Source organism: Flavobacterium sp. NRK F7 (genome assembly GCF_024054195.1).
Classification (GTDB): domain Bacteria; phylum Bacteroidota; class Bacteroidia; order Flavobacteriales; family Flavobacteriaceae; genus Flavobacterium.
The window spans coordinates 288,357-346,027 of record NZ_JAMXLB010000001.1 but is presented as its reverse complement, the minus strand read 5'-3'; the positions used below and the strand labels follow the sequence as shown (position 1 = coordinate 346,027).

53 protein-coding genes and 2 tRNA genes (2 of these 55 cut by a window edge) are annotated in these 57,671 nt (G+C 31.8%); 41 read left to right on the top strand and 14 right to left on the bottom strand.

Features of this window, described 5'->3' with window-relative positions; genetic code table 11:
* Positions 1-153, top strand: partial view of a response regulator transcription factor gene (locus NHF47_RS01420; RefSeq protein ID WP_252763246.1) — the 3' end only. 465 nt of this gene lie to the left of the window's left edge; the window shows 153 of its 618 coding nt (coding positions 466-618); its start codon lies off the left edge, out of view; its stop codon occupies positions 151-153.
* 95 nt (positions 154-248) lie between these two features.
* Positions 249-1,076 carry a hypothetical protein gene (locus NHF47_RS01415; RefSeq protein ID WP_252763245.1) on the top strand — a complete coding sequence of 276 codons (828 nt, stop codon included), beginning with the start codon at positions 249-251 and terminating at the stop codon, positions 1,074-1,076.
* Positions 1,077-1,081: 5 nt separating this feature from the next.
* Here the strand turns inward: NHF47_RS01415 and NHF47_RS01410 are convergent, their stop codons facing one another.
* The 3 genes from NHF47_RS01410 to NHF47_RS01400 form a co-directional block, all read right to left on the bottom strand.
* Complete coding sequence (locus NHF47_RS01410; protein ID WP_252763244.1) at positions 1,082-1,741, bottom strand: tRNA1(Val) (adenine(37)-N6)-methyltransferase; 660 nt, start codon at positions 1,739-1,741, stop codon at positions 1,082-1,084.
* Positions 1,742-1,805: 64 nt separating this feature from the next.
* Positions 1,806-2,336, bottom strand: coding sequence for a ribosome maturation factor RimM (gene rimM, locus NHF47_RS01405; RefSeq protein ID WP_140997279.1), 531 nt, complete (start codon positions 2,334-2,336; stop codon positions 1,806-1,808).
* A gap of 16 nt (positions 2,337-2,352) precedes the next feature.
* Positions 2,353-2,901 carry a 30S ribosomal protein S16 gene (locus NHF47_RS01400; RefSeq protein WP_140997280.1) on the bottom strand — a complete coding sequence of 183 codons (549 nt, stop codon included), beginning with the start codon at positions 2,899-2,901 and terminating at the stop codon, positions 2,353-2,355.
* A gap of 170 nt (positions 2,902-3,071) precedes the next feature.
* Between NHF47_RS01400 and NHF47_RS01395 the strand changes: the two genes are divergently transcribed.
* Entirely contained in the window at positions 3,072-3,758 is a 687-nt protein-coding gene (locus tag NHF47_RS01395) for a DUF6252 family protein (RefSeq protein ID WP_252763243.1), read from the top strand.
* Between the two features lie 51 nt (positions 3,759-3,809).
* On the opposite strand, the gene NHF47_RS01390 is transcribed toward NHF47_RS01395, so the two are convergent.
* From NHF47_RS01390 to NHF47_RS01380, 3 genes are read right to left on the bottom strand one after another with little or no spacing between them, the layout of a single operon-like run.
* The gene (locus NHF47_RS01390; RefSeq protein WP_252763242.1) at positions 3,810-6,422 is read right to left on the bottom strand and encodes a carboxypeptidase-like regulatory domain-containing protein; all 2,613 of its coding nucleotides are present in this window, start codon (positions 6,420-6,422) and stop codon (positions 3,810-3,812) included.
* Positions 6,423-6,425: 3 nt separating this feature from the next.
* A complete protein-coding gene (locus tag NHF47_RS01385; RefSeq protein ID WP_252763241.1) occupies positions 6,426-7,244 on the bottom strand; it encodes a GLPGLI family protein in 819 nt (272 codons plus the stop codon).
* A 56-nt stretch (positions 7,245-7,300) separates the two neighbouring features.
* Positions 7,301-7,555, bottom strand: a complete 255-nt coding sequence (locus NHF47_RS01380; protein ID WP_252763240.1) for a hypothetical protein — start codon at positions 7,553-7,555, stop codon at positions 7,301-7,303.
* A gap of 266 nt (positions 7,556-7,821) precedes the next feature.
* Between NHF47_RS01380 and dnaE the strand changes: the two genes are divergently transcribed.
* From dnaE to NHF47_RS01350, 6 genes are all read left to right on the top strand, one after another.
* A complete protein-coding gene (dnaE, locus tag NHF47_RS01375) occupies positions 7,822-12,342 on the top strand; it encodes a DNA polymerase III subunit alpha (RefSeq protein WP_252763239.1) in 4,521 nt (1,506 codons plus the stop codon).
* A gap of 70 nt (positions 12,343-12,412) precedes the next feature.
* The gene (locus NHF47_RS01370) at positions 12,413-13,000 is read left to right on the top strand and encodes a peroxiredoxin-like family protein (RefSeq protein WP_252763238.1); all 588 of its coding nucleotides are present in this window, start codon (positions 12,413-12,415) and stop codon (positions 12,998-13,000) included.
* A 136-nt stretch (positions 13,001-13,136) separates the two neighbouring features.
* Positions 13,137-13,454 (top strand): thioredoxin, encoded by a 318-nt coding sequence (gene trxA, locus NHF47_RS01365; protein ID WP_130735788.1) that lies wholly within the window; start codon positions 13,137-13,139, stop codon positions 13,452-13,454.
* A gap of 82 nt (positions 13,455-13,536) precedes the next feature.
* On the top strand, positions 13,537-14,463 hold the full coding sequence (locus tag NHF47_RS01360; protein WP_252763237.1) for a DUF58 domain-containing protein: 927 nt from the start codon (positions 13,537-13,539) through the stop codon (positions 14,461-14,463).
* 97 nt (positions 14,464-14,560) lie between these two features.
* Positions 14,561-14,634 (top strand) — tRNA-Asp (locus NHF47_RS01355).
* Between the two features lie 244 nt (positions 14,635-14,878).
* A tRNA-Asp gene (locus tag NHF47_RS01350) sits at positions 14,879-14,952 on the top strand.
* 53 nt (positions 14,953-15,005) lie between these two features.
* Here NHF47_RS01350 and NHF47_RS01345 read toward each other — a convergent pair.
* Positions 15,006-15,506, bottom strand: coding sequence for a DUF456 domain-containing protein (locus NHF47_RS01345; protein ID WP_252763236.1), 501 nt, complete (start codon positions 15,504-15,506; stop codon positions 15,006-15,008).
* Positions 15,507-15,806: 300 nt separating this feature from the next.
* Here NHF47_RS01345 and NHF47_RS01340 point away from each other — a divergent pair, with 300 nt between their 5' ends.
* Positions 15,807-16,286: an energy transducer TonB gene (locus NHF47_RS01340; protein ID WP_252763235.1), complete on the top strand. Its 480-nt coding sequence runs from the start codon at positions 15,807-15,809 to the stop codon at positions 16,284-16,286.
* A gap of 81 nt (positions 16,287-16,367) precedes the next feature.
* Positions 16,368-16,853: a hypothetical protein gene (locus tag NHF47_RS01335; protein WP_252763234.1), complete on the top strand. Its 486-nt coding sequence runs from the start codon at positions 16,368-16,370 to the stop codon at positions 16,851-16,853.
* Here the strand turns inward: NHF47_RS01335 and NHF47_RS01330 are convergent, their stop codons facing one another.
* Both NHF47_RS01330 and NHF47_RS01325 read right to left on the bottom strand, forming a co-directional pair.
* On the bottom strand, positions 16,854-17,954 hold the full coding sequence (locus tag NHF47_RS01330) for a glycosyltransferase (protein WP_252763233.1): 1,101 nt from the start codon (positions 17,952-17,954) through the stop codon (positions 16,854-16,856).
* Positions 17,951-18,847: a hypothetical protein gene (locus tag NHF47_RS01325; protein WP_252763232.1), complete on the bottom strand. Its 897-nt coding sequence runs from the start codon at positions 18,845-18,847 to the stop codon at positions 17,951-17,953. Before NHF47_RS01325 ends, NHF47_RS01330 begins: the two co-directional genes overlap by 4 nt.
* A 108-nt stretch (positions 18,848-18,955) precedes the next feature.
* Between NHF47_RS01325 and ruvC the strand changes: the two genes are divergently transcribed.
* The 3 genes from ruvC to NHF47_RS01310 are packed head-to-tail and all read left to right on the top strand — an operon-like array spanning position 18,956 to position 21,447.
* Complete coding sequence (ruvC, locus tag NHF47_RS01320) at positions 18,956-19,510, top strand: crossover junction endodeoxyribonuclease RuvC (protein ID WP_252763231.1); 555 nt, start codon at positions 18,956-18,958, stop codon at positions 19,508-19,510.
* Entirely contained in the window at positions 19,507-20,655 is a 1,149-nt protein-coding gene (hemW, locus tag NHF47_RS01315; protein WP_252763230.1) for a radical SAM family heme chaperone HemW, read from the top strand. Before ruvC ends, hemW begins: the two co-directional genes overlap by 4 nt.
* A 21-nt stretch (positions 20,656-20,676) precedes the next feature.
* Positions 20,677-21,447, top strand: coding sequence for a cyclase family protein (locus tag NHF47_RS01310; RefSeq protein WP_252763229.1), 771 nt, complete (start codon positions 20,677-20,679; stop codon positions 21,445-21,447).
* 58 nt (positions 21,448-21,505) lie between these two features.
* Here NHF47_RS01310 and NHF47_RS01305 read toward each other — a convergent pair whose 3' ends face one another.
* The 3 genes from NHF47_RS01305 to NHF47_RS01295 are packed head-to-tail and all read right to left on the bottom strand — an operon-like array spanning position 21,506 to position 24,136.
* Positions 21,506-22,747, bottom strand: coding sequence for an ammonium transporter (locus NHF47_RS01305; RefSeq protein ID WP_252763228.1), 1,242 nt, complete (start codon positions 22,745-22,747; stop codon positions 21,506-21,508).
* 24 nt (positions 22,748-22,771) lie between these two features.
* Entirely contained in the window at positions 22,772-23,110 is a 339-nt protein-coding gene (locus NHF47_RS01300; RefSeq protein ID WP_252763227.1) for a P-II family nitrogen regulator, read from the bottom strand.
* Between the two features lie 18 nt (positions 23,111-23,128).
* Complete coding sequence (locus NHF47_RS01295; RefSeq protein ID WP_252763226.1) at positions 23,129-24,136, bottom strand: outer membrane beta-barrel protein; 1,008 nt, start codon at positions 24,134-24,136, stop codon at positions 23,129-23,131.
* A 435-nt stretch (positions 24,137-24,571) separates the two neighbouring features.
* Here NHF47_RS01295 and gltB point away from each other — a divergent pair, with 435 nt between their 5' ends.
* From gltB to NHF47_RS01160, 27 genes are all read left to right on the top strand, one after another.
* Positions 24,572-29,077: a glutamate synthase large subunit gene (gltB, locus tag NHF47_RS01290; RefSeq protein WP_252763225.1), complete on the top strand. Its 4,506-nt coding sequence runs from the start codon at positions 24,572-24,574 to the stop codon at positions 29,075-29,077.
* Between the two features lie 4 nt (positions 29,078-29,081).
* Positions 29,082-30,548, top strand: a complete 1,467-nt coding sequence (locus NHF47_RS01285) for a glutamate synthase subunit beta (RefSeq protein WP_252763224.1) — start codon at positions 29,082-29,084, stop codon at positions 30,546-30,548.
* 47 nt (positions 30,549-30,595) lie between these two features.
* Complete coding sequence (locus NHF47_RS01280) at positions 30,596-30,967, top strand: MmcQ/YjbR family DNA-binding protein (RefSeq protein ID WP_252763223.1); 372 nt, start codon at positions 30,596-30,598, stop codon at positions 30,965-30,967.
* Between the two features lie 36 nt (positions 30,968-31,003).
* Entirely contained in the window at positions 31,004-31,753 is a 750-nt protein-coding gene (locus NHF47_RS01275; RefSeq protein ID WP_252763222.1) for a PH domain-containing protein, read from the top strand.
* A 171-nt stretch (positions 31,754-31,924) separates the two neighbouring features.
* Positions 31,925-32,338, top strand: a complete 414-nt coding sequence (locus NHF47_RS01270) for a response regulator (protein WP_252763221.1) — start codon at positions 31,925-31,927, stop codon at positions 32,336-32,338.
* 2 nt (positions 32,339-32,340) lie between these two features.
* Positions 32,341-32,883 carry a heme NO-binding domain-containing protein gene (locus NHF47_RS01265; protein ID WP_252763220.1) on the top strand — a complete coding sequence of 181 codons (543 nt, stop codon included), beginning with the start codon at positions 32,341-32,343 and terminating at the stop codon, positions 32,881-32,883.
* 4 nt (positions 32,884-32,887) lie between these two features.
* Positions 32,888-35,578, top strand: a complete 2,691-nt coding sequence (locus NHF47_RS01260) for a PAS domain S-box protein (protein ID WP_252763219.1) — start codon at positions 32,888-32,890, stop codon at positions 35,576-35,578.
* Between the two features lie 3 nt (positions 35,579-35,581).
* A complete protein-coding gene (locus NHF47_RS01255) occupies positions 35,582-36,715 on the top strand; it encodes an FIST signal transduction protein (RefSeq protein ID WP_252763218.1) in 1,134 nt (377 codons plus the stop codon).
* Positions 36,715-37,746, top strand: coding sequence for an ATP-binding protein (locus NHF47_RS01250; protein WP_252763217.1), 1,032 nt, complete (start codon positions 36,715-36,717; stop codon positions 37,744-37,746). Before NHF47_RS01255 ends, NHF47_RS01250 begins: the two co-directional genes overlap by 1 nt.
* Before the next feature lies 1 nt (position 37,747).
* Positions 37,748-38,065, top strand: coding sequence for an Hpt domain-containing protein (locus NHF47_RS01245; RefSeq protein WP_252763216.1), 318 nt, complete (start codon positions 37,748-37,750; stop codon positions 38,063-38,065).
* Positions 38,066-38,075: 10 nt separating this feature from the next.
* Positions 38,076-38,786 (top strand): LytTR family DNA-binding domain-containing protein, encoded by a 711-nt coding sequence (locus tag NHF47_RS01240; RefSeq protein ID WP_252763215.1) that lies wholly within the window; start codon positions 38,076-38,078, stop codon positions 38,784-38,786.
* A 408-nt stretch (positions 38,787-39,194) separates the two neighbouring features.
* Entirely contained in the window at positions 39,195-39,497 is a 303-nt protein-coding gene (locus NHF47_RS01235; RefSeq protein ID WP_252763214.1) for an STAS domain-containing protein, read from the top strand.
* A gap of 21 nt (positions 39,498-39,518) precedes the next feature.
* A complete protein-coding gene (locus NHF47_RS01230; protein WP_252763213.1) occupies positions 39,519-39,821 on the top strand; it encodes an STAS domain-containing protein in 303 nt (100 codons plus the stop codon).
* 284 nt (positions 39,822-40,105) lie between these two features.
* Entirely contained in the window at positions 40,106-42,478 is a 2,373-nt protein-coding gene (locus NHF47_RS01225; RefSeq protein ID WP_252763212.1) for an AAA family ATPase, read from the top strand.
* A gap of 5 nt (positions 42,479-42,483) precedes the next feature.
* Entirely contained in the window at positions 42,484-43,866 is a 1,383-nt protein-coding gene (locus tag NHF47_RS01220) for a lipopolysaccharide biosynthesis protein (RefSeq protein ID WP_252763211.1), read from the top strand.
* Between the two features lie 20 nt (positions 43,867-43,886).
* Positions 43,887-45,347, top strand: a complete 1,461-nt coding sequence (locus NHF47_RS01215) for an O-antigen ligase (RefSeq protein WP_252763210.1) — start codon at positions 43,887-43,889, stop codon at positions 45,345-45,347.
* Positions 45,348-45,420: 73 nt separating this feature from the next.
* Entirely contained in the window at positions 45,421-46,410 is a 990-nt protein-coding gene (locus NHF47_RS01210) for a phosphoribosyltransferase family protein (RefSeq protein WP_252763209.1), read from the top strand.
* Between the two features lie 10 nt (positions 46,411-46,420).
* Positions 46,421-47,623 (top strand): glycosyltransferase family 2 protein, encoded by a 1,203-nt coding sequence (locus NHF47_RS01205; RefSeq protein ID WP_252763208.1) that lies wholly within the window; start codon positions 46,421-46,423, stop codon positions 47,621-47,623.
* A gap of 6 nt (positions 47,624-47,629) precedes the next feature.
* The gene (locus NHF47_RS01200; RefSeq protein WP_252763207.1) at positions 47,630-48,805 is read left to right on the top strand and encodes a glycosyltransferase family 1 protein; all 1,176 of its coding nucleotides are present in this window, start codon (positions 47,630-47,632) and stop codon (positions 48,803-48,805) included.
* Complete coding sequence (locus tag NHF47_RS01195; protein ID WP_252763206.1) at positions 48,789-50,003, top strand: glycosyltransferase; 1,215 nt, start codon at positions 48,789-48,791, stop codon at positions 50,001-50,003. The genes NHF47_RS01200 and NHF47_RS01195 overlap by 17 nt, the downstream gene beginning before the upstream one ends.
* A complete protein-coding gene (locus tag NHF47_RS01190) occupies positions 49,994-50,608 on the top strand; it encodes an acyltransferase (RefSeq protein ID WP_252763205.1) in 615 nt (204 codons plus the stop codon). The genes NHF47_RS01195 and NHF47_RS01190 overlap by 10 nt, the downstream gene beginning before the upstream one ends.
* A 12-nt stretch (positions 50,609-50,620) precedes the next feature.
* On the top strand, positions 50,621-51,814 hold the full coding sequence (locus NHF47_RS01185) for a glycosyltransferase family 2 protein (protein ID WP_252763204.1): 1,194 nt from the start codon (positions 50,621-50,623) through the stop codon (positions 51,812-51,814).
* A gap of 30 nt (positions 51,815-51,844) precedes the next feature.
* The gene (locus tag NHF47_RS01180) at positions 51,845-52,285 is read left to right on the top strand and encodes a glycosyltransferase (protein WP_252763203.1); all 441 of its coding nucleotides are present in this window, start codon (positions 51,845-51,847) and stop codon (positions 52,283-52,285) included.
* 194 nt (positions 52,286-52,479) lie between these two features.
* Positions 52,480-53,838: a UDP-glucose/GDP-mannose dehydrogenase family protein gene (locus NHF47_RS01175; RefSeq protein ID WP_252763202.1), complete on the top strand. Its 1,359-nt coding sequence runs from the start codon at positions 52,480-52,482 to the stop codon at positions 53,836-53,838.
* A 43-nt stretch (positions 53,839-53,881) separates the two neighbouring features.
* Positions 53,882-54,268, top strand: coding sequence for a PleD family two-component system response regulator (locus tag NHF47_RS01170; protein ID WP_252763201.1), 387 nt, complete (start codon positions 53,882-53,884; stop codon positions 54,266-54,268).
* A gap of 65 nt (positions 54,269-54,333) precedes the next feature.
* Positions 54,334-55,521, top strand: a complete 1,188-nt coding sequence (locus NHF47_RS01165; protein ID WP_252763200.1) for a sugar transferase — start codon at positions 54,334-54,336, stop codon at positions 55,519-55,521.
* An 11-nt stretch (positions 55,522-55,532) separates the two neighbouring features.
* On the top strand, positions 55,533-56,267 hold the full coding sequence (locus NHF47_RS01160; protein WP_252763199.1) for a TolC family protein: 735 nt from the start codon (positions 55,533-55,535) through the stop codon (positions 56,265-56,267).
* A gap of 65 nt (positions 56,268-56,332) precedes the next feature.
* Here NHF47_RS01160 and NHF47_RS01155 read toward each other — a convergent pair whose 3' ends face one another.
* Both NHF47_RS01155 and NHF47_RS01150 read right to left on the bottom strand, forming a co-directional pair.
* On the bottom strand, positions 56,333-57,433 hold the full coding sequence (locus tag NHF47_RS01155; protein ID WP_252763198.1) for a DUF4407 domain-containing protein: 1,101 nt from the start codon (positions 57,431-57,433) through the stop codon (positions 56,333-56,335).
* A gap of 144 nt (positions 57,434-57,577) precedes the next feature.
* Positions 57,578-57,671, bottom strand: partial view of a M56 family metallopeptidase gene (locus NHF47_RS01150; protein ID WP_252763197.1) — the 3' portion only. Its footprint extends 1,211 nt past the window's final position; only the last 94 of its 1,305 coding nucleotides appear in the window; its start codon lies beyond the right edge, outside the window; its stop codon occupies positions 57,578-57,580.

The window sequence follows — 57,671 nt, the reverse complement described above, 5'->3', positions numbered from 1 at the left end:
TTAGCAAAAGGGAAAAGTTATGCAGCGATTGGTGAAGAATTAAATGTAAGTATTAATACAATTAAGACGCATGCTCGAAATATTTATGAAAAATTACATGTAACATGCAAAGATGAGGTTATCAAAGTGTATAATTCAGCAAGGAACAAGTAAAAACAGTTAAGTTTTACAAAAATCACCCGTTCAGGGTGATTTTTTTTGCTTTTTTACATCTTATTTTTGGGACAACAAATTTAAAAAATATGAAAATGCAGTCTATTAAAAAAGCATTGTATGCCTTCATGGCAACCCTGATGTTTATCTCGTGCAGTAAGGAAGATAACGAGTTAGAAGTGAGACAATTTGATCCTATTAAAGACAAAGCAATAGGAGAAACTATTACTTTGAGTAACGACAAAGGAATTCCTTTTCCAGAAGGGAGTAAAGTGTTTAAAAATGATGATGGAGTGTTTACTATTGTTTTACCAGAAAATATGTATTATTTGATTGCAAATGATACTCGATCAAGACAATTAAGTAAAGTAGCAGAAATTAGTGTACATTGCGATTGTACGCAAGGTACAGATTGTAGTCCTTTAAAAAAAGATGGGGTTTACTATTGTATAATGGCCTCTACCTGTAAAACGTGTGAAAGAAAGGTGTATTCTAACTCGAGAAGTGTAGTGCTAAAAGGAATAATTAATGTTAAAGAAGAGGTGTCGTTAATTAATACGTCTGATAAAAAGGAATATAAATGTATGAAAACAGAAGTACTTAATCTTCCAGAGGTAAAAACAGGGATAAATAATTTTTATTTAAAAATATATAATGGTAATATACCTGATTTTATAAAACAAAATAAAGAGATTTCTTCAAAAGAATATGTTTATGTAAAGGCAAATGTTTTTGGTTATACTATGGTTTTGCCTGTTTTAAGAAATTCAATTGAGTCGCATAATTCAAAAGAAATTGAGATAATAAGTAAAATAACATGTGATTGCGATTGGGGTACTGGTTGTGTTAAAAAAAGAGCTTTTGGAGGAGTCTATTGTGATTCAGGACCAGATTGTGCATCTTGTGTAATGTATGATAACTAAAATAATTACATCTTCAAATAAAAATCTTGGGTGAGCTTGATATATTCTGGAGTGTATTCATGACGAGAAATTTCAATAGTTAATTCGTCTATTAAAGGAGTTTGTTGGATTCTTGAAAAAGCCAGCAAACTTCTTTTAATTTCCGTAGTTGGGGTGCCTTTTACACGAGTGATTTGTAAAGGATACAATTCAAAAGAGGCTGCTAAAGCTAAAAACCGATTTTCTTCTTTATAAGGAATGATAACTGCAAAAATACCTTGCTCTGAAAGCAATAAATCAGCCGCTTCTACTAAATCTTCAAAAGGTAAAGCGTCTTCGAAACGAGCTAAATCTCGTTGTTCATCTTCAGTTTTGTAATTCTCAGTGTAAAAAGGAGGATTGGATACAATTAAATCATATTCATCTTCAGGTTCTTCCATAAATTCATCAAGACCTGCATGAAAGCAAAATAAGCGGTCGTTCCATGGTGAAGCCTCAAAATTATCAGTAGCTTGTTCAAAAGCAGCAGCATCAATTTCGATAGCATCAATTTGTTCTGCATTGCTTCTTTGGGCAAGCATTAAGCTCAAAACGCCAGTTCCTGCACCAATATCAAGAATGTTGTAAGGATTGTTTATCAAGGGTGTCCATGCACCTAATAGAACCCCATCAGTGCCAATTTTCATAGCACATCGTTCTTGATTTACTGTAAATTGTTTGAATTTAAAAACCGACAAAATCTACTCTTTTTTATGAACCTAAATATAAGTCAACTAATCCCACAGGAGTGTTAAGAATTACTTTTTTGTTGCCTCTATCAATTTTTACAATAAAATCATCTATCATGGGAACCAAGATTTCGATTTCACCATTTAGAATTTCAAAAAGAGGTTGTGCATTACTATCGTTCACCCCTTTCATTGTGCCAATAGTTCCTAAACGTACATCTTCAACTTCAAAACCTACAATTTCATGATAATAAAACTTATTTCCTTCTAATTTAGGCAACATGGAAAGTGGAAGATAAATTTCACAATTCATAATTTCATCAGCCGCAGCTTCTGAATCAATATCTTCAAAACGTACCCGTAAAAATTTATCTTTGTGAAGAGCACTTTTTTCAATAAAAAAAGGAACCAGTGATTTGTTTAATTCAACAAATACTGATTCCAAATTTTCATACAATTCGGGTTCGTCTGTATCTAAATAGATTAAAACTTCCCCTTTAAAACTAAATTTTCTCGCAATCTTGCCTAAATAGAAACACTCTTTTTTATGCATTATTACGAATTAAAAATTAAGCTTCTGTTTCTTCATTGTTTTCTTCAACAGCTGGAGCTTCTTCAGCAGCAGCTTCTTCGGTTGCAACTTCAGCTTCCGCTTCAGCAGCTTTTGCAGCTTCCGCTTGAGCAGCTAAACGTTTCTCGTTAGCTTCTTTTTCAGCTTTCAATGCTTTCGCTTTAGCATCTGCTTGTGCTTTGCTTAAACCGTCTTTTTTAGCATCAACTTTACCAGCTTTTTCTTCTAACCAAGCTGCTAATTTAGCATCAGCTTGTTCTTGAGTTAAAGCACCTTTACGAACTCCTCCATCTAAGTGGTGTTTTAATAAAGCACCTTTGTAAGATAAAATTGCTCTTGCAGTGTCAGTTGGCTGAGCACCATTGTGTAACCATTGTACAGCGCTATCTAAATTTAAATCGATAGTTGCTGGGTTAGTGTTTGGATTGTAAGTTCCGATTTTGTCTAAGAATTTACCATCTCTTTTTGAACGAGCATCTGCTGCTACGATCCAGTAAAAAGGTTTCCCTTTTTTACCATGTCTTTGTAATCTAATTTTTACAGGCATAATCTTTTGATTAATGTTGAGGTACCCGACCTCAGTTATTTAAGGGTGCAAATGTACAAAACTTTGTTTTACAATAGTATATGTTTTGCAAAAATATTTTTATGATTTTTATGTTAAGTTTGAATTAAAAAAATTATTTTTGTCTAATTATGTACTAAACAAGATATTAAATGAAAAAAATAATTGCTTTAATGGGATGTGTAATAATGGTTACCTCATGTGTGAATGAAACACAAGTTAATAACCCAGCATTTCAAGCAAAATTAAACGATAGTAACTGGAAATCACAAGAAACTTCATTAGCAATAGGGCCTAATGGGGGCTTGATTATTACCGCTTTAAGAGGGAATGAAGAGTTGGTTTTAACCACAAGTTCAGCCAATCCTGGAACCTATCTTTTAGGAACTACTAATGAAGCTAATTTTGCCTCTTATAGCTTAAAATCTGGGATTAACACTACAACGTATGATACAGGTGCTTTTCCTGGCCCAGCTTTTGTAACTCGAAAATTAACCTCTGGAAATGGATATGCCAATGATGATTCTGCTTTAACAACAGGAGGTTCTGGTAGTGGATTGGTTTTTCGTATAACAGTAAATAGTATTGGTGCAATTTTAACAGACACTATAAAAGCTAGAGGCGCTAATTATGTAACTGGAGATGTAGTAACTGTTGAAGGAGGAAATAATAATGCGACTTTTAGAGTGGTGAACACACAGCAAAGTAATGGTGAAGTTGTTATTGAAAAAGTTGAAGATGGTAAATATACAGGGTCATTTAAGTTGAATGCTGTAAATGATAGTGGAGAAGTAGTTACTTTTTCTCAAGGGATTTTCTACCGATTGCCTTTAAATTAAAAAGAATCAATTATAGTATAAAAAACCATCTCAAAAGAGATGGTTTTTTTGTTAGAATCTATAGCGGACTGTAAGTAAAGCGTATCTTTCAATTAAAGGAATACTTCTCGTTGTAATCGTATAATCGTTTAAGGAAGTAATTTTAAATTCATTTTCGTTCCATAAATTATTCAATACCATTCGGTAAGAAAATTTACTCTTTTTAGGAGTATAGTTCAATTCAGCATTTAAGAACGAATAGGTTTCATCTAGCCAATATACATCATTTTTTAATGCTACTATAAAGGTTTCATTTAGTTTGTAATTTATAGCGAAATTCGCTTTGGTAATCACATTGCTACTTTTAGAATCATTAAAAGTAGTATAACTTCTATTTTGGGTAACCATAAAATCAAAATTATAGGGTTTTTCTAAATAAGTAGTTCCAGATACGATATAAGTACTAAATAAAGTGTTAATTGTATTGAAATCACTTGTATTTACTTTTACAGGTGCTGAGGTCCAATTTTGATCCGTTTCTAATTTGGTTGCCATTTGTATTTTTCGAATGAAATACAGTAACTTAAAGTTAAATCGATAACTATCTCCGCCTTCTACAAAAGAGGTATTGTTGAAAATAAAATTATTTGTTATGGTGGTTTCTGATGCATTAATTTTTCCCGATTTGGTATAAGACAAACTACTAGTGGTAGAATAGCGAATGGAACTTCCTGAATAATGATGCGATAATGTGATACTCTGACTTTTTAAAACGGGCAATTCTTGGTTTACAATTCCTTTAGAAAAATTTCGATAACTTATCAATTGATACTTTTGAAGTAAAGCTGAAGTTTGAGGTAGTGTTTGATTGAAACTATGAAATAAGCTGTAAGTACCTGTTTTTTTACTATCGTAATTCAAACCATTATGGGCTCTGTAAAGCACGTATCGTTTAGAAAAATTTTGGCTTTTAAAATCGTTAAAATCAAAAGTAATTTGAGAATCTAATTTTAAATCCTCTGTAAATTCATATTTAATGCCATTATCAACGCTAATGGTGTTTTGTTTAAAATCTAAATTGGTACTGTATTCTGAATTTTGAGTGTTTTCAACTAAAAAATTGGTTTTGTTTTTTTCGGTACTACTTTCTAATTTAACACCTATTACGTGTTCTGTTTTTTTGTATTTGGAAATGAGTTTGCTCTTAATTCCAGTAAAAAGAAGGTTATTGTTAACTTCTTCTTTAATAAGTGCTTGACTATCGATTGCGAAAAAATCATTTAAATAGGGTGAAATAATTTTATTTCTTTCCGTCAATTGATCGTTTCCAAAATAGAGATAATTCACTAAAACCTTGTTCCCTTTGATTTTATAAGTATGATACAAATGATTGTAAAAACTGTAATTGTTATTTCTAGAGTTTACAGCTACTAAATCTTCATTAAACAAAATGTTATCCTTAATGCGTTGGGGGTTGTTTTTAAAAATCAAATTGGCTGTAAAATAGTTTTTTGAGTTGGCCGTATATTTAAGTTCTAGTTCACTGCCTATTTTTTTATTTTGTAAACTATAGTTTTTTTGCTCTGAGGTAAAAATAGGATTTGGTTCCACTAAATATTCCGTAGAAGACAAGCTATTTTGTATTTGCTCGTCTAAAGCAAAGTAACTCACACTGCGCACCGAAAAATCGGGTTTGATTTTTGTATTAAAAGCTAAAGTATTAAAAAAAGCATCGTTAAAAATACTTTGGGTATTACTAAAAGTGGTGTTTTCTCCACTAAATGAATGAAACACACTTCGTGCTTCTTTTTCATATCGGTCTTGTCTGTAAATATCAAAAGAAGCAAAACTTTTAGAAATTTGACTGCTGGCTTTAGTTCCAGAATTGTTGTAATCGGCTAAGTTTAATAATTTGATTTTTTTACGAATCAATCCTATATTTAAACTTTCTTTCCAACGATTCTCTGAAACAACTCCTGCACCTAAAGTAAGGTTTCCAAACCAAATGTTTAATAGATTTTTTTTCAATTTTAAATTCACGGCAACAGCCTTAGAATCACCTAATTGTTTTAATATAGGATTGTCTTCAAAATTTTTTAAAATCTGAACGGCATCCAACACTTTGCCATCTAAATTTTTGGACAATAACTTATAATCTTGATCAAATAAATCATCTCCTTCTATTAGTAGTTTACTAATGAGTTTTCCATTAGCTTTTATTTTCCCATCTTCTAACACTTCAATACCTGGAATGCGTTTTAAAACATCTTCTACCGTTTGTTCTGTGTCATTGGTAAAGTATTTGGTTTTTATGGTTATAGTATCACTATCCACTTTTATTTTTTGTTCCGTTTCTAATACCACTTCATTTAATACTTCCGTTTTTTCTAGTAATTCAAAGGATTGCGTAATAACTGAATTTTCTTTTAAAACTAAGCTTATTTCTTTTTTTTCATAACCTAAACTCGATACTTGTATTACAATCGTTTCTCCTTTTTTAGCGGTTAAGGTTAGAGAATAAGTGCCTTGTATATTGGTGTAAGTGTAGCCCAACATGTTTTCAGCTGTATCTAAAACAATAACAGAAGCATTGTTAATACTTCTGTTATTGTTTTCTATATTACCAGTAATTGTATATTGTTGGGAAAAACAAAAGGTAGTAAAAAATAGTAAAAAATATTTCATTTATTATTCTGTAGTTTCAAGATATAAATTTTCCATTTTCTGTTTGGTAGGAATGTATTTAGGTAATTCTTTAGCGATTAGTAATGATCTTTCGTATTTTTGTTCTATTAAATTATTCGCATGTTTTAAATAAGTGTCATAACGAAACCATTGTGTGAATCGTTCTTCTACATCTTGTTTGATAAAATCTATTTTTATTGGTTCTTTTAGAGGATATTCGATATTTTTAAAATAAAAATAAATTTTATATTCACTATCATACGCTTCTAAAACCAAACCAGGTAATCCATTTAGTTTCCAAGGGCCATATGGAATGGGGATTTCCTTGGTGTACCAAACGGTGTAGTCTCTCCCTCGAAAAGTGGCTGTGGCTTTATGGCAAGTGTACTTGCCTATTTTTTTTGTTTCTTTTTCAAATTTCCAATTAATAGTGGGTTTTTTTTCTTTGATGTAAATATTACCCATGCCCATTACATACGACCATAAAGTATCTTTTTCGCGATCAAAATACACTTGGTTACCTACATAATTAACGATTTGTCTACCGCCTCTTACATTAATAGATGATGAAACTCCTTGATCCTCGTTTCCTTCTGTAAATATAGGTTCAATTTGTGGTTCAGCACTTTTTTCTAAAGAATCTTTTTGTGTAACAAAATAAGAACGCTTACTATCAAAAGTTAATTGAGCTTTATATTCTTCTCCTTGTTTTTGTCCGTAAAATAAACTTCTTATGTACCCATAATTCACAATGCCTTGTTTTTCTTGGGCATTTAACATTAAAGGTAATAAAACTAAAAGATAAAAAAATTGAAACTTCATAAAAATTTATTTGATTCTCCTCATCTAGTGATAATAATAAATGAGGAGAAAATTAATTACTGAGGTGCTTGAGTAAGTTCAGTAGCTAAACCTGGTTTGTCTTTAGCGCAAATCATATTAGCAACTTCTAACATTTCTTCAAATGTAGCACTATCATGGATTGATTCTTGATAGTTGTTGTATTTGCAATAAACTGTAAAAGTTTTTGTACCATCCAATTTTTTTGATTCTTCTGGTTTAGAAATCTCTTCATTGTTAGCTTGGATGAACAAAGATGCGCTCAATGCTCCGATTAAAAATAATTTTTTCATACTTGAAAATTTATAAGTTTATATTAATTACTTAATGCAAAAAAAAGAAGAATATTTGCGATTTCAAAAAGATTAACTAAAAATTATTATCTAAAATTGTGCCAAAAATAACCTATTAATTTTACTTTCATTTTTTGTTTTCTTGTTAACAACTAAAATTGTGCATCATTTTTAATAATTGTATTTTTGAACACTACCAAATTTTGTGATTTGGAATTTTTATTTTTTGGAATTTTACCCTATAATTATTTGGAAATAAATCTATTATGTATTTAATCTTCGATACGGAAACCACAGGATTACCTAGAAGTTGGGCTGCACCCATAACCGACACCGATAACTGGCCTCGTTGTATACAAATTGCGTGGCAATTGCATGATGCTATGGGAAATCTTATCGAGCATCAAGATTATTTGGTAAAACCAGATGGATTTAATATTCCGTATGATGCCGAACGTATTCATGGTATTTCTACCGAATTAGCAGAAGAACAAGGGGTGTCTTTGAGTGAAGTACTGGAGAAATTCAATATAGCACTTTCCAAAGCCAAGTTTGTTGTAGGTCAAAATGTAGGTTTTGATGTTAATATTATGGGCTGCGAATTTTACCGAATGGGTGTTGCTTCCGAAATGGCAAAAATGCCTGTTTTAGATACTTGTACAGAAGTTACAGCCGAATTACTAAAACTACCAGGAGGTAGAGGTGGTAAATTTAAGTTGCCTACCTTGACTGAATTACATGAATATTTATTTGGAGAACCTTTTGCAGAAGCGCATAATGCAACGGCCGATGTGGAAGCAACCACACGTTGTTTTTTAGAATTAATCAAAAGAGAGGTCTTTACAAAAGAAGAATTAGATGTTGCTCCCGATTATTTTACACGTTTCAAAGAAAATAATCAGACTGAAATTCAATTAATTGGGTTACAGCACATCAATTTAAAAGCAGCTTCAGACGCCATTCGTAAAAAACTGCAAAAAATTGAGCAAGAAAATGTTCAAACAACCATCTCTGAAGAAGATAAAAAAGATTTTTCTAAGGCGAAATTCGCGCACTTACACAATCATACCCAATTTTCAGTTTTGCAATCGACTATTGCGATTCCTGCCTTAGTTGCTGCAACTGCAAAAAACAATATGCCAGCTGTTGCGATGACCGATACTGGGAATATGATGGGAGCTTTTCACTTTGTGAGTGCAGTTATGAATCATAATAAAGCCGCAAAAGCAAAGATTGAAGCGGCCATTGAAGCCGGTGAAGCGCCTACTGATACTGAAATAAAGCCTATTGTAGGTTGCGAATTTAATATTTGTGACAATCATTTGGATAAAACCAAAAAAGACAATGGCTATCAGGTGGTTTTATTAGCAAAAAATAAAAAAGGGTATCATAATTTAGCAAAAATGGCTTCCATCGCTTATGTAGATGGGTTTTATTATGTTCCTAGAATTGACAAAACAATTGTTGAAAAATACAAAGAAGATATCATGGTTTTGTCTGGGAATTTATACGGTGAAATTCCTAGTAAAATTTTAAATATTGGTGAAAACCAAGCCGAAGAAGCTTTGATTTGGTGGAAAAATCAATTTGGAGCCGATTTCTATTTGGAAATCATGAGGCACAATCAAGAAGATGAAAATCGGGTAAATAAAACCTTAATTGAATTGGCTCAAAAGCACCAAGTAAAATTGGTTGCAACCAATAATACATTCTATCTGAACAAAGAAGATGCGAATGCACATGATATTTTATTGTGTGTGAAGGATGGAGAAAAACAAGCAACCCCTATTGGTAGAGGAAGAGGATATCGTTACGGGTTACCCAATCAAGAATATTATTTTAAGTCGGAAGAAGAAATGAAAAAACTTTTTACCGATTTACCAGAAGCCATTATAAACATCCAAGAAATAATTGACAAGGTCGAAATTTACTCTCTTTATCGAGATGTATTACTGCCAAAATATGATATTCCTGATGAATTTGTAGATCCTGCCGATGCTGAAGATGGTGGTGTTCGAGGTGAAAATGCCTATTTAAGACATCTTACTATGGAAGGTGCCAAACGCAGGTATACTGAAATTACTCCAGAAATTCAAGAACGGTTGGATTTTGAATTGTTAACGATTTCCAATTCAGGTTATCCAGGTTATTTTTTAATTGTACAAGATTTCATTGCAGAAGCTAGAAAAATGGATGTTTCTGTTGGTCCAGGTCGTGGTTCTGCTGCGGGTTCAGCGGTAGCATACTGTTTAGGAATTACTAATATAGATCCTATTAAATACGATTTGCTTTTTGAGCGTTTCTTAAATCCTGATCGTGTATCCATGCCCGATATTGATATTGATTTTGATGATGAAGGACGTGGACGTGTGATGGATTACGTAATTAAAAAATACGGAGCCAATCAGGTAGCGCAAATTATTACGTATGGTAAAATGGCAACGAAATCAGCTATTCGAGATACCGCTCGGGTATTAGATTTACCTTTGTTTGAAGCGGACCGAATTGCTAAATTAATTCCTGGAATGATGCCTTCCAAATGGAATTTGGCCCGATTCATTTCTGAAAAAGAAGAAGAGGTTAAAAAAGCCTTACGTTCCGATGAATTTGATCGGGTAAAAGAATTAATTGCTATTGCAAACGAAGGTGACTTAGCGGGCGAGACGATTCAGCAGGCGAAAATATTAGAAGGTTCCATGCGTAATACCGGAATTCATGCGTGTGGGGTTATTATTACACCTTCCGATATTACCAATTATGTTCCAGTAACAACGGCTAAAGATTCTGATTTATACGTAACCCAATTTGATAACTCTGTTGCGGAAAGTGCAGGATTATTAAAAATGGACTTCTTGGGTCTGAAGACCCTAACCTTAATAAAAGATACGGTTAAATTAGTTAAATATCGAACAGGAATCCAACTCAATCCAGACCAATTTCCTATAGATGATCCAAAAACCTATGAGTTGTTTCAAAGAGGGGAAACGGTTGGAATCTTCCAATACGAGTCACCCGGAATGCAAAAGTACATGAAGGATTTGAAACCAACTGTTTTTGGTGACTTAATTGCCATGAATGCGTTGTATCGTCCAGGTCCTTTGGAATACATTCCCTCATTCGTAAGAAGAAAAAATGGAGAAGAACCTATAGTATATGATTTAGATGCTTGTGAAGAGTATTTAGGTGAAACCTATGGGATTACAGTATATCAAGAACAGGTAATGCTTTTGTCTCAATCTTTAGCAGGATTTACTAAAGGTGAAGCCGATGTCTTGCGAAAGGCTATGGGAAAAAAGCAGAAGGATGTATTGGACAAAATGAAGCCTAAATTTGTAGAACAAGCGGCTGCAAAAGGGCATGATGCTACTGTTTTGGAAAAAATTTGGAAAGACTGGGAAGCTTTTGCCAGTTATGCCTTCAATAAATCACACTCCACTTGTTATGCTTGGGTAGCTTATCAAACTGCTTACTTAAAAGCACATTATCCAGCGGAGTATATGGCTGCTGTGCTTTCTAATAATATGAACGATATTAAGCAAGTTTCTTTCTTTATGGAAGAGTGTAAACGTATGGGATTAGCCGTTTTAGGGCCAGATGTGAATGAATCCTATTATAAATTTACTGTAAATGAAGATTATGCGATTCGTTTTGGAATGGGAGCTATTAAAGGTGTGGGTGAAGGAGCTGTAAATACGATTGTTGAAAACAGAAAAGAGGGCAAATACAAATCGATTTTTGATTTAGCCAAACGAATCGATTTACGTGCCGCCAATAAAAAAGCGTTTGAGAATTTAGCTTTAGCAGGTGGTTTTGACTGTTTTTCAGATACACATAGAGCACAATATTTTCATGATGAAGGTGATCATATTACCTTCTTAGAAAAAGCCATGAAATATGGGGCAAAGTTTCAAGAAAATGAAAATTCCTCTCAGGTGAGTTTATTTGGAGATGCTTCCGAAGTACAAATAGCTGAACCGGTTGTTCCACCTTGTGAAGAATGGAATACCATGGAAAAATTAGCCAAAGAAAAAGAAGTAGTTGGGATCTATATTTCCGGTCATCCTTTGGATGATTACAAATATGAGATGAAATATTTCTGTAATGCGAAGTTAGAAGAGCTGAAAGATTTAAATAATTTCGTAGGTAAAAATATTAGTATTGGCGGAATCATTACCAGAGTAGAACACCGTGTGGCAAAAAATGGAAAAGGTTGGGGAATGTTTACTTTGGAAGGGTATGACGAAACCTATGAATTTAGAATTTTTGGAGAAGAATACTTAAAGTTCCGACATTTTTTAATTCAAAACAATTTTACCTTTATTAAATTGGTAGTAAAAGAAGGTTGGGTGAACGCTGAAGGGAAAAAAGGGGATCCAAGATTGCAGTTTATAGAAGTGAAAATGTTGCAAGATGTGTTGACTACTTTTGCTAAAAAACTGATTTTACAATTTAGTATCGCCGATTTAAGTGAAAGCTTAATTCAATCTTTGTATGATTTGTTTACCAAAGAAAAAGGCGAGAATACTGTTACTATTGAAGTCATGGAGTTGGAAAAAATAAAGAAACAAATCATCGAAACAGTTGAAGATGAAACTATAGATGTGAGTGATGATACAGATTCGGAAGAAGCATTAGAGTCGGTTGCAATTGCTCCAACTATTAAAGAGGTGGAAGAAATAAAAGTGGTGACCAAGTTGAGTATGCCGAGTAGGAAAATGAAAGTTAAAATTTCTAACGAGTTATTGCAGGAACTTGAAAGCATGCAAATTAATTTTAAACTCAATTAATGTTAGCTAGATAACACTGTAAAAAAGAATGGTAAAATACCTTTGTGTCTTTAATTTTAAAGTCATACAAATGAAAAAAAACGTATTCCTCTTTTTGTTGCTAAGTTTCATAACGTATTTACCTGCTCAAATAGCAGATAAACCAGAAAATATCGCGCCCTTATTAATTGGAGAAAAAATACCTAATAGCACTCTACAAGATGTGCAAGGAAAAACCAAAAACACCAATGAAATCTTTGTTCAAAAGACGGTTTTAATTGTGTATAGAGGCGGTTGGTGTCCTTATTGTAATGCGCAATTGGCAGATATGCAAGAGATAGAAAAAGATATTTTGAGTTTGGGATACCAAATTATTGCAGTAAGTCCAGATGCGCCTTCTTTTTTAAAAGAAACAATTGAAAAGGATCATTTAGGATATCAATTGTATGCTGATAGTAATGGCGTTTTCTCAAAAGCTTTAGGGATTGCATTTGCAGCACCAGAAAAGTACAGCAAAATGTTAGGAAAATATTCCGATAATAAAAACACCAATTGGTTACCAGTGCCAACGGTCTATGTTTTAAATGAGAATCAAGAAATTGAATTCTTATATATTAATCCCGATTATTCCAAGCGATTAAGTGGTAGAGTGTTACTAAATGTGTTAAAGAGTTTATAAATTCAATTTTTAAATTGGGCTATAATTAAAATTTATATTAATTTAGAAAAATTGGAATAATTATTTTCTAAATTTGTAAACGAGTAATAAAAACTCAAAATTAGTTTTAGGAATTTTAAATATAAAAATAAAGAAAATGGCATTAGCAATTACAGATGCAACTTTTGAAGAAGTAGTATTAAAATCAGATAAACCAGTAGTAGTAGATTTTTGGGCAGCTTGGTGTGGACCATGTAGAATGGTAGGACCAGTTATTGATGAAGTGGCTACAGAATATGACGGGAAAGCAGTTGTAGGAAAAGTAGATGTAGACGCAAACCAAGAATTTGCAGCAAAATATGGTGTTAGAAACATTCCAACTGTTTTAGTATTCCAAAACGGAGAAGTAGTAGGAAGACAAGTTGGAGTTGCTCCTAAAAAAACTTATACTGATGCAATCGATGCATTATTATAATTGATTTACAATGAAATGGAAAGCCTAACTTAATGTTAGGCTTTTTTTATGATTAACAAATTTATCTGATTATCTTTACCTTATGAAGATAGAATCTCAATTAGAAAAAATAACTCGTTTTAAAAACCTAGAATTACTTGCAAATCAAGTGGTCGAAGGTTTTATTTCTGGAATGCACAAAAGTCCTTTTCATGGTTTCTCTGCAGAATTTGCAGAACATAAAATTTATAATCCAGGAGAAAGTACCAAGCATATTGATTGGAAATTATTTGCTAAGACGGATCGTTTGTATACTAAAAGATATGAAGAAGAAACGAACTTACGTTGTCATTTAATTATTGATAATTCTTCTTCTATGCATTATCCTGTATTGACGAAAAAGGATTCTTTTTACGAAAATAAAATTGGTTTTTCAGTATTGGCTTCTGCAGTTTTAATGAATCTGTTAAAAAAACAACGCGATGCTGTCGGTTTGAGTGTGTATTCTGATGCCTATGAGTTTTATACAGGAGAAAAAGGAAGTGAAAGGCATCATCGAATGATTTTAAACAAATTAGAAGAACTGCTTCAAACTACTGTAAGTAATAAAAAAACAGATACGGTTACTTTTTTACATCAAATAGCTGAAAATATTCACAGAAGATCCATGGTTATTTTGTTTACAGATATGTTTCAGTACGAGAATGAAGATAAAATTTTCAAAGCTTTACAGCATTTAAAACATAATAAGCATAAAGTAGTGGTTTTTCATGTATACGATAAAAAGACAGAATTTCATTTTGACTTCAATGCTTCTCCACGAAAATTTATTGATGTTGAAACAGGAGAAAGTATTCAGCTTTTTTCAGATAATATAAAAGAAGCTTACGAAAAACAAGTAGAAAACTATTTTAAGGCAATTTCAGATTCTTGTTTACAGTATAAAATTCAGTATGTACCTGTTGAAATTGGAGAAAATTTTGAAAAAATTTTAACTACGTATTTGGTTGAAAAACAAAAGTTTGGCTAATCATTATCTTTTTTTATTAAATTTTTTTTACTTTTTTTTAAAAAAATATTTGCAAGATTCGAAAAGCGTTGTATATTTGCACTCGCAATAAGGCACTGGTTTGGTAGTTCAGTTGGTTAGAATACATGCCTGTCACGCATGGGGTCGCGGGTTCGAGTCCCGTCCAGACCGCTAATTTGGGAAGAAGCATTCTGAGAAATCGGAATGCTTTTTTGCCCCATAAAAGCATCGAAAATAGTTGTGTTGTTTAGTTCCGAGTAAAATCGGAATGGTTTAGTAGTTAGACCGATGAAAAGCTTTTCACCTTTAAGGTGGATGGCTTTTTTGTTTAAATAACGTTCTTTGTTGTGAAAATATTAAAAAATTGAGATTCGTTTAAAAGAATTGTTAATTTCAAGAACATATTGTAAAATTAGGTTTGGTAGTTCAGTTGGTTAGAATACATGCCTGTCACGCATGGGGTCGCGGGTTCGAGTCCCGTCCAGACCGCTAATTTTAAAAAAAGCATCTTAAAACTAAGATGCTTTTTTTATTATAATGAATTAAAAATAAACATGCCAGTTTTTCCAAACCAAGGCTAAAAACAAACCTAAATAAATAATTGTAATTAGAAACTTCATAAAAGTACTGGCTAAAAAACCAATAAAAGAACCTGTTGCGGCTTTTAAAGCTCTTTTGTGATCATTTTGATTATAAAGTAATTCTCCTAGTAAAGCGCCAACAAAAGGGCCAATTATAAAACCGAATGGGATAGGAGCTAACAAGCCTATTATTAAACCAATATTAGTTCCCCAAATACCATAACTACTGCCACCAAATCGTTTGGTACCTTGAGCGGGTATGATATAATCTAAAATCGTAATAAGTAGTGCAATAGTTAATGTACTACCTAATATCCAATAATTTGTTTTAATATCTGGCGTAAGATATACCAAAAGTAGGCCTATCCAGCTAATAGGAGGGCCAGGTAAAACAGGTAAAAAACTGCCTATAATTCCTATAATCATACAACTTAAGCCTAAAAATAATAATACGTATTCCATTTTAGTTGTTTTAATTTTATAAAATTAGAAAATCAACAGCAATCTAAAGTAATAAATTATAAATGGATTCAGTTTAATTGCTTTTTTAATTCCTTTATACCAAGAAAACATAAGTTTTTTAGCATAATTAATTGTTAAATTCGTATTACGAAATCATTTGAGATTTTTTTTGTTATAATTTTTTTATGTTTTTTTTAAGAATTAATCATTTTTTTGTATTTTAGTTATACCCTTGTACTGCTTAATAGAATGTGCTACAAAATCAATGGATATAGGATTATTAACTAAATTTCTATTACTATGCTAAAAACTACTCAAACTAAATTAAGAACAATTGTGTTGTTGTTGTTTCTTTTCTCAATAATTACTTCTTTTACAAATGTTAAAAAAAACACTTCAACAGAAGACTTTATTGCATTTGAAGTTACGGAAGAGGTGCCTTTGTTTAAAGGGTGTGATGGCTCTTCATCAAGAAAAGAAGCGGTTGAATGTTTTAATAAAAAAATGATGAATCACATCAAAAGGAATTTTACCTATCCTGAAGAAGCATTAGAAAATAATATTCAAGGGAGAGTTGAAGTGAGTTTTATTATCAATGAAGTAGGAATTGTGAAAGATATTCAGGCCAATGCATCCAATGAAAAAGCAAACGAAAAAAAGATATTGGAAGCAGAAGCGATTCGTATTGTTAGCTTGTTACCAAAATTTACTCCGGGGAAACATCAAGGGAAAGTAGTAAATGTGAAATATGGTTTGCCAATCACCTTTAAAATGATGTAATTCACTATTTGCAAACCAATTTCATTTTGTTCGTAAAAATTTTTTGTAAATAAAAAATGCTATTTTTACAAAAAATATATTTTGAAAAGAACAAATGCTATTTTAGTAGCCCTATTCTTTACTTTTTTTTCTTGTCAATTTTTTGATAAAAAGGCTCCAGATAAGGAACAGTTATTAAAGGAAGAACTAGGGAAAATAAATTGGGAAGAAGTGGACGAATTCCCAACAGTTACGAATTGTGATTCTTTACTGGATAAAGAAGCGCAAAAACAATGTTTTTTTGATTATTTAATCCAAAATATTCAAGACAGAATTGGAGTAGATACCTTGCAAATTATGTATCCTGAAATGGATACCATTTCTGTGAAAGTTACTATTAATCCAGATGCTACTTTAGAGTTTCATACTGAAAAACCTAAAGAGGCAATTACATATGATATAAAGGTAATTGATAGTATTCTGCAAAATAAGTTAGCTGATTTTCCTGCAATTGAACCCGCTATTAAAAGAGGGATAAAAGTGAAATCACAATTCATTTTACCTGTAATTATAAAGGTAGAGGAATAATTATTTTTTAAAAGATCGTCCTTTCCATTGGTAGGAGCCAAAAAGAGAATAAAAAGCAACACTACTATTAAAAAAAGCATACAACCCAAGACTTGGTAATAACCAGCTTAATTTACTTTCGTAAAAAAAGGCGGTTTGTTTTAAGAGAATATAATCTACTATTGCTTTAACACCTATAAAAGTGAATAAGCTGCTCAGACTTATTTTTTCAAATCCAAAAAGGAATAGGTTGGCTATCCATGCTAAATTTGTTAAAAAAACAAGTATGGCTACTGTTTTCCCAAAAATTGAATGGTATTCTGTGCTTTTTGAAGCCCATCTTACTCTTTGTTGGAATAATTCGTTCCAATTTTTAACGCTTTTTGTTTGAACTATGCTTTGTTTGTGTAAGCAAAACCCAAGTGCTTTTTTGTCTTTTTTTATAGCCTTTTGTAATAAAAAAACATCATCTCCACTAGCAATAGCTTCATTTCCTTCAAAACCGTTTAGCTCATAGAAAAAATCTTTTCGGTAAGCAAAATTGGCTCCATTACACATAAAGGGTTCGTGAATGCCAAAACTACCAATTGTTGCGCCTTGTAAACTGAGAAAATCTAAATTCTGAAAACTAAACAAAAACCCTTTTTTAGGTATATAACGCACTCCTGACGCAACCATCTTAACGTGACTTTGTTGAATGTAATTGTCTATCACTTGTAACCAATTGGTGTTTACTTGACAATCAGCATCTGTTGTAATAATCCAATCGTGTTGAGCTTGCTGAATTGCGGTTTCAATGGCATCTTTTTTTGGCGAATTTGATTTTCTTTGGTTCTTAATAAGTGTAATGTTGAATTTGTAATTCAAAAGTGGGAACGTTTCATCTGAATCATCATCTACTAAAAGCACTTCAAATCGGTCTTTTGGATAATTTAAAAGCGAAATAGTTTCAAGTAAAAGAGGTAAATTTTGAGATTCATTTCTAAATGGGACTACTATTGAAAACGTGTTCTTTGGTAAAGTCTCATAAATAGAAAGGGGTTTCATTTTGGTAAACCCAAAAATTAAAAGACTAATAGTTACTACATAGCTACTTAATATAATAAATAATAGAGTAGTCATTTTTTTTGAAATTTGAATTGAAAAACAAAATAACTGCCTAAAAGAACAGGAAAGAACAAATTGAAAATCCACATGAGTGATGTTATCATAATGATTTTCCATTCTAGAACCCCAAATTTAGCAAACAAATATACAGCTACACTACTTTTAATAGCTACATCTAATAGATGAATGCTTGGTATAATAGACGCTAAAAAATACATGGTAAAGATACAAGATAGTGCTGTTAGATAACTGATATCGCAATTTAATAGATAGAGCAAATAATAAAATTGATGAGAAAAAACTAAAAATCGTAAAAGAGAGAATAGAAAGGTCTTTTTTAAAATAATTCGAGGAAAGGAAGTGACTTTTGAAAATAAAGTTGCTATTGAAATACCGTAAATTTTGCTTTTCTTGAGTCGAAATGCAATCAATATTGCGCATGCAAAAACAATTGTTGCAATTAAAACAGGTAAGATTTTAATTTTAAAGGCAAACCAAACCATGGTTTCAGTATAGCTAATTTTAAATAATAGTAACCCTAGTAGTCCAAAAAAACAAGTGATGGCCATTTGAGAACTATTGCTTATAAAATTTAAAAAAATAATTTTTTTGGTTTCTTCTTTTGAATAGTAGAGTGCTTTGGCTCCATATTCACCTATTCGGTTTGGGGTGAAAATAGAAACGGTTAACGAACCTAAACATTGTTGGGTTGCTTCCAAAAATGAAATCGATTTAAAGTTAGAAACTAAATTACGCCACTTTGCTATTTCTAGTAGCCAATTAATAGTAGAAAATGCAACTAATAATAAAATGGACTGAAAGCTAAGTGCATTAAAAACGGTACTCCAAATTATTTTTTTGTCTTTTATTTCGTAATAAAGATAAATCATAGCTATACTTACAATCAAAAGTTTGATTATAACTAATAGGAATTGTTTAGCTTTGTATGAAATTGAAAACATAATGGCAAAGTAACAAACTTTACGCTGTTAAACCCTAAAATTTTAAGCTAAATTTTGACAAACGAACGTATCATATTAGGAATTGACCCAGGAACTACAATCATGGGGTTTGGACTCATAAAAGTAGTTCAAAAAAAGATGGAATTTCTGCAGTTAAATGAATTAATCCTAAATAAATATGATGATCATTATACCAAGTTGAAGGTCATTTTTGAAAGAACCATTGAGCTTATCGATACCCATAATCCAGATGAAATTGCCATTGAAGCACCTTTTTTTGGTAAAAATGTGCAGTCGATGTTGAAGTTAGGAAGAGCGCAAGGAGTAGCTATGGCTGCAGGTTTGTCTAGACAAATACCTATTACAGAATATGAGCCTAAAAAAATAAAGATGGCCATTACTGGAAATGGAAATGCAAGTAAAGAACAAGTCGCTAAAATGCTTCAGCAATTATTAGGTTTGAAAACCTTACCTAAAAATTTAGATTCTACCGATGGTTTGGCTGCTGCCGTTTGTCATTTTTTTAATTCAAGTCGGGTTGAAGTGGGAAAAAGCTATTCGGGTTGGGAAGCATTTGTAAAACAAAATGAGAATAGAGTTAAAAAATGAGTGGTATCTATATTCATATTCCTTTTTGTAAACAAGCATGTCATTATTGTGATTTTCATTTTTCTACAAATTTGAAGAAGAAACAGGAAATGGTTTTTGCAATCATCAAAGAAATAGAACTTAGAAAAGACGAGTTTAAAAATGAAACGGTAGAGACGATTTATTTTGGTGGAGGAACCCCAAGTATTTTAAGTAATTTGGATTTAAAATTAGTAATTGATTCGGTTTACCAAAATTATAATGTCATTTCAGATCCTGAAATTACAGTGGAAGCAAATCCTGATGATTTATCAGAGGAACGTATTTTAGGATTGAAGCAAATAGGAGTGAATCGGTTGTCTATAGGAATACAATCTTTTTTTGAAGAGGATTTGTTATGGATGAATCGGGCACATAATGCAAAAGAAGCAGAAAAATGCTTGCAAATAGCGACAAAGCATTTTGATAATATTTCTTTGGATTTAATTTATGGAATTCCCAGTTCAACTAATGAAAAATGGAAACAAAATATTGAAAAAGCCTTGTCTTATAATGTGCCACATATCTCTAGTTACGCATTAACCGTTGAACCTAAAACAGCTTTGCAAAAATTCATTCAAAAAGGAATTATAAATCCGCCTGACGACGCGGTTGCAGAAGCACAATTTCACATTTTGATTGCGGCATTGGAACAAAAGGGTTTTGTTCATTATGAATTGTCCAATTTTGGGAAACCAAATTATTTTTCAAAAAACAATTCTGCATATTGGTTGGGTAAAAAATATATAGGTATAGGTCCTTCAGCCCATAGTTATGATGGAAAAAATCGCAGTTGGAATGTTTCTAATAATACTTTATATATCCAATCCCTTCAAGAGAATCAATTGCCTATGGAGACAGAAGTGTTAACGCTTAAAGATAGGTATAATGAGTGTGTAATGACAGGTTTGCGAACGGTTTGGGGCGTTTCATTAGAACGGATTGAAAAAGAATTTGGAAAAACCTATTTGAATTATTTAAAGAATCAGGCAAAAAAATACATAGAAGATGGATTGCTCGAAATTGTTTCTCAACATAATGATGAAAATGTAATGAAAACTACTTCAAAAGGAAAGTTCCTTGCAGATGGAATTGCTTCCGATTTATTTTTGTTAAATTTGGATTGATTCAACAACAAAATACCATACGTGAAAGCAATAGTAAATAACACCATTCAAATTGATTTATCGCAACCTTTAGATATATCCATTCCATTAAGTAATGATGAACAAAATCCAATTGCGTGGTACCAAGGCTTGCCAAAAATTGAACCAGTAAGAATGGGGACAGCCGATTCAGAATGGATTGGAAAAGTTTCCGAAGGGAGTTCGTCTACTAATTTCAATAATATTTTTTTTAATCCACATGCTCATGGCACGCATACCGAATGCTTAGGTCATATTACCAATGATTTTTACAGTATCAATCAATGTTTGCAAACCTTTTTTTTTACAGCGGTATTAATTTCAATAGCGCCCATGCAAAAAGGGGAAGATAGGGTGATTACTAAAGAGCAAATTGAAAAAATGCTTTTGGAAAAAAATCCAGAAGCTATAGTTATTAGAACCTTGCCAAATGAGGAAGCAAAAAAGCATAAAAAGTATTCCCATACTAATCCGCCTTATCTTTCTGAAGAAGCAGCTGTTTTTTTAAGAGAGAAAGGAGTAGAGCATCTATTAATCGATTTGCCAAGTGTAGATAAAGAACATGATGAAGGTAAATTGTTGGCTCATAAAGCATTTTGGAATGTTAATGATGTTAAAAATGTGAATAATGACGCTCGTTTTCATGCAACAATTACCGAGATGATCTATATTTCGGAACATATTTCTGACGGAGATTATCTCTTGAATTTGCAAATAGCTTCATTTGAAAACGATGCTTCACCAAGTAAGCCTATATTGTATAAGATAGAATAAAAAAAGAGCTGTTTTTATTAAACAGCTCTTTTGAACTAAAAATAATTAAGGGAAACATTTATTTTTCATTCAATCTAAAATCAGGGTAAGCATTCATAGCATGTTCTGTTATATCAAGACCTTCTGTTTCATCTTTCTCAGAAACACGTAGTCCAACCGTTTTCTTTAAAGCAAATAGCACTATAAAAGTAGTTGCTATAGCCCAAGTTCCAATAGCAAATACTCCTACTACTTGAATACCTAATTGAGTTAGACCACCACCATATAATAAGCCACCGTCAACGGCAAATATACCAACTAAAATTGTACCTAAAGCGCCACATACTCCATGTACAGAAATAGCTCCAACGGGATCGTCAATTTTAAGTTTTACATCAATAAAACTAATGGCTAATACAACTACTAGGCCACAAATAGCACCTATGGCTAAAGCGCCACCATTAGAAACGGCTGCACATCCAGCAGTAATCCCTACTAAACCAGCTAATGCGCCATTCAAAGTCATAGAGACATCTGGTTTTTTATACTTAAACCAGGTATAAAACATAGCGACAATTGCTCCAGCAGCAGCGGCTAAATTGGTTGTTATGAAAACATTAGAAACATTTTTCGCATGATCACCTGAAATTGCTAATTCAGAACCTCCATTAAATCCAAACCATCCAAACCATAAAATTAGAACTCCAAGTGCGCCGTACATCATGTTGTGTCCAGGGATGGCATTGGATTTACCATCGGTATATTTTCCAATTCTTGGACCAACTAAATAAGCGGCTACTAATGCAGCCCAACCTCCTACTGAATGAACTACAGTTGACCCTGCAAAATCGACAAACCCTAAATTGGTTAACCAGCCATTTCCTTGCCAAACCCAATGACCTGAAATAGGGTAGATGAAAACTGTTATTACTAATGAAAGTATTAAATAGGTTGAAAATTTGGTTCTTTCTGCTACGGCTCCAGAAATTATTGTTGCAGCTGTTGCGCAAAATACAGTTTGAAAAAATAGATTGTGCATTTCTCCTTCAGAATTATAAAATAATGAAGGGCTGCCAATAAAAGAACCTATAGTGTCTCCGTACATCAACGTGTAGCCGATTGCCCAAAAACCTAATGAACCAATACATAAATCCATTACGTTTTTCATGATTATATTAATAGTATTTTTGGATCTTGTGAAACCAGCTTCAACTAAAGTGAAACCAGCTTGCATTAAAAAGACGAGCACACCAGCAATAAGTATCCATAAAATATCGAATGCTCCATTTATTTCGGTTATTTGTTTCGTAACATCTTCCATAATAAGTTTTGTAATTTTGATTAGTTATTTTAAAGTTTGACCGCCTTTTTCTCCAGTACGAATTCTGTACACTTCATCTATATGAGAAACGAATATTTTGCCATCACCTACGTCACCTGTGGCGGCTGCTTGAAGAATGGCTTTAATGGTTGTTTCCTCAAAATCATCATTAACAACGATGGAAAGATATCTTCTTTGAATATCACTAGTACTATAAGAAATGCCTCTATAAACATGTCCTTGTTTTTCATTGCCAATGCCGGTTACGTCCCAATAAGAGAAAAAGTTTACACCTATTTCATGAAGGGCTTTTTTTACAGCAGAAAACTTTGATTTTCTGATTATTGCTTCAATTTTTTTCATTCGAAATGTAGTATTTAGTTAAAATTTATAAATAGCAGCTATTAAAAAGGAACCTAAGGATTTAGTGGGTTCTAAATCATTGGTAATAAAAATTTCTTCCGAACCATTGTCTAATCGAAATTCAGGTTTAATAGTTAGGTCATCAACAGTATAGCTTCCTGTCAGGGTTATGGCAATGACATTTGGGTCATCATCTATCAGGTCGCTTTGTCTTGTGAAATATTCGCCTCTTAGACCTAAAATAAAAGATTTGTTAAATGTATATTGAGGGTATAAAGCGGCACCATAAAAACCTTCTCCATCATTGTCTGCATAAGCGCCGTTTATGCCCAAAAAGAAAGATTCTGAAGGACTAAATCCTCCTGTATAATCAATTTCTAATCCTAGGCCAGCGTCATCATATAGAATATTTAAAAACTGACTATTGTAGCCAAATTGTGCGCCTACAGCATAACTCCCATCTGGGTTGAAAAGATTAATATCAGTTTGATTGAAAACTCCTAAGAGTAAACTTGTTTTTTCAGACAAAGTGAAGTCTGCCTTTAAACCTGTATGGTTAAACGGTCCATTAGTAAAGAGATAGGAAGTGCTATAATTGAAGTTGCCAACAGGTGAAATTAGTTCGTATCCTAAATAGGTGTTGAATTTTCCTGCAGTTATTTTTACTTTATCGGTTAAGTTGTAGAAAACATAGAGTTGGTTCACAAAAGTGGAGTCAATGAAACTGGCTTGAATGGCTCTTGGTCCAAATGCTAAGTCAGCCACCGCGCCTACTTTATTTTTTTCATATTTAGCAATGATATTTGCCATTCCTAATGCGAATCCAGATTTGTCGGCAAATGAGGTGTTTGGCGCGATTTGATTGTCATCATTTGGTGCGGTTAAATTAGCTCTGTAATACGTGTCTATACTTCCTGAAAAGGTAAATTTTTTTTCTTTTGTTATAGTTTCTTCTGTTGCGGTTTGCTCTTGTGCAAAAAAACAAAGGGAGAGTAGTAACAATGTAATTGTAAAGTGTTTTTTCATAAATATTGTTTTTATAGTTGTTCAAACAAATGTATTCAAAAACAAATTATACCTATAAAAAAATAGGGTTAAGTGTATGATTTTTATCATATTTTCATTTTATACCCTAAAAAAATTAGGGTATTATTTTATTTTTTAATTTTTTTAAAAAAATAATAATCAAAAAAATGAATTTTATTTACTATTTGTTGAAAAATATTGTATATAATTCATGTTTTTAGTTTAATAAATAATTTAAATTCAATTAAAAATAAATTTTATTGATTTTTATTCATTATTGATTTCGTAAAAAAATGCTTTTAAATTATGGATATAATTTTTTTAGGAGTTAATATTTTTAAAATCGTAATAATCATTCTAAGATTTTAGTATTAAAATTCTAAATTATAATTTAGTGGTAGAGGGGTAAAAAAATCTAAAAAAAAAATGACAACAATGCTAAAAAAACAAGGACTTTATTTGCCAGAGTTTGAACACGATAATTGTGGCGCTGGTTTTATTTGTAGTTTAAAAGGAAATAAATCAAATGATATTATTCATAAAGCATTAGAAATACTCGAAAAGTTGGAGCATAGAGGAGCTGTAAGTGCTGATGGGAAGACGGGTGATGGAGCTGGAATTTTAATAGATATTCCTCATGATTTTTTTGTAAAAAAATGTGATTTTGCCTTACCAAAAGAAGGCGAATATGCTGTAAGTAATGTTTTTCTTCCTAAAAGAGAAAATCAACGTAACTATTGTATTGAAAAATTGGAATATTATATCGAAAAGCAAGGCTTGCTTGTTTTAGGTTGGAGAGAAGTACCAGTTGATACAACAGTTATTGGAAGAATTGCTGCTGAAACGGAACCTTATATAAAGCAAATTTTCGTTGGCAAATCAGAAAGAAAACAAGATGATTTTACTTTTAATTTAAAATTATTTACGGCAAGAAAGCAAGCCGAACATGACATTAATACTTCAAAATTATCTGAGAGCAAACGTTTTTATTTACCTAGCTTATCTACTAAGACTATTATTTTTAAAGGGCTTTTGATTCCAGAAGACATTAAATTATATTACAAAGACTTACAAGACCCTTCATTAGTTACCCGTTTAGCTTTAGTACATCAGCGATTCTCAACCAATACTTTTCCAACTTGGGATTTAGCACAACCTTTTCGATATATGTGTCATAACGGTGAAATCAATACATTAAGAGGAAATGTATCTCGAACGTTATCCCGACAAGAATTAATGGAAAGCGAATGGTTTGGAGAAGATATTAAAAAATTGTTTCCTATTATTTTACCAGGAAAATCAGATTCAGCTCAAATGGATATGATGGTAGAGCTATTGTTAATGACGGGTCGTTCTTTGCCAGAAGTAATGATGATGCTAGTACCCGAAGCTTGGGAGAAAAATCCTAATATGTCTGAAGCAAAAAAAGCCTTCTATGAATATAATTCTTGTATCATGGAACCGTGGGACGGACCTGCTTCTATTCCATTTACAGATGGTAACTATATCGGTGCAGTTTTAGATAGAAATGGATTGCGTCCCTCTCGCTATACGGTTACCAAAGATGGTTATGTAATTATGTCTTCAGAAACGGGTGTTATAGATATTGATCCTAAAAATATTGAACGTCATGGTAGATTAGAACCAGGAAAAATGTTTTTAGTTAATATGAATCAAGGGAGAATTGTAAATGATGAAGAAATCAAAGAGAAAATTGTTTCTAAACATCCCTATAAAAAATGGTTGGATAAAAATTTAGTCCATTTAAAAGATATTCCAGCTAAAAAAGGACCTATAAAGCATAAAGAAGACGCGCTTCAAAAGAGACAAATTCTTTTTGGATACACAGAAGAAGATTTGAAGACTATCATTTTACCTATGGCACAAACAGGGAAAGAACCTATAGGTTCCATGGGTAATGATGCTCCAATTGCAATCTTGTCACAAAAACCACAATTAATTTACAATTATTTTAAGCAATTATTTGCTCAAGTAACCAATCCGCCCTTAGATGGTATTCGCGAGAAATTAATAACCGATATAAGCTTAACTTTAGGTAGTGATACGAATATCTTTAAAATTAATGAAGATCAATGTAGAAAACTAAAAATTCAAAATCCTGTAATTTCAAAACATGATTTAGATAAAATTAAAAATTATACACACAACCCTGATTTTGTAGTAACGACGATTTCTATTTTGTATGAAGTTGGAAAAGGTTTAAATGAATTAGAAAGAGCTCTTGTTAATTTAGTAAAAACCGCTTCCAAAGCCATTGATGAAGGAGGAAATATTATCATTTTATCCGACAGAGGCGTGAATCATAAAATGGCACCTATTCCTGCTTTATTAGCTTGCTCTTATGTAAATCATGAGTTGTATAAAATTGGGAAAAGAGCTAAAGTAAGTATTATTATTGAATCGGCTGAACCTAGAGAAGTACATCATTTTGCGTTACTTTTTGGTTATGGCGCAAGTGCTATAAATCCGTATATCGTAAATGAAATAGTCTATAATCAAGTGGAAAATAAAGAACTTGAAAATATCGATTATTTGCACGCCATTCAGAATTATAATAAGGCGATAGGTATGGGGATTTTAAAAGTAATGAATAAAATTGGTATCTCAACTTTAAATTCCTACAGAGGAGCACAACTTTTTGAATGTATTGGTTTAAATACTAAAATTGTTGAGGAATACTTTCCAAATACCATTACCAGAATTCAAGGAATTGGTTTAAAAGAAATTGAAAGTGAAATTTCTAAAAGACATCATAAAGCCTATCAAAAAAATGGAATTGAAGGAGAGCTGGATTTAGAATTTGGTGGCGACTATAAATGGAGAAGAAATGGAGAAAAGCACGCTTTTAATCCATTATCGGTTGCCAAATTACAAGAGTCGGTGCGAAGTAATAAACATAGTACCTTTAAAGAATATTCTGAAATCATAAATGAACAATCGAAACGATTGATGACCATTCGAGGTTTGTTTGAATTTACAAATTATGATCCTATTCCTATTGAAGAAGTAGAACCTTGGACTGAAATTGTAAAACGTTTTAAAACAGGCGCGATGTCGTATGGCTCTATTAGTAAAGAAGCACACGAAAATTTAGCCATTGCTATGAATCGTATTGGTGGAAAAAGTAATTCTGGTGAAGGAGGTGAAGATGAAGAACGATTTTATAGAGATGCTGATGGAGACTGGAAAAATTCTGCAATAAAACAAGTGGCTTCAGGTCGCTTTGGAGTTACTTCAAATTATCTTACCAATGCTTCTGAAATCCAAATAAAAATGGCTCAAGGTGCTAAGCCTGGTGAAGGCGGACAATTACCTGGGCCAAAGGTAAATCCTGATATTGCGAAAACAAGAAATTCTACACCTTATGTAGGTCTAATTTCTCCACCGCCACACCACGACATTTATTCTATTGAAGATTTATCACAACTTATCTACGATTTGAAATCGGCTAATAGAGAAGCACGAATTAATGTTAAGTTGGTTTCTGAAGTAGGAATTGGAACAGTTGCAGCAGGTGTTGCCAAAGCAAAAGGCGATGTTATTCTAATTTCTGGTCATGATGGAGGAACAGGTGCTTCCCCTCTAACTTCTCTTAAACATGCAGGATTACCTTGGGAGTTAGGTTTGGCTGAGGCCCAACAAACATTGGTTATGAACAATCTTAGAAATAGGGTGGTTTTGGAATGTGATGGCCAATTGAAAACTGGAAGAGATGTTGCAATCGCTTGTTTGTTAGGGGCAGAAGAATTTGGTTTTGCAACGGCTCCATTAGTGGCTTCAGGGTGTGTAATGATGAGAGTGTGTCATTTAAATACCTGTCCTGTTGGTATTGCTACTCAAAATCCTGAATTAAGAAAGAAATTTCAAGGAAAACCCGAACATGTGGTTAATTTTATGTATTTCGTGGCGCAGGAATTAAGAGAAATTATGGCCCAATTGGGTTTTAGAACAGTGAATGAAATGGTGGGGCAAGTACAAAAATTAAATCGCAATAAAACCATTCAACATTACAAAGCCATGGGATTGGATTTGTCTTCTATCTTGCATAAAGTAGAGGTGCCAGAAGGAACTAAATTATACCATACAGAATCTCAGGATCATCACTTGGAAAAATCCCTCGATTTTAAAATCATACGCCAAGCGCATCCTGCTTTATTTAGAAAAGAGAAAACTGTATTAGAATCTAAAATAACAAATAGAGACAGAGCTTTTGGTGCGGTTTTAAGTAATGAAATTTCAAAAATTTATGGTTCCCAAGGTCTGCCCGAAAACACTTTAAAAATTAATTTTACGGGTTCAGCAGGTCAAAGTTTTGGAGCATTTGCAACCAGAGGATTAACTTTAGTGATTAATGGAAATTCAAATGATTATTTTGGAAAAGGTCTTTCAGGAGCAAAATTAGTGGTTAAAGTACCAGAAGAAGCTACTATTATTCCAGAAGAAAATATTATCATTGGAAATGTCGCTTTATATGGAGCAACTTCTGGAGAAGTATATATTAATGGAAAAGCTGGAGAACGTTTTTGTGTGAGGAATTCAGGAGCTACGGCTGTTGTTGAGGGTATTGGTGATCATGGATGCGAATATATGACAGGGGGAAGAGCGGTAGTTTTAGGTGAAGTGGGACGTAATTTTGGTGCAGGAATGAGTGGTGGTATCGCTTATATTTATGATGCTAAGCAAACCTTTGAAAAACAGTGTAATACAGAAGGGTTAAATTTAGATCCAGTAGTTTTAGAAGAAGATTGCATCGAACTAAAACAACTTATCGAAAATCATTATAACGCGACCATGAGTCCTTTGGCACAACGCATTTTAGAAAATTGGGAAACAGAATTGAGTAAATTTATTAAAGTTTTCCCAGAAGAGTACAAACAAGCATTAATCAGAATACAACAAGAAAACCTCGTAAAACAATAATGATATGGGAAAAGCAACCGGATTTTTAGAATATGAACGAGTAAATGAAAACTACTTAAAAGTTGAAGAAAGACTTAAAAATTACAAAGAATTTACTATTCCATTAGAGGAAAATAAATTGCAAACTCAAGGTGCGAGATGCATGGATTGTGGTATTCCATTCTGTCATAGCGGTTGCCCTTTGGGAAATCATATACCCGATTTTAATGACAAAGTGTATAAAGGAAGGTGGGAAGAAGCGGCTCAAATTTTACATTCGACGAATAATTTTCCCGAATTTACAGGTCGTTTATGTCCAGCTCCTTGTGAAGAGGCTTGTGTTTTAGGAATTAATGAAGATCCTGTAACAATTGAAAATATTGAAAAAAACATTGTAGAAACTGCTTTTAAAGAAGGTTGGATTGTTGCAAAACCACCTCAAAATAGAACAGGCAAAAAAGTAGCCATTATAGGTTCTGGTCCATCAGGTTTAGCAGCTGCCCAACAATTAAATAGAGCAGGACATTGGGTAACTGTTTTTGAAAGAGATGCAAAAATAGGAGGTTTGTTACGCTATGGTATACCTGATTTTAAATTAGAAAAATACATCATAGATAGACGTTTGAAAATTCTCGAAGAAGAAGGGATTGTATTCAAAACGTTAGCACATGTTGGCCAAAATATAAGTGTAGAAACAATTAAAGCCGATTATGATGTGGTTCTACTATGTGGTGGTGCAACTGAAAGAAGAAGTATGCCTGTTAAAGGAATTCATTTAAAAGGCATTCATCAAGCCATGGATTTTTTAAAATTAAACAATCAATATGTAGATGGTTTGGTTCCTTTTGGCGAAATTATCTCAGCAAAAGATAAGAAAGTAATTGTAATTGGAGGAGGAGATACGGGTTCAGATTGCATTGGAACGAGTAATCGTCATGGAGCAGTATCGGTTGCTAATTTTGAAATTTTAAGTAAGCCTTCTGAAGGGCGCCCTGCCCATCAACCTTGGCCTTATTGGCCTATGAAATTAAAAACCACTTCGTCTCATCAGGAAGGGGTAGAACGTTTTTTTAGTATTTCAACCAAAGAATTTATTGGTGATAAAAATGGAAATGTCATTGGGTTAAAAACCGTTGAGGTAGAATGGGTTTTTAAAGAAGGAGAACGACCTCAATTACTAGAAATTCCTAACACAGAGAAAAATTGGGATTGTGATTTAGTCTTATTGGCGTTAGGATTTGTAGGAGCAGAAAAAACATTAGCTGAACAGTTTGGTGTTGAAATGGATTTTAGGACCAATATTAAAGCTTCTACTAAAGATTATGCTACGAATGTTAAAGGTGTTTTTTCTGCCGGAGATATGAGAAGAGGACAGTCGTTAATTGTATGGGCCATTTCTGAAGGAAGACAAGCAGCTTATCATGTAGATAAATATCTAATGGGAACTTCTCTTTTGCCTTTAAAAGATGAAAATGATTTGCCCAGAATTTAAATGTTGAACTTATTTTTTTAGTACTTTTATTCCTTTAAATTGAAAGTATGAATATTCAACAGTTATACGAATATTGCCTTTCTAAAAAAGGAGTTACAGAACATTTTCCCTTTGACGAAGATACATTAGTATTTAAAGTAGGTGGGAAAATGTTTTGTTTAACTTCATTGCAAAACTGGGAAAAAGGCAATCCTTCTTTAAATCTAAAATGTGATCCTGAAAAAGCAATAGAGCTAAGAGCAGCTTATGAAGCCATTCAACCTGGGTATCATATGAGTAAAAAACATTGGAATACCGTGTTTTTTCATAATGATGTGGCTACAAAAATGATGGTCGAATTGATCAATCATTCCTATGATTTGGTTTTCGAAAGTCTTCCAAAAAAAATCAAACAAGAAATAGAAAAATTAGAAAATTAGCCTTTATCTTTGTTTATCTACTAAAGTTTTTCAATTATGTTAGACAACTTAAAAAAAATTTTAAACGAAGATCAAGATCCAAAAGCAATAGAGAAAATTACTTCGAAACTTGAAAATTTAATCATGACTAATGAAGAAGTAGGGTATATTGCTGTTCAAAAAAAACCAGCAATTACTATTTTTCCAGATAGTATTGTGGTTACCAATAAAAGAATCATTCTTTGTAAACTTAAAAATTTAGGCTTGTCGATGGAATTTGTGGATTATGATTGGGCTGATATTGAAGCGGCATTTGTAAAAGAAGGGATTTTGGGTTCTGATTTTACTTTTAGTACCAAAACGCAACTCACACAAACCATTGATTATTTACCCAAAAATCAAGCGAGAAAACTGTATACCTATTCCAAAGAGCAATTGGATATTTATAAAAATAAAGAAAAGAATACTTTTGTCAACAACATCCGAATTTTTGAAGATAATTCAGAACTTTTGAATAGAGAGGAAGACATTAATGTAAATAGTTTGAAAGAAAAGAATATTTCAGATCAAATTGAAGAAGCTATAGTGGAAGAAGTAATCGATTTTGCTGAGATATTACCAGTCCCTCATGAGGAAAGCAATTTTACAATTACAAATGAATTAGAAAAAAGCGAAAAGAAAATCAGTGAATTATCACAAGAAGAACTTTTTGAAAAACTTCAAAATTACAAAAGACTATTAGATAATGGTTTAATTCTACAAGGGGAATACGACAAACTAAAAGCAGAAATTCTAAAACACATGTGATTGATACAAAATAAAAAGCTTATTTCAGATAAGCTTTTTTTATACCATTCATCTACACTTTTTTTCCATTCATCTATACTTCTTCCTTTCTAATCGAAAATAAAAGAAGGGAATTGAGTTTGCTTTTAATTTTGTGATTGAATAAGTGTCTGCTATAAACAAATAAAAAAAATGACAAAATCTCTAAACATACTTTTAATCGAAGATGATGCAATCGAAGTCATGAAATTTAACCGTGTGGTTAAAACATTAGGATTGAATCATAAAATTATTGAAGCGAATAATGGCGAAGAAGCTTTAACAATTTTAAAAGAAAAGGAAATCATTCCAGATATTATATTATTGGATTTAAATATGCCAAAACTAAACGGGATAGAATTTCTTTCCATCATCAAAAAGGATGAAATATTAAAATATATTCCTGCCATCATTTTAACTACTTCGAGCAATCATAAAGACATGCTTGAATGTTACAAAATTGGTATTGCAGGTTATGTTTTAAAGCCTTTAAAATATGAAGATTACATGGAGCGAATAAAAAGAATGCTTGACTATTGGAGCATCACAGAACTCATATCTCAATAAGTATGTATGGAATTGTAAATAAAGCCATTCAAGATTTAGTTACTTCTAATTTTGGAAAGGAGAAATGGGAAATCATTTTAGAGAAAAGTGGTATAGAAGAAGATTTTTTTATTAGTGGTGAAGCCTATGATGACGCTATCACTTTTAAATTGGCACAAGCTGTTTCAGAAGAAATGAATATGACCCTTCAAGAAGTGCTCATTGCTTTTGGAGAATGGTGGGTTGTTAAAACGACTAAAGAAAAATATGGCGGATTAATGGAATCAGGGGGAAGTACTTTCAAAGAGTTTCTACTTAATTTGCCCTTATTTCATAACAGAGTGATGTTAATTTATCCAAAATTAACGCCACCAGAGTTTAAAATTTCGGATATATCAGAAAATAGTCTTAACTTACATTACTTTTCTAAAAGAGAAGGGTTGCAAGAATTTGTAAGAGGTCTAATACAGGGTTTAGCCATTATGTTTGGTGTTACAGCGTCTATTACACTTTTACAAACAAGAGATTTAGGTGATAGTCACGAAATTTTTAATGTAAGTTGGTAAACATATGCAAGATTTTCAATTCAATTTTAATGTTTCTAGTTTTAACGAAATTTTTCCTTTTTACATTTTAATTGATAAAAATCTACAAATTGTTAGTTTGGGTAAGAGTCTGCAAAAAATTATTCCCAGCTTAACAGAAAATAGTCTTTTTACAGAAGTCTTTTCGGTAGAACGACCACACATTACTTCTTTTTCTCTTGAAAATTTTAAGGACACTATCGAAACTTTGGTTGTTTTAAAGTCAACCTTAGATACTACTATTTCTTTAAGAGGTCAAATCAATAGACATAATGAGCACTATCTATTCATAGGAACACCTTGGTTCAAGTCCATGGAGAATGTTATTGAAAAGAAATTAACCTTGCATGATTTTGCTATTTTTGACCCTTTGTTAGATTTACTACATGTTTTAAAAAATCAAGAAATTAATAATCATGAACTTAAAGAATTATTAGACACCGTAAATTCTCAAAGAAAGAAATTAAAAAAAGATAAAGAAGAATTAAATAAAATATCTTTAGTTGCGAGTGCGAATAAAAATGGTGTTGTTTTTACAGATCCCATGGGTAAGATTTTTTGGTGTAACCAATCCTATTTAGACTTAACAGGTTACGCATTGGAAGAAATTATTGGTAAAACGCCTATTCAAATTGGTAAATGTGACTTATCGACACCCGAAGAGCTTCAAAAAATGGTTACTGCTTTTTTTAAAGGTGAGTTTTTTAATGTCGAAGGATATCATGCGCATAAATACGGAAACCCTTTTTGGGCAAAAATAAAAGGGCAACCCGTTTACAATGAAGAAAAAAAATTGGTTCAATATTTTGCAATTGTTGAAAATCACGATGATGAAAAAGAAAAGGAAGAACAGCTTTCAGTACTTTCTTCAATTGCTGAAAAAAATATCAATTCGGTTATTATTTGTAATAAAGACGGACTTATTGAATGGGTTAATGATAGTTTTGTCGAAATGTCTGGTTTTAATAAAACGGAACTCATCGGCAAAAAGCCAGGCCATTTATTACAAGGCCCAGAATCGGATCTAGAAACAATTCAATATTTAGCAAATCAAATCCAAAAAGGATTACCCTTTAGTTGTGAAATTATCAATTATTCTAAAAATAAAAAGAAATACTGGGTTCGCATTCAAGGACAAGCGTTACACAATAAAAACGGTGAAATCATAAAATTCTTTGCCATTGAAGAAGATATTACACTTGAAAAAGAATTCAACCAACAATTAATTGAGTCAGAAAATAGACTTACTTCATTGATTGAAAATTTACAATCAGGGATTTTATTAGAAGATGAAAATAGAAAAATTCAAATTGTAAATAAGAAATTTTGCACCATGTTTGGTATTCAAGTAGAACCTGAGCTCATGAAGGGTGTTGACTGCACATTGGCCGCTGAAGAATCCAAACACTTTTTTAAAAACCCAGATCAATTTCTCGAAAGAATTGATGTTATTTTAAAAGATAAAAAAAATATCATTTCGGAAGAAATTGAATTAATTGATGGGAGAATTTTTGAAAGAAGTTTTTTGCCTATTTACAAAGAAGGCAAGTATGCAGGTCATTTATGGAGTTATGACGATGTTACGCTTCAAAAAAGATACAAGGAAAGTCTAGAAGCAGAAAGGCAAAAATACAGTAGTATTATTGCAAATATGAACATGGGGTTACTAGAGGTCGATAATAATGATGTTGTTCTTTTTGCCAATCAATCCTTTTGTGAGATGAGTGGTTATTCTTTATTAGATCTTCTTGGAAATAAAGCTTCTGATTTAGTGATGTCTGAAGAAGGAAAAAACATTATTGAAAATAAAAATACAATCCGAACCAAAGGGGTTTCTGATTCCTATGAAATTACATCCAAAACAAAAACGGGAGAAATTAAACATTGGTTAATTAGTGGTGCACCTAATTACAATTTAAATGGTGAAATTACGGGTTCAATAGGTATTCATTTGGATATCACGCAACAAAAAAATTTAGAACTTCAAAAAGAGCAACTTCTTAAAAAGTTAGAAAAGCAAAATGAACAATTAAATCAATATGCTCAAGTTGTTTCGCATGATTTAAAATCGCCTTTACGAAGTATCCATTCCTTAATTACATGGATAAAAGAAGATAATGCAAAGGAATTTACTGAGCAAACCTCACAGTATTTGAGTATGATTGAGAGTAAAGTTGAAAAAATGGACCATCTAATTCAAGGGATTCTTACCTATTCGAAAGTTGATACAGAAGAAGTTACTGAGGAAAAAATTAGCATACAAGAAGTAGTGGAAAATTGTATTAATATTATACATATTCCAGAAAATATTAAAGTGCATATTCAAAATACATTACCAGTTATTCAAGCAGACAAATTTAGAATGCAACAACTATTTCAAAATATCATTAGCAATGCTGTAAATTATATTGACAAACCTGAAGGTGTAGTAACAATCGACTGTAAGGAAAAAACCAATAGCTATGTTTTTTCTATTGCAGATAACGGACCAGGAATCGCAAAGGAAAATCAAGAAAAAATTTTTAAAATTTTTCAGTCTTTTACAAATAATCAACAGTCAACAGGTATAGGTTTGTCTATTGTAAAACGTATTGTAGATAATTATAGAGGAAAAATTTGGCTGGAAAGTGAGTTGAAAATAGGAACTACATTTTTTATTAAATTACCTAAAAATTAGCTTATGAGAATTAATCAAGCCTATACTTTGGACGGAAAGAATTGGACGTATCTTCAAAAAAAGAGTACTTTGCACAATCCTTTAGTCTTTGTGTTTGGAAATCGAATGGAATTGCAAAAAGAAGCCGTTATAGAGGCTGTTAGAAAAGAATTTCCTTACGAACATTTAGTGTTTGGTTCTACTTCAGGAGAAATTATAGATAGTAATGTGTTTGATAATTCGGTTGTAGTAACGGCTATTGAATTTGAAAAAAGCACGTTTGTAATTCGTACAGAAAATATATTGAATCATAACAAAGACGCTGAAAAATTAGGTGAATCTTTATATAATGCGTTACCTAAAGAAAATTTAAGACATTTATTTGTTCTTTCTGAAGGTAGCTTTGTAAACGGAAGCTCTTTAATTGAAGGCTTGGAAAAAAATATTGAAAATGCAGTTCCTATTTCTGGCGGTATGTGTGGGGATGATGCAAAATTTGAAAAGACGTTGGCTTCGTATAAAGAAAATCCTAAAGAAGGCGAAGTTGTTTTAATTGGTTTCTATGGAGATACTTTAGAAATCTCATTTGCAAGTTTTGGAGGATGGACTTCTTTTGGACCAGAACGCATTATCACAAAATCAGAAGCCAATATTTTATATGAAATTGATGGTCAACCTGCTTTGAATTTGTATAAAAAATATTTAGGAGAAAAGGCAAATCAATTGCCACAAGCTTCTTTATTGTATCCTTTAAATGTAACTCCAGAAGGAAAGAAAGAACCTGTGGTTCGAACCATTTTAGGTATTGATAATGAAAAACAATCGATGACTTTAGCAGGTGATGTTCCTGAAAATTCAAAAGTGCAATTAATGATGGCTTCAGTTGATGCCATAGCTGAAGGAGCGAATGAAGCAGCGCAACGAGCGATGCAAAATAGAAAAGCAGCACCGCAACTCGCTTTACTGGTGAGTTGTGTGGGAAGAAAACTAGTTATGAATCAAAGGGTTGAGGAAGAAATTGAAAGGGTGCAAGAAGTGATAGGAAATAGCACTGCTATAACTGGTTTTTATTCCTATGGCGAAATGGCTCCTTTTGCAAATAATACCTTTTGTGATTTACACAATCAAACGATGACATTAACCTTGATCAGTGAATAATGAAATCACTTTTAAAAAGACAAATTGATAAATTAATTCCAAACAATCCTGCTTTTTTAAAGGATTTAAAACCTTTTTTAAACGCAGTAAATGATTCGTACGAAAATTATGAGGATCAATTAAGTATGCTACAAAGAGCCATGAAAATAAGTTCTGATGAACTTTTTGAGGCCAATAAAAAATTAAGAGAAGAAGCCAATAACCTGAAAGAGGTCAATCAAAATTTGTCTGCTATTTTAAGTGCAATGAATTTAGATGCAACAAAATTAGGTGATGAGAAAGATTTCAATCAGACAGAATATTTGAAAAAACAAGCTCTTGAAATTATTACTATAACCAATCAAAGAGAGGAACTTTTAAAAAGCTTAGAAATACAAAACCAAGAACTAAATGAATATGCTCATGTGGTTTCTCATGACTTAAAAGCACCTTTACGAAATATAGATACGTTAATAAATTGGGTTATTGAAGACAATAAAGAAAGTATGGGAGAAAATGGACTAACTTCTCTTTATCAAGTATTGTCGAATGTAGAAAAAATGGATTTATTAATAAAAGGGATATTAGATTATTCAACCATCGACAAGTTAGAGTCAGAAGACCGAATTTTAAATTTAAATCTAATTATTGATGAGGTCATACGAACACTTACTATTCCTAAAAACATCACAGTAACGGTTCAAGAAAATTTGTCTAAAGTTTATGGAAATGCGTGGCGTTTCAAACAGATTTTTCAAAACCTAATTCAAAATGCCATTACGCATAATGATAAACCCGAAGGGAAAATTGAAATTGGAGGCAAAGAAATGCAACAATGTTATGAGTTCTTTGTTAAAGATAATGGCGTCGGAATTGCAGCACAATATTTTGATCGAATTTTTAAAGTATTCACTAAATTAGAAAGTAATACTTCTTCTTCTGGAATAGGCCTGTCTATCGTAAAGAAAATTGTAACCTATTACGACGGAGAAATTTGGGTAGAAAGTCAAGAAGGAAAAGGAACCACTTTTTTCTTTACAATTTCAAAATGATATGGAAAAACCAAACCTTACTTATATTGAACAGTTAGCAGGAGATAATTCAGAATTTAAAGCCAAAATGATAGCTATTTTAAAGAAAGAATTGCCTGAAGAGATAGCCGTTTACAAGAGTCAAATGCAAAATAATAATTGGCAAGAAGCAGCACAAAGTGTCCATAAATTAAAACATAAAGTGTCTATTTTAGGTCTAGAAAAAAGTTACTATCTTGCTGAAACATTTGAAGAAAATTTAAAAAATAAGGTGTCAACGTTTCAAAATGAGTTTGAAATAGTTTTAGAAGCGATGTCAAATTTTGTACAAACATTATAAACAAACAAACATGAATTGTATTATTATTGATGACGAAGAAATGGCTAGAGCAATCATTGCACAAATGATTGATAATCAAAGCGATTTAAACTTGCTAGAAAGTTTTTCAAACGCAATTCAAGCCATAAAATTTTTGAATCAGAATGAAGTTGATCTCATTTTTCTAGACATACACATGCCTGATTTTACGGGGTTTGATTTTATACAAACCTTAAAAAATCCTCCCAAAATTATTTTAGTAACTTCAGATAAAAATTTTGCCATTGAAGCTTTTGAATACGATTGTATCGTTGATTACTTGGTAAAACCAATTACAGAAGATCGCTTCCAAAAAGCCATACAAAAAGCGACTTCTACGGTAGTATCAACTTCTGCTAAGAGCAACAAACAGTCACCTTTGGAAGATACAACCAAAGAATTTTATGTTAATATTGATAGAAGATTGATTAAAATTGAATTCGAATCTGTTAAGGTCGTTGAAGCAAAAGGCGATTACATTCATATAAAAACCGATACTAAAAACTATATAGTACATTCTACGCTAAAAAAGATTGAAGATAAATTACCCAATCATTTATTTTTAAAAGTGCATCGCTCTTTTATCATTAATACCAATAAAATAATTGATATTGAAGATAATAGTGTGCTTATTGGGAAAGAAGTCGTTCCGGTTAGTCGTGCGAATAGGCCCGAGTTAATGAAGCGATTGAACTTATTATAAACATTCGTCTACACTTTTCTGCCATTCATCGATGCTTAAGTAGCTTTTATCTATTTGATTTAAAGGTTGTTATTTTTGTGTTTAGATTTGGATTATAATTAAATGTTAATATAAAGATAACATTTTACTAAATAAAGACATCAAGTAAGTCGGAATATGGATTAAATGATGTTATTAACCGAGAAAAAGCCGAAGGAATTCCTTCGGCTTTTTTAATGGTTATACTAAAAATAGTAAAATTAAAAGCCAATCGTGTAAATTAAAAACGTTGTTTATTTACTATTTTTCTTTCTATCATGCCTTTTAATCTGTTGGTCTATACAAATTCGCAAGTAATCGAAAAGAACAGAAAATCAATTCCATCTATTTGATATTTGTACTATTATTAACTCATAAAGGAAAAGAAATATGGCACTACACATTACAAATAATCAAGGGATTTTTGAGATTAATGGCATGTTGAATGCTACTAATACGGGTTTGATAAGTAACTATTTTGAAACCATTATCGATAAAGAAAAAATGATTACCATATCATTAGATAAAGTTAAAGATATTGATAAAGTAGCCGTAAAATGCTTAGGCACACTTTATAAAAAAGCCATTGTAAAAAATAAAGTTTTTTACATCATTGGTTCTGAAAATAAGAAAGTAAGAGATCAATTCAAAGAGCAAAAAATGTTCTATGTTTTACGCAGAGATGTTTTTTAATATAAATTAAAATATACGATTATGGCACTACAAATTACACAAAACGCAGGTGTTTTAGAAATAAAAGGAGATTTAACTGCTCAAAACACCAATTCACTAAAAAATTATTTTGACGCATTATTTGTTCGTTCTAGTTTTATAATGATATCGCTTAATGAAGTGAATGATATGGATAAAGCTTGTTTTAATTTATTAATGGATTTTTATCAAAAAGCAGTAGAAAAGAATAAAGTATTCTATATTATTAATGAATGCAATGTAAAGGTTGCGCATTGGTTTCAATCTGAAAAAAAAGATTTTCTTTTACAAAGCAGAGCTGCCTGATAGCAGTAGAAAAAATACATAGGTTCCTATTTCATGTAAAAACAAGAAGTAGGAACCTTTTTCTTTATAGAAAATATACTACTCGTTTCAATTTTAATTTCAAATTGAATTGAAAAACAGTCAAACAATAGTAAAGAATCATTCAACTACACTTACGTTCAATTCGTCGAAATATACAAGTAAAAGCAAGCTATAGCAACTACTTTTGGTGTATGTTAATTCCTTGATTAAAAGAGGGGTATGCTTAGAAAAAGAAAAAATATTAACGAGTAAATAGTTGTAAGATGAAACTTATAGAATTTATAAAACTAATTTTAAAACACAAAGTACTACTTTTTGTGGCTCCCGTTTTAGCAGGATTATTAGCTGTTGTTTTAACGCACAATCCTAAACATACCTATTCTTCTAAAACCAAATTATATACGGGTTTAGCTTCAGGATCTTCAATAGATATGGATAAGTCCTTCAATTATTTTGCAACGAATATTGCTTTTGATAATTTAATTAATATTATCAATTCTAGAGAGACACAAGAAGAGGTTGCTATTCGCTTATTAAGCCAACACCTACTTTTAGAAAAACCAAACAGTAAGTTTATTGCAAAGGAAACTTGGGAAGAAATTAAACAAGATATCCCAAATGAAATTTACGATTATCTTGTAAAATCAGATTCTAGTGTAAAGATTGGAAAGTCTCTTTCTTTAGATGAAAAAATTGTCAATACGATTCCCGAATCAGTAGATAGTAGTGCTTATGAAGAAACCGTTGCTAATTTAATGCGTTTGATGAAGCAAGACAATACCAATTTTGTGTATGCCTTGTTAAATTTTGAGCATCCTTACTATTCGTTAGAAGCGCTCTCAAAAGTAAAAGCGGTCCGCATTTCTACTAGTGATTTAATAGAACTTAGTTATGAAACCGATGATCCAGGTGTTTGTCAACAAACTTTAGCCATATTCAATCAAGTTTGTATCAAGAAGTACAAAAACCTTAAAGAAAATGGTTCGGATGCTGTGATAAAATATTTTGAAGCACAATTAAGTCAATCTGAAAATAAGTTAAAAAACATTGAAGCGCTTCTTTTACAATTCAATCAAGAGAATAGCATCATCAATTATTATGAGCAAAGTAAAGCTGTTGCCAATGTAAAAGAAGAAATGGATGTAGAATATAGTAAAAAAAGAGCAGAGCTGGCAGGATATGAGGCTTCAGCAAAAAAATTAGAGCAAAAATTAGAAATTCAGGAATTGGTACAAGATAAAAGCAATACCATATTGGATAATAAAAAACGCTTGGGACAATTGAATTATGAAATCGCTATGCGAGAGGCAAAATCGTCTGACTCTTTGTCTTCTAAAGAAATAAAGAAATTGAAAGAGCAAGCCAATACACTTCAAGACGAAATAAAATCAAGTGTGTCCAAATTATATTCGTATCAAAATTCAGTAGAGGGTGTGCCCACTTTAAAGATTTTACCAGAATGGGTAGATAAAGTAGTTGAAGCTGAGAATATAAAAGCCAAACTAGAAGTGATGGATCAACGAAATGCAGCCTTTCAGAAGCAATATGCCAAGTATGCTCCAGCGGGTGCAAACCTAAAAAAGATTGAAAGACAAATCAATGTGGCTGAACAAGAATATTTAGAAATTTTGCATGGCCTTAATTTGGCGAAGTTAAAATTTCAAGACACGCAATTATCGAGTAATCTTAAAGCAGTTGATCCACCCTATTTTCCTTTAAAACCAATGCCTTCTAAGCGTAAAATTGTAATTATTGCTATTGTTTTTTTAATTTTTGTATTGTTGTTAGCAAGCATCTTGGTAATGGAATTTTTTGATAATACGCTTAAAAATATTAAGATTAGTGAAGAAAAACTTAAAATTCCGACTTTAGGAATGTTGGCCAAAGTATTTGTAACCAATGGTCAAATGGACTTAATTGGAATTCAAAATCGCTTGATGGATTTAATTATTCAAAATTTGAATCACGCGCTGAAGAGTACTCCTGAAATAAAAAAGCCGAAAGTCATTACTATTCTTAGTACCCAAAAAGATGAGGGTAAAACGGTTATAGCTACGAATATTGCAAAAAAACTTAAAAATGCAGGAAAATCGGTTTTAGTACTCAATCACTCTAATGTATTTAAGGAGGAAATCATTAGTAAAAAAAATCCACTAGTAAATGTATTAGGATATCAAGATCCAAGAATAGATTATGAACATCCTTTCTTAGAATCACCTTCTGATAGTTTGTTAGATTCAGAATATAAAATCTACGAAATTGATACTAACTTTTACAATGCAAAGAACTACAAAGACCTTACAATACAACAAGGAAATGATTTGCAATTGGAATACGACTATGTAATTATAGAGTTACCTAATGTTTTGGATACCAACTATCCTTCGGACTTATTAGTTGCAACGGACTTAGTAGTATTGGTTTGTAGATCTAATAGATTATGGGTTAAGGCAGACGAAAACCTTTTGCAAAACATTAAAGAGTTGGTTGTTAATAAGCTACAGTTTATTGTTAATGGAGTGGCGTTGGACGAAGTTGAAGCCGTATTGGGTGAACTGCCTAAAAGACGCTCCATTTTTCGTAAAAGAATTAAGAATATGCTCCGTTTTCAGGTTCATTCAAAAAATCATATATAGAAATCATGTTTGCTTTTATTTTAAAAATAGTTAAAGAAGACAATTTTTTGTCTTTAATGGGTAATCTAATCCTTGCAGGTTTAGGATTTGCAGGCTTTGCTTTGTTAGCTAGGAGTTTAGATACCGCACATTTTGCACAGTGGGTTATTTTTATTTCTGGAGGATCTTTAGTAGAAATGTTGCGTTTTGGTATTACAAATAATGCATTGGTTCGTTTTTTATCTGGTGCTTCAAAAGAATACAGTGAGCAATTAATTGGGTCGAATGTTCGAATTAGTTTTATTGTGACCTTTTGGATGACATTACTCCTTTTTGTAATTTATCTTTTATTTAAAGCGACTATTTCTAATTCAATGTATGCACTTTTTTTTACTTGGTATCCTATATTGGCTTTTGTGAATCTTCCTTGGAATAATGCGATGGTTATTTTGCAAGCAAAAAGAAATTACGATAAGATGCTTTGGATTAAAGCATTGAATAGCGGTCTTTTCTTTGTTTTTTTAGTGCTAAATAAATGGATTATTAAAGGTTCTCTTTTAGATATAATATTAGTTTTAATAGGTGTTAACCTCTTAACTTCTTTATTATGTATGTATAAAGGTTGGGACGGAATAGGACTGTTTAAGAAAGCTACTAAAGCCACTAATAAAGTACTATTAAACTTTGGCAAATACAGCACGTTTACTTTAATAGGAACGAATTTACTTCGCAATGCCGATTTACTTATTATCAGTATAAGCCCTTTGGGAAGTGCTGCTGTAGCTATGTTTAGTATTCCTTTAAAATTAACAGAGTTGCAGCAAATTCCTTTGCGAAGTTTTGCGGCTACTGCTTTTCCAAAAATGTCCAAAGCAAGTTTAGAAAAAAAACAAAGTGAGTTGAAAGCATTATTTTATACCTATTCAGGAGCATTAACTTATTTCTTCTTTTTGTTATCCTTAATCACTTTTGTGTTTGCAGAATATTTTATCCTACTGGTTTCAGGAAATCAATATTTAGAAGGTAATGCAACTTCTTTTAATATGATTACATTGGTACGAATTTTTTCAGTTTATGGTATTTTATTGCCTATCGATCGAATGACAGGTATAGGTTTAGATAGTATTAATAAACCGAATATTAATGCTCTTAAAGTTGTTTTTATGTTGGTAACCAATGTAATTGGAGATCTAATCGCTGTTTTTGTTTTTCAATCTTTAGAATGGGTTGCACTCTCAACATTAGCTTTTACTACTGTAGGTATATTTTTAGGAGCGTATTTCATGAGTAAAGAATTTAATTTTTCATTTCTTGAAATTTTTAAAAGCGGAAACCGATTTTACTTATCTTTATGGAAACAGCTAACTTCGTTAAATAACACTCGTAAACTAATAAAAAATCAAGTGTAAACGGCTTTAATTCAAATTGTATGCATCCCTTTGAAAAACCATCTGGTTCCAATCGTTTAGCAAATGCTTATTCGCTATTCTTCATTTTGGTACTTACTTTTGTAATAAGTATGCTGTTGGTCAAAACTGGGATAATCGGTTTTGTAGGTTGTATCGGTTTGATTATTACTGTAGGTATTGTCTATGCTATTTTCAACAATCCAAAGTTGGGAATCCTCTTACTGATTATTTTAGGTTTTTTTGTAACAGGTTTGGCCAGGTATGTCCCTTTAGCTTGGGGGTTAACCATTGATGGTTTGTTAATTTTAATCTATGTTGCTTTATTTTTTAAAGGATTTGCTTACAAAATTCCTTGGCATAAAGCGAAATCACCACTTACTTTAGTAGTTAGTGTTTGGATGGGCTATATTTTGCTTGAAATAGGAAATCCAGAAGCGCAAAGTAAGGAAGCGTGGTTTTATGCCATGAGAGGGGTAGCTTTATACCAATGGTTATCCATTCCTTTGCTTTTTGTTTTGTTTAATAAAGAAAAAGATTTGAATACATTTTTTATTATTTGGGGAATTTTATCTGTTTTAGGTACTTTAAAAGGATTTCAACAATTTGCTTTTGGCGTCGATCCATTTGAAAAAAGATGGTTAGACCAAGGAGGAGCAGAAACCCATATTCTTTTTGGTAAATTAAGAGTCTTCTCTTTTTATTCTGATGCAGGTCAATTTGGTGCTTCTCAAGGTCATGCTGGTGTTGTATTTGGTATTTTGGCTTTGTTTAAAAAAGACAATTTTAAATTAAAAGCTTTTTTCATTTTTGTGGCTTTAGCAGGGTTTTTTGGAATGCTTATTTCAGGAACTCGTGGAGCAATTGCAGTTCCAGCTTTAGGAGGAATTATGTTATTAATTTTAAAAAAGAATTTAAAAGTGCTTATCCTTGGAGCTATTTTAGGAATTGGAGTTTATATCTTTTTTGCGCATACTACTATTGGTCAAGGAAATGCTGAAATAAGGAGAATGCGAACCGCATTTGATCCAAATGAGCCCTCTTTAATGGTTCGGTTGGAAAACCAAAAAAAATTAAAAGGATATTTAGCGAGTAGACCATTTGGAGGTGGCGTTGGCGCAACTGGAAATTGGGGGCAACGTTTTACTCCACATACTTTTTTAGCAAATACGGCTACCGATAGTTGGTATGTAATGATTTGGGCAGATACGGGTCAAGTAGGTTTAACGTATTATTTGCTGATGCTTTTCTTTATTTTGGGAACTGGAGCTTATCATGTAATGTATAAATTAAAAGACGAATGGTTAAAAGCTCAAATTGCGGCTTTAACCTGTGGAATGGCGGGAATTATGATGGCTTCTTATGGGAATGGTGTTTTTGGACAAATGCCAACTGGGATTCTCATGTATGTGGGAATGGTTTTCATGTTCATCTCACCAAAGATTGACCATTGGAAACAAAAAACAACCATTCAACTACACTAAACTTCTATCCGTCGAAATATCAAGATATACCTGATTTTGTAACTGTAAGTTTGTACTATAAAAATATAGTATTATGAATTACAGAAGTTTAAATGATCTAAATAGTACGATTTTAAAACAATTGCACTTAATTCCTAGAGATATAGATCTTATCGTTGGTGTTCCTAGAAGTGGTATGTTACCAGCCAATTTATTAGCTCTATATTTGAATTTACCTTACACCGATATTCACTCTTTTATGAATGGATATATTTATCAATCTGGTGCAAGAAGACAGTTTATTACCGAGAAAGAGTATAAGAAAATCTTAGTGGTAGATGATAGTATTGCTTCAGGATCTGCCTTAAAAGAATGCAAAAGAGATTTAGCAGATTTTGAAACGAGGTTCGATATTCAATATTGTGTCATCTATTATACTCCAGAAAAAGGGAGATTAGCCGATTATGCGTTTGAAGCTGTGGCTACACCTAGATATTTTCAATGGAATATTTTTAATCATACTTCTTTGGAAAAGGCTTGTTTTGATATCGATGGTGTACTATGTGTGGATCCATCGGATGAACAAAATGACGACGGACCTTTATATCGAGATTTCTTGTTGAATGCAGTTCCATTGTATATTCCAAAATGTAAAATCGGGACAATAGTTACTTCTAGATTAGAAAAATACCGATCTGAAACGGAAGCTTGGTTGCAAAAGAATGGTATTCGTTATGATAAATTAGTAATGCTCGATTTGCCAGATATGAAAGCCAGACAAAAGGCAAACAATCATGCGCAACACAAAGCGAAAGAGTTTGAATCAAAACCTTACACGTTGTTTATAGAGAGTAATTTGTCTCAAGCTGTTGAGATTAATAAAATTACTAAGAAACCTGTTTTTTGCACGGAAAACTTTGAAATGGTTTATAACTCAGAATCATTGGTGTACAACATCAAAAGCGGAAAGTATTTTCCTTTTTTACGTCGTTTAGCATTAAAGATGAGGTCTCTTTTGATAAAACAAAAAAACATTCGTGTTACTAAAAGAATGGCCACCTTTTCTAAAACGTATAATTTATAATACAAAAAATATGGAACTACTTGAATTCTTTTTAAAAGTTCTTGCCTACATTATCTACACGTATTTTACTGCGTCGACAATATATGTTTTAGTGTTTGCAATTGCTGGATTTGGTTACAAAAAAAATAGAAATAATTCTGCTCGTAATAAAAGTAGCATTGCTGTTTTTATTCCAGCTTACAAAGAAGACGCAGTAATTGTTGAGGTTGCCAAAGAAGCTTTAAAACAGCAATATGAAGTTGGAAAATTTGATGTGGTTGTTATAGCAGATTCTTTAAAAGAGACTACAATACTAGCCTTAAAAGCATTACCAATTATCTTAATCGAAGTTTCATTCAAAGAGAGTACCAAAGCAAAAGCTTTAAATCAAGCCTTGTCAGAGTTGCAAAAAAAATATGATTATGCTTTGATACTGGATGCTGATAATGTAATGGAACCGAATTTTATGAATAAAATAAACAATGCTTTTCAGAAAGGATATCAAGTAGTACAAGGTCATAGAAAGGCTAAAAACAGGAATACTTCTTTTGCCATTTTAGATGGTGCAAGCGAAGAAATAAACAATCATTTATTCAGAAAAGGACATCGTGCTTTAGGACTTTCTTCGGGTTTAATAGGTTCTGGAATGGGGTTTAATTATCCCTTATTTAAATCCATCATGAAAGAGGTTAATGCTATTGGTGGATTTGATAAAGAATTAGAGTTTCAATTTGCAAAAAGAGGAATTGTTGTAGAGTATCTAAATGACGCCATAGTTTTAGATGAAAAAATTCAAAAGGCAAATGATTTTGCTGTTCAAAGAAGAAGATGGTTGTCAACTCAATTTATTTATTTGAAAAAATATTTTGTTACTGGATGCAAGGAACTTCTAAGAAATGGGAATATGAATTTTTTCGATAAAGTTTTACAAATGATTATTCCACCAAGAGTACTTCTTTTAGGAATTACTTTGTTGATAGCCTTGGGATATGGATTGGCTGTAGTTGCATTTGATTTTTCAGCACAAATGATGTTTCAAAAATGGATTTTGAACTTATTTCTTATAGGCTTGGCTTATCTTTTAGCGTTACCAAAATCTTTTTATCAATTCACGACTTTAAAAGCATTGCTTTCATTGCCCAATGCCTTTTTTAAAATGCTACTCTTGCTTTTTAAATTGAAAGGTGCCAATAAAAAATTTATTCACACTACACATGGTATAACTCAAAATTAGAGGATTATGAGAATAGGTATAGAAGCGCAAAGATTATTTCGTACACATAAGCATGGTATGGATAGGGTGGCATTTGAATTAATTCAAAATCTTCAAGTAATAGATAAAGTAAATGAGTACTTTATTTTTGTAAAACCCGATAAAGATAAATCCGTAATTCAGGAGACATCCAATTTTAAAATTGTTGAAATTCCAGGAAATTTATATCCATGGTGGGAGCAGTTTAAATTACCCAAAGTCGCCAAGTCGTTACAGTGTGATGTACTTCATTGTACTAGTAATACAGCCCCTTATTCTAAAAATATTCCATTGATTACGACACTTCACGATATCATCTATATGGAAGGAAATCTGATGAAATTATTAACTAGTAAAGCTTCATTATATCAAAAAATAGGAAATTTATATAGAAGATGTATTGTACATAGGGTAGTAAAAAACAGCAAAAAACTCATTACAGTTTCCAATTTTGAAAAAGAGAATATTACCAAGTTTTTTCAACTAGAAAATCACACAATTGAAACGGTTTACAATGGTGTAAATGAAAAGTTTAAAATGAATTTGGAAACGGAGTATTTAAAAAAATGTAAAACCGTTCACCAATTACCTGATAATTATGTACTTCATATTGCAAATAAAGACCCTAGAAAAAATACCTTAAGAGTTTTAGTTGCCTTTCAAAAATTCCTAAATCAATCCAAACTACCTTATAAATTAGTAATGTTAGGTTGCAAAGAAGAAGATTTAACTCTAAGCTTAAAAGAAATTAATGCTTTAAAACTTCGAGAGCATATTGTTTTGTTAGGCTATGTTTCAGATAATGATTTGCCAGCAATCTATTATTTTGCCGAACTCTTTTTATTTCCATCCTTGCGCGAAGGTTTTGGAATCCCAATTATAGAAGCCATGGCTTGTGGTATACCTGTAATTACCTCAAATACTTCTTCTATGCCTGAAGTAGCAGGTAATGCGGCTCATCTAGTTAATCCACTTAATACTGATGAAATTTGTGAAGGTATGATGAAAATAATTTTGGATGAAAATTACAAAGGACTCTTAATTCAAAAAGGAATGTTACAAAGTAAAAAATTCTCTTGGGAAAAAATGGCTTGGCAAGTTTTGGAACAATACAAACAATTGTATAACGAAATAAATACTGAAAGTTATGATAAAAGGAAATGACATTGTTATAGTAGGTATTCAACCTTGGGATATCGAAATAGGAAGTAACTGCAAAAACATTGCTTTGGAATTCGCAAAAGAGAATAGAGTTTTATATGTAAATCCTCCTATGGATCGCATTACTAGAATGAAACTAAGAAAAGAGAGAAGAATTCAAAAGCGCATTCAAATTGCAAAAGGAGAAGTGGTTGATATTGAGCAAATAACAGAGAACTTATGGAATGTATATCCAAAAACCGTTATCGAGTCAATCAATTGGATAGGTTCTCATAGCATTTTTAAAATTTTGAATAAGCGTAATGCCAAGTTGTTTTCAAATGATATTTTTTCCGCTGTATCTCGATTGGGTTTTTCAAATTTTATATTATTCAACGATAGTTCCATGTTTTTAGGACTTCATTTGAAAGAATTACTTCAGCCAAAAGTCTATGTGTATTATATGCGAGATTATTTAGTGAAAGTGCCTTATTGGCAAAAACACGGTGAAAGAATAGAGCCTGAAGTTGTGAAAAAAGCGGATGTGCTAACAACCAATTCTGATTTTTTTGCAGCATTTGGGCAACAATTCAACAAACATAGTTATATGGTAGGTCAAGGTTGTGATGTATCACAGTTTAGCGAAGAAGAAAATGCGATTGAAATACCAGAAGATCTAAAACAAATTGCAGGTACTAAAATAGGTTATGTAGGTTCGTTAACTACGTTACGATTGGATTTGAAGTTGTTAGAATATGTAGCGAAACAAAAAAAAGATTGGAATATTGTATTGGTGGGACCCGAAGATCAAGATTTTAAAAACTCCAGTTTGCATCACCTTCCAAACGTTCACTTTTTAGGAAGTAAACCAAGTTCCGAATTACCAGGTTATGTAAAAGGGTTTGATGTGGCTATTAACCCTCAATTAATCAACAATATTACGATTGGTAACTATCCTAGAAAGATTGATGAATATTTAGCCATGGGTAAACCAATTGTAGCTACTAAAACAGAAGCAATGATGATGTTTAATGACTTTGTTTTACTAGCGTCTACACATCAAGAATATCTGATTCAGATTGAAAGAGCTTTATGGAATAATGATGATGAAATTGCGAAAAAAAGAATCGCTTTTGCCAAAAGTCATACTTGGAAAAATAATGTAGATGCAATATATAACGCAATAACTACAGCCACTAAAAACAAAATACAATGGGACTAAAAGAGAAAATAAAAGGAAATGAGAAACTAAAAAAATTAGTTCATTGGTCTATTTTGATTCCAAATCAAACCCGACCAAGATTGTGGATCAAGTATTTGGTGAATCCTTTTTATCATAAAAAAGGAAAGGGAGCTTGTATAAGAAGAAGAACACGTTTGGATGTGGTGCCATGGAACAGGTTTGAATTAGGAGAAGATTCTACTATTGAAGATTTCTCAGCAATTAATAATGGCGTTGGTCCTGTAATTATTGGAAATCAAACTAAAATTGGGTTGAGTAATACCATAATTGGCCCAGTAACCATTGGTAATAATATTCGGTTCGCCCAAAATATTACTTTGTCAGGATTGAATCACAATTATCAAGATACGAGTCTGCCTATTCATGAACAAGGGGTTTCAACGGCACCAATTGTAGTGGAAGACAATAGTTGGATTGGAGCTAATGTGGTCGTGGTTGCAGGAGTTACCATAGGAAAACACTGCATTGTAGCGGCTGGTAGTGTGGTCACAAAAGATGTACCGCCTTATTCTGTTGCGGTTGGTAACCCAGCTCGAATCGTAAAACAGTTTAATTTTCAAACTAATAGTTGGGAAAAAATTTAAAAAAATAAGATTATGGAACTTTTAAAACTATTTTTTTGGGTATTGTTATTCATCATAAGTTATACGTATGTGGGATATGGAATTGTACTATTTGCTATTATTAAAATAAAAAGGTTTCTTAAAATAGGAGGGCCAAAAAAAATAAACTATCGTTATGAACCTGAAGTAACCTTATTTATAACCGCTTACAATGAAAAAGCATATGTGAGTGAAAAAATGAAAAATACTTTAGAATTAGATTATCCTAAAGATAAATTAAAAATAGTATGGGTAACGGATGGGTCAAATGATGGTACTCCAAAAATGGTAAATGCTTATGATAATGTAAAATTGTATCACTCTGATGAAAGAAAGGGTAAAATTGGAGCCATGAATAGAGGTATGCAATTTGTAGAAACACCTTTAGTTGTATTTAGTGATGCCAATACTATGTTAGGAAAAGACTCCATAAGACGTATGGTTAATTTATTTAGCGATAAAAATGTGGGTTGTGTTTCTGGAGAAAAAAGAATTTATAATCATAAAGAAGATACTGCATCTGGTGCTGGAGAAGGATTGTATTGGAAATATGAATCTACATTAAAAAAATGGGATGCCGAACTGTATTCGGTTGTAGGTGCAGCAGGTGAATTATTTGCTATTAGAACGGATTTATATGAAACAATGGAGGAAGATACGCTGTTAGACGATTTTATTATTTCTTTACGAGTAGCGCAAAAAGGATACACCATTCAATATGATCCAGAAGCTTTTGCTATAGAAACAGCTTCCGCGAATGTGAAAGAAGAGCTGAAACGTAAAATAAGAATTTCAGCTGGAGGTATTCAATCGGTTGTACGCTTAAAAAGCTTATTGAATGTTTTTAAATATGGCACACTATCATTTCAATATATTTCTCATCGTGTCCTACGGTGGACATTGGCTCCAATTTGTTTACTGCTTTTAATTCCAGTTTCTTTTATTTTGGGACAACAAGAAGGTTTTTTGTTCAGCAAACTATATGCAGCTTTATTTTGGTTACAATTTGGGTTTTATGTAGCAGCTTTAATAGGTTGGTTTTTAGAAAATAAATCTTTGAGAATCAAAGTTTTATTCATTCCGTATTATTTTTTTATTATGAATCTTTCTGTAATCCTTGGTTTTTTCCGATTCCTAAATAACAATCAGTCTGTAAACTGGGAAAGAGCTAAAAGAGCCCATGTATAGTGCTTTATATGAATTATAAATCATACTAAAATGAAGACAGGAATCATAATTTTATGCCATAATCAAGAGAAAACATTGGATACGCTCCAGTGTGTGCAACATATTCATCATTCAAAAAATATTGAATTTTGTTTTGTTAATAATAACAGTAACGACAATACTTACGAACTTTTAAAAGAAATAAGTGAGGTTTGCCAAAACGTATCGGTAGTTAACATCAATAAATATAAAAAAGATATTTCAGCAATTCGCGCTGGAGCACGATTTATGTTCGACCAATTTACGATACAGTATCTCGGCTTTGTAACTGCTGATATGATTGGTAAATATGAAAATTTAAGTCAATTATTAGCGAAAATTTTAAATAATCAACTTCATATTGTAAGCAGTAGACAATCGTTTTTGAAACAAAGAAAAATGAAATTAACGCTATTTCAAAGTTTGTTTCCCATTTCGGATTATTTAGAATAAAAAAAATAGTTATATAACTTGTTGGTTTTTAATTTGTTTTATTTGAAAAGTTGATTCGTTATTAGTGCAATTTTTTTTTAAAAACCTTTAACCAACACAAAAAATTCATTCAACTACACTAAGCTTCCATTCGTCTAAATTCAAAGAAATTAAGCTTCTTATACTTGTAAGTTTGTATCATAAAATTAGATATTATGAAAATAACAATTGTAGGAAGCGGATATGTAGGGCTTGTAACTGGAGCCTGTTTTTCAGAAGTCGGAATTAATGTTCAGTGTGTGGATGTTAATGAAGCAAAAATCGAAAACTTAAAAAAAGGAATTGTTTCCATTTATGAGCCAGGTTTAGATAAAATGATTGTTCGAAACATGGAAAAAGGGAGATTACAATTTACTACGAGTTTGTCTGAAGCACTTAAAGATTCAGAAATCGTATTTATTTCAGTTGGAACACCACCAGATGAAGACGGTAGTGCTGATTTAAAATATGTACTTCAAGTGGCTAAAGATTGTGGTAAATATATGAATGATTACACATTAGTTGTCACTAAAAGTACCGTTCCTGTTGGAACATCTATAAAAGTTAAAAATGCTATTCAAGGCGAACTGCAAAAGAGAAATGTAAAAATACCGTTTGATGTAGCTTCTAATCCTGAATTTTTAAAAGAAGGTGCTGCAATTGATGATTTTTTAAAGCCAGATCGAATTATTGTAGGTACAGAAAGCACAAGAGCAGAAGCATTACTTAGAAATTTATACAAATCGTTCACATTAAACGGGCATCCCATTTTTTTTATGGATATCCTTTCAGCAGAAATGACAAAATATGCTGCTAATGCCATGCTAGCAACAAAGATTAGTTTTATGAATGACATGGCGAATCTTTGTGAGATTGTTGGTGCTGATGTGAATCAGGTTCGAAAAGGAATTGGTTCAGATGGAAGAATTGGCAACAAATTTATATATCCTGGCATTGGTTACGGTGGTTCTTGTTTTCCAAAAGATGTTCAAGCCTTAATTCGAACCGCTCAAGAGAACAATTATAATCTTCAAGTTTTAAAAGCTGTTGAAGCTGTAAATCAGAATCAAAAAACAGTTTTATTTCATAAAATAGTAAATTATTTTAACGGAAACCTTCAAGGAAAAACAATTACTATTTGGGGCTTGTCTTTTAAGCCACAAACTGATGATATGCGCGAAGCACCTTCTTTAATTATTGTGAATAAATTAGTAGAGGCAGGAGCGAAAGTGAAAGTATATGATCCAGTTGCCATTTCAGAAGCAAAACACCATTTTGGTGATACCATTAGTTATTATAATGATCAATACGAAGCGTTAATAGAAGCCGATTGTTTAGCTATTTTGACCGAATGGCCCGAATTTAAAATTCCCAATTTTAATATTGTAAACAAGCTTTTAAATACGGCTGCTATTTTTGATGGTAGAAATATTTATGATGCCGACGAAATGAAAAAGCAAGGTTTTGATTATTTCTGTATCGGTATAAATACATTACCTCAAATAAAAAATACACTATTACGATCTGTTAGCTAAAACCTTATGCTTTACTAGAAGTTAACCTTTAAAAATCAACGTCATGAAGAAAAAGATATTAGTTGTAGATGATGAACAAACTACGTGTGTGCTATTAGAAAATTTTTTGTCTCCAGAATATGAGGTGGTAACAAAAAACTCTGGAATTGATGCTTTATTATGGTTGAGAAATAATTTACCTGATTTAATTATTACCGATATTCAAATGGCTAAAATGAATGGCTATGAATTTCTACAAGAAGTACGATTAAGTGGCTTTACAAAACACACGCCTATCATAATGTTGTCTGGAAATAAAGAAAGTAAGGAGCGAATCAAGTGTTATCAACTTGGAGCACAAGATTATTTAACAAAGCCTTTTAATCCAGAGGAGTTAAAAGAAGTTACCAAAAAAAACTTATTCCCCATTCATTATGCGAGCAATTGGTAATTTATCTTAAAAGCAAAGAAGCCCTCTTTTTATTAAAATTATAACCTCAAAACTTATTTGGAATCATGAAAATAGTATACGTTGGAAATTCAGTGGCAAAGTATGAAGCATATGCTGAAGTAGAAAAAGTAACTTTATTTGCAGTAAGGACTAGTATTGAAGCCTTACAATTTTTAAAAGTAAATCAAGAAATAGATGTTATAATTTCTGATTTCAATTTATCAGGAAATACGGGTTTGTATTTATTCGAAACACTTAAAAACGACACGGTCTTAAAAAATATTCCTTTTATATTAGTTTCAGAGGAATATAATAATGCTCTATTTACAACGGCATTTTCGAAAGGGATAAGTGATTACTTTGTGCATTCTTCAACCGAAGTTATTACCATTATAAGAAGAGCAAAATCTTTATATGAATTACAAAACATTAGTTCTCAAGAAGACACAATTGAACTCACGAATAGTTCCTATACATTGCCTTTGTCTAAAAGGATTTTTGATATCGTTTTTGCTTCAACGGTTTTAATTTGTATTGCTCCAATTTTGTTGGTAGTTATGTTAGCTATACGATTAGAGTCTCATGGCAAAGTCTATTATATATCTAAAAGGGTTGGAAGAAAAACATTTGATTTTTATAAACTTCGCTCCATGCGTACAGGTTCTGATGAATTGATTAAAAAGATGGCTCAAGAAAAAAATCAATATAAGAAAGAAAATGCGATTACAACCATTGACTTTAATCAGGCTTGTCCAAAATGCAGTCAACTAGAGCAAGGACATTCGTGTTCTCCAATTTTACATATAGACAATCATCAAATTTGTGAATATTGGCATGCCTATCAAAAAAATGAAATCGAAAAGTCTAATGCTACTTTTATTAAGATTGTTGATGATCCAAGAATAACTAAAATTGGTCGTTTCATTAGAAATACAAGTATTGATGAATTGCCTCAATTAATTAATGTTATTAAAGGAGATATGTCTATTGTGGGTAACCGACCATTACCAGTATATGAAGCAGAACTATTAACCAATGATGTTTTATCCAAACGATTTTTAGCACCTGCAGGAATAACCGGTTTATGGCAGGTGGAACTAAGAGGGAGAGGAGGTGAAATGTCTGAAGATGAACGCATCCGTTTGGATAATGAATATGCAGATAATTTCACAGGAAACAACTATTCCTTTTGGTATGACATGAAATTAATTTTAAGAACATTTCCAGGTTTAATTCAAAAAAGTACCGTCTAAAAATTATAATTATGAAAACAAATATAAAAACAGTTATTCTTTTAATAATAATGCAGTTGCCTTTTGTTGGGTTGTGGGCTCAAAATAATAATGAAGCGCAATTTCAATCAACTGCAACAAAATTGATGCTTCCTAATCTTAATGTTTTAATAGATTCTGCCTTAGTTCATAACGGAATGCTCAATTATAGAAAATTAGAAATTGACTCTAAAGAATCAAATTTAGTAGCAAAAAGACAATTATGGACACGAAATTTTGGAATACGTGCCGATACAGGATATGGAACATTTAATAATTTTTCCTCTACAAGTGGTGATAATTCTACTGTAAATTTGTCAAGTAGTACACAACAATTAAATTATAATGTAGGAGTGTATTTAAAAATACCTGTTTTTGATATTATTAATCGAAAGTCTGAAATAAAACAAGCTAAAGCAGAGTTAGAGCAAGCTAAGAATTTAGTGAAATCATTAGAAGATGAAATTAGAGAATTGGTAATACGATATTATGAAGATTTACTTTTAAAGCAAAATTTACTCGAATTAAGAGCTTCAAATTTAGGAAACGCAAAAGCGAATATGGAAATGGTCGAGAAAGAATTTAGAAACGGACTTATTCCTATTTCAGAATATGTTAGGATTTCAGATATGACTGCAAGAATATCAGCTGAATTTGAACAAGCTAAATCAGAATTTATAATTTCTAAAAAAGTATTAGAAAACATTACAGGTGTTACTATTAATTGAAAATAAAAAAGTAGGTAGTTTTAGATTGAAAAAGGGAGAAGTTTTCAAAACGACTCCCTTTTCTGTTACATGGATTTTTTTTGTTTTTCTACAAAACCATCTGCTTGTAATTGAAGCAATTCAATGGCTTTTTGCTTTTTATATTTGTACAATTCATTATCCTCTTTAATGTCTGTATATACTTTGTCGTAGATTTCAGCATCGGTTTTTCGTTGCAATTCACTTTGGTATTTATTTTGAACCAAAACACTTTTAAGTGCTAATTCATTATCTTCTTGCTTGAAATCGTATTCTCCTTTTGGAGACAATAATTTGGCAATAATAGGAGATGTTTCAATAGCTAAGAATAACAACATAATGAAAAATGAGGGTAACCAAGGTAATTTGTCTAATGCATTAATCCGAGCCATTAAGCCATCAAAACCTTCAATAACAGGTTGGGTTTCTGAAATTTTTTTATCTAAATCGCTTTGAATGGATTTTGCATTGGCTTCTAATTCCAAAATCTTTGCCTGATTAATCGCTTTTAAAGCGGTAAGTTCTTGTAAGGCGGCATCATGCTTGTCTCTTTTTTCTTTGTAAACCGGTCCTTTGCCAAGTTTTTTAGTTCCTGCGGTCCCTTCGGCTTCTGTAATATAAACCGAATATAAATCGTTCACTTCTTTTTCTTTTTTTAGGACATCACTTTTTAAACTGTCAATTTGGGCTTTATTTTTATCCAAATCAGTTTGAAAATAATTGGCCACTTCTTTTTTGTTGTTTAAAGCCATGGCGTTTTTTTCTTTTAGTAAAACCGTATTGATTTCTTTTTCAAAGATTTTGATTTCCAAAGGTTTTGATATTACAATAGCAATAATGATAGCCAAAATAATTCGAGGAGAAGCCTGCAATAATTCGTCTAAGAAATGGTCTCTTTTTTTAATGGTAGAAACAATAAAACGATCGAGATTAAAAATAAGTAATCCCCAAACTAAACCAAATCCTACTGCAATAAAGGCGTTGTCAAAAACGGTATATAAAGCATACGAACCTGCTATAAATGCCATTACTGCGGTAAAGAAAACTGTAGCACCGATACCTGCATATTTGTTTTGTTCGCCATTGGAGGAAGATTGAATGATTTGTCTGTCTGCTCCAGAACAAAGAATGAAAAAGTCTTTTAACATGATGATTGATTTTTGACTGATGATGATTGATTAGTACAAATATAACGCCAATTGTTTCATCTTAGTGTTAAAATGTTGAAAATTATAAAGATATAAACTCAGAGAAAGCAAATGCTTAGTCTGAGTTTATTTAGAAAAGAAAATTTATTTATTTCGAATTACTATCGTGCCTCCTGCTTTCTTGTTTCTTTTTTCAAAAGCTTCTTTATATCCTGTTTCAGTATATAAATTCACTTGA

Bases quoted from the DNA above. Each gene is read 5' to 3' on its own strand.
- NHF47_RS01285 (WP_252763224.1), top strand. From the start codon at position 29,082: ATGGGAAAAGCAACCGGATTTTTAGAATATGAACGAGTAAATGAAAAC.
- NHF47_RS01360 (WP_252763237.1), top strand. From the start codon at position 13,537: ATGAAGATAGAATCTCAATTAGAAAAAATAACTCGTTTTAAAAACCTA.
- NHF47_RS01240 (WP_252763215.1), top strand. From the start codon at position 38,076: ATGAATTGTATTATTATTGATGACGAAGAAATGGCTAGAGCAATCATT.
- NHF47_RS01165 (WP_252763200.1), top strand. From the start codon at position 54,334: ATGAAAATAGTATACGTTGGAAATTCAGTGGCAAAGTATGAAGCATAT.
- NHF47_RS01370 (WP_252763238.1), top strand. From the start codon at position 12,413: ATGAAAAAAAACGTATTCCTCTTTTTGTTGCTAAGTTTCATAACGTAT.
- NHF47_RS01215 (WP_252763210.1), top strand. From the start codon at position 43,887: ATGCATCCCTTTGAAAAACCATCTGGTTCCAATCGTTTAGCAAATGCT.
- dnaE (WP_252763239.1), top strand. From the start codon at position 7,822: ATGTATTTAATCTTCGATACGGAAACCACAGGATTACCTAGAAGTTGG.
- NHF47_RS01220 (WP_252763211.1), top strand. From the start codon at position 42,484: ATGTTTGCTTTTATTTTAAAAATAGTTAAAGAAGACAATTTTTTGTCT.
- NHF47_RS01160 (WP_252763199.1), top strand. From the start codon at position 55,533: ATGAAAACAAATATAAAAACAGTTATTCTTTTAATAATAATGCAGTTG.
- NHF47_RS01210 (WP_252763209.1), top strand. From the start codon at position 45,421: ATGAATTACAGAAGTTTAAATGATCTAAATAGTACGATTTTAAAACAA.
- NHF47_RS01345 (WP_252763236.1), bottom strand. From the start codon at position 15,506: ATGGAATACGTATTATTATTTTTAGGCTTAAGTTGTATGATTATAGGA.
- trxA (WP_130735788.1), top strand. From the start codon at position 13,137: ATGGCATTAGCAATTACAGATGCAACTTTTGAAGAAGTAGTATTAAAA.
- NHF47_RS01340 (WP_252763235.1), top strand. From the start codon at position 15,807: ATGCTAAAAACTACTCAAACTAAATTAAGAACAATTGTGTTGTTGTTG.
- gltB (WP_252763225.1), top strand. From the start codon at position 24,572: ATGCTAAAAAAACAAGGACTTTATTTGCCAGAGTTTGAACACGATAAT.
- NHF47_RS01270 (WP_252763221.1), top strand. From the start codon at position 31,925: ATGACAAAATCTCTAAACATACTTTTAATCGAAGATGATGCAATCGAA.
- NHF47_RS01400 (WP_140997280.1), bottom strand. From the start codon at position 2,901: ATGCCTGTAAAAATTAGATTACAAAGACATGGTAAAAAAGGGAAACCT.
- NHF47_RS01255 (WP_252763218.1), top strand. From the start codon at position 35,582: ATGAGAATTAATCAAGCCTATACTTTGGACGGAAAGAATTGGACGTAT.
- NHF47_RS01395 (WP_252763243.1), top strand. From the start codon at position 3,072: ATGAAAAAAATAATTGCTTTAATGGGATGTGTAATAATGGTTACCTCA.
- NHF47_RS01260 (WP_252763219.1), top strand. From the start codon at position 32,888: ATGCAAGATTTTCAATTCAATTTTAATGTTTCTAGTTTTAACGAAATT.
- NHF47_RS01390 (WP_252763242.1), bottom strand. From the start codon at position 6,422: ATGAAATATTTTTTACTATTTTTTACTACCTTTTGTTTTTCCCAACAA.
- hemW (WP_252763230.1), top strand. From the start codon at position 19,507: ATGAGTGGTATCTATATTCATATTCCTTTTTGTAAACAAGCATGTCAT.
- NHF47_RS01385 (WP_252763241.1), bottom strand. From the start codon at position 7,244: ATGAAGTTTCAATTTTTTTATCTTTTAGTTTTATTACCTTTAATGTTA.
- NHF47_RS01200 (WP_252763207.1), top strand. From the start codon at position 47,630: ATGAGAATAGGTATAGAAGCGCAAAGATTATTTCGTACACATAAGCAT.
- NHF47_RS01180 (WP_252763203.1), top strand. From the start codon at position 51,845: ATGAAGACAGGAATCATAATTTTATGCCATAATCAAGAGAAAACATTG.
- NHF47_RS01205 (WP_252763208.1), top strand. From the start codon at position 46,421: ATGGAACTACTTGAATTCTTTTTAAAAGTTCTTGCCTACATTATCTAC.
- NHF47_RS01295 (WP_252763226.1), bottom strand. From the start codon at position 24,136: ATGAAAAAACACTTTACAATTACATTGTTACTACTCTCCCTTTGTTTT.
- NHF47_RS01230 (WP_252763213.1), top strand. From the start codon at position 39,519: ATGGCACTACAAATTACACAAAACGCAGGTGTTTTAGAAATAAAAGGA.
- NHF47_RS01410 (WP_252763244.1), bottom strand. From the start codon at position 1,741: ATGAAAATTGGCACTGATGGGGTTCTATTAGGTGCATGGACACCCTTG.
- NHF47_RS01305 (WP_252763228.1), bottom strand. From the start codon at position 22,747: ATGGAAGATGTTACGAAACAAATAACCGAAATAAATGGAGCATTCGAT.
- NHF47_RS01330 (WP_252763233.1), bottom strand. From the start codon at position 17,954: ATGACTACTCTATTATTTATTATATTAAGTAGCTATGTAGTAACTATT.
- NHF47_RS01170 (WP_252763201.1), top strand. From the start codon at position 53,882: ATGAAGAAAAAGATATTAGTTGTAGATGATGAACAAACTACGTGTGTG.
- NHF47_RS01275 (WP_252763222.1), top strand. From the start codon at position 31,004: ATGTTAGACAACTTAAAAAAAATTTTAAACGAAGATCAAGATCCAAAA.
- NHF47_RS01235 (WP_252763214.1), top strand. From the start codon at position 39,195: ATGGCACTACACATTACAAATAATCAAGGGATTTTTGAGATTAATGGC.
- NHF47_RS01185 (WP_252763204.1), top strand. From the start codon at position 50,621: ATGGAACTTTTAAAACTATTTTTTTGGGTATTGTTATTCATCATAAGT.
- NHF47_RS01245 (WP_252763216.1), top strand. From the start codon at position 37,748: ATGGAAAAACCAAACCTTACTTATATTGAACAGTTAGCAGGAGATAAT.
- NHF47_RS01155 (WP_252763198.1), bottom strand. From the start codon at position 57,433: ATGTTAAAAGACTTTTTCATTCTTTGTTCTGGAGCAGACAGACAAATC.
- NHF47_RS01175 (WP_252763202.1), top strand. From the start codon at position 52,480: ATGAAAATAACAATTGTAGGAAGCGGATATGTAGGGCTTGTAACTGGA.
- NHF47_RS01280 (WP_252763223.1), top strand. From the start codon at position 30,596: ATGAATATTCAACAGTTATACGAATATTGCCTTTCTAAAAAAGGAGTT.
- NHF47_RS01195 (WP_252763206.1), top strand. From the start codon at position 48,789: ATGATAAAAGGAAATGACATTGTTATAGTAGGTATTCAACCTTGGGAT.
- NHF47_RS01225 (WP_252763212.1), top strand. From the start codon at position 40,106: ATGAAACTTATAGAATTTATAAAACTAATTTTAAAACACAAAGTACTA.
- rimM (WP_140997279.1), bottom strand. From the start codon at position 2,336: ATGCATAAAAAAGAGTGTTTCTATTTAGGCAAGATTGCGAGAAAATTT.
- NHF47_RS01190 (WP_252763205.1), top strand. From the start codon at position 49,994: ATGGGACTAAAAGAGAAAATAAAAGGAAATGAGAAACTAAAAAAATTA.
- NHF47_RS01265 (WP_252763220.1), top strand. From the start codon at position 32,341: ATGTATGGAATTGTAAATAAAGCCATTCAAGATTTAGTTACTTCTAAT.
- NHF47_RS01415 (WP_252763245.1), top strand. From the start codon at position 249: ATGCAGTCTATTAAAAAAGCATTGTATGCCTTCATGGCAACCCTGATG.
- NHF47_RS01380 (WP_252763240.1), bottom strand. From the start codon at position 7,555: ATGAAAAAATTATTTTTAATCGGAGCATTGAGCGCATCTTTGTTCATC.
- NHF47_RS01300 (WP_252763227.1), bottom strand. From the start codon at position 23,110: ATGAAAAAAATTGAAGCAATAATCAGAAAATCAAAGTTTTCTGCTGTA.
- NHF47_RS01250 (WP_252763217.1), top strand. From the start codon at position 36,715: ATGAAATCACTTTTAAAAAGACAAATTGATAAATTAATTCCAAACAAT.